The following is a 57671-nucleotide window of genomic DNA, read 5'->3' as shown; positions in this document are numbered from 1 at the left end:
CCGGTAGGTTGCAACAGACAGCGCGCTTATCTTCCGTTATACAGCACTGCTTATCTATTGCCACAGTGGATGCTGTTGTATTGCGGTATTCGTATTTATTTCCGATTCCGGAATGGGCAGATAGTAATGCCTGGGCTGAAAATTAGTAGCGCCCTGCTTTTGATTGGTTACAAAGATCTGCTTCATTTCAGCAGGGGTGTACCAGCGTTTCAGGTCAAAGAAACGATGCCCTTCAAAGAAGAACTCCAGCTCATTTTGTTTGATGATCTCCTTCATCAGTTCATCAGCGCTGCCCCAGGTTTTGTCCGACAGTCCGGCCCGGTCGCGAATGCGCTTTAAGCTGGAGGCAGCCCCTGCCAGATTCCCGTTTTTGGCGCAGGCTTCTGCATGTAACAACAATACTTCTGCAAAACGGATTACGCGCAGGTTATTGTTGTTATTAGCAGCATTATACATGCTGTTAGCGCCTTCTTCGTTCTTATAAAAGTTGGTATATTTCTTCAATAAGAAACGCCCGGGTTTGCTACTTATTTCAGGATAGACCAGTCCTGTGTTTACCGACATTTTTGCCTGGGCTTCATGCCAAAGCCAGTCGAAATTATGATTGCCAAACCATGTCTCATCGGCAAGACCGGTTTCGTAATCGGAATACTTCCAGAAAAAACTGGTGTACATCCGCTTGTCAAAACGGGTGTCGGAACCGGCGGGACGCTCTTCACTAACAAAATCGCGCACAATGGATATACCGGGCACTAATTTAAACCAGGCGCCGGTGCCGGCCGGTCCGCAAAAATTAGGCAATGCAAAACCCAACTGGCAGGAGGCGCAATCATTACCCCATATTCCGCCGGAGCCCAAAAAGCCATCATAGGACAATTCAAATACCGACTCTTTGTTGAACTCGGTGGTTTCTTTAAAATTGTCTTCAAAATGCTCCATTAAATCATAATTGTAAGGAGCAGTGAGCAGCGCCTTTAACTCGGTCTCGGCCTCGGGGTACTGTTTGGTATATACCAATGCCTTGCCCAAATAAGCAATGGCCGCGCCCTTGGTAACCCGGCCCACCTCGCTGCCCGGTCTGCTCACAGGCAGGTTGTCCCTGGCTACCTTAAAATCGGCAATCACCTGCTTCCATACATCCGCTTCCGGTGAGGAAGGCTTGTTGCCCCCATCCGGATCATCGCCCGCGGGCAACAGCCGTAGTGGTACATCGCCAAAATTGGCGGACAGCAAAAAATAGTACATGCCCCGTAAAAAGCTTACCTCACCGATCAGTTGCTTCTTTTTAGTTTCATCCATTTTTACCCGGTCAATATTTTTCATAAATACATTGGCCCTGTTGATTCCTTTGTATAGGTCTCCAAAATTGCTTCCGGCAGTACCGGCAGCATTAAGGAAATTAACATAGTCCCAGGTAAAGGGCTCTTCACCGATCAGGAACCACATATCATCTGCCCGGTTCATGGTCTGATAGCCCGAATAGGCTCCGTAATAGCCATCCATTTGATTGCGGATGGGTGAATAAATGGTAGGAATGGCAGCTACCGCATCGGACTCGATTTGCCAGTAGGTTTCTTCTACCGGAAGATTGGGGTTGATCTTGTTTAGAAAATCTTTGCTACAGCTGCCCAGTAACAGCAGCACTGCCGCTGTTGCCGTATATATTTTTATCGAACGTTTCATTATTGACATTTTTAAAAGAAATAAGATTTGTTACAAAAGGCCGTTCAGTATTAAAAATTGGCCTGGATGCCCAGCATAATGGTACGTGCCAGCGGAAAACGGCCATAATCGGTACCAGCTGAAAACACGCCGGTATAATCGCCGTTTTCGCCATTGCTTTGCCCCAGGTCAGGCGTATAACCTTTGTATTTGGTTGCGGTAAAGAGGTTGTCTGCCGCCAGGAAAATGCGGCCGTTCTTCAATGCAGCCTTGCTTAACCACTGTTCGGGCAGGGCGTAGCCCAGTTCAACCGTTTTTAAGCGAAAGAATGCGCCGCTCTCTATCCAGCGATCGCTTACCCGGCGTTTATTGTCGTTAGGGTCCTCCCGGGTATAGCGGGGAATATCAGTATTGGTATTCGTGGGCGTCCAGGATTCCAGCAGGCGTGCCGAATGATTGTTTACTTCGTTGGTCTGCTCCATGCGCGCGCGGGTATAATTATATATTTTATTGCCGTACATGCCGTCAAAGAAAAAGGCAACATCCACTCCTTTGTAATCCAGACCGCCTCTGATGCCATAAGCCAGTTTGGGGAAAGGGCTTCCCACGTACTGGCGGTCGTCATTATTAATTTGCCCATCGCCGTTATCGTCCACAAATTTAATATCGCCGCCCCTGGCCTTGGGCTGTATCACATTGCCGTTAGCATCCTTATAAGCCTGTGCTTCGGCGTCTGATTGAAACAGGCCATCGGTTTTAATGACCCAGAAACCACCGATCGGGTAGCCTACTTTCGCCCAGCTAACAACGCCCTCTCCCCGTGGATTAAAGCCCTCAAACTGCTGCACACTGCCCACGGTTACGGCACTTACTTCGTTTTTGACCGCAGAGGCGTTCAGGCCAATCGTATAGTTCAACGCTCCGACAGCATTTCTGTAAGTGGCTAAAAACTCGAAGCCTTTATTGCTGATGGTTCCGGCATTCATAACCGGCGAGCCTGTAAGTCCTGTAGAAGGGGGCTGGTTGATATTTAACAGCACACCCCTGGTTTCCCGTACATAATAGTCGGCACTGATATTGAGTTTATTCTTCAAAAAGGCCAGATCCAATCCTATATTACTGGTAACCGTTTCTTCCCAGGTCAGGTCCGGGCGGGAAACCCAGTTGATACCGGTAATGGATCCCGGCCACAGCTTGCCGCCCTGTATGTAATTGATGCCGTAGGTAGTGATGTTTTGCGTGGTGTAATTGGCTATTTCCTGGTTACCCAACCGGCCGTAGCTGGCGCGCACTTTCAATTCATTTATCGTGTTTTTTGCCGCTTCGAAGAAGCGCTCGTTCATCGCATTCCAGCCAAAGGCGATAGACGGAAATACGCCGTAGCGATGTCCTTCTTCAAACCTGGAAGATCCGTCGCGGCGCAACGATGCCGTTAGCAGGTAACGGCTGTCGTAGCTGTATACCAGGCGGCCAAACTGAGATATGAGCGCTGCTTCCTGCAGGCTTCCGGATGTAGATTGATCGGGTAATGCCCCGGCATTTATAGCATCTGTTCCTAAAGGAAGATCCTTCCGGCTGGCTCCAAAACCACGACTCGTATTTTCCTGTGCCGAATAACCTGCTAAAACATGAATGGTGTGCTTGTCAATCGTGCGGTCGTAATGCAGGGTATTTTCAACCAGCCACTGATTATTGAAAAAAGCATTTTCGTTGAGGTAGGATTGTTGATTAGCTGTGCCATAGGTATAGGCCAGGCCCCGGTCGTAGTTCCTCCCGGTGGTCCGGTTGATACCCGCATTGAGCCTATATTTTAACCCTTTTACAAACAGATCCGCTTCGGCATAGCCATTCAGCATAAGATCTGTTTGATATACGTGCTTGTTGTGCAGGTTTAAAAAACCGACAGGATTTTCTAAATTTTTCATCCATGGTGCATAGGTGGCATAGCCCCCCACCATAGCGGGATCATAGATCGGAAGTAATGCATTCTGGCGCAGTACATCAGTGATGGTCAAATCAGAATATTTCCGGTCGCCCGATTTAATTAAGAAGGTATTGCCCACCCGGAAATGATCGTTGAAAAAGCTGAAGGTATTTTTGGTACGCACTGTAAATGCCTTATAGCCGGTGGTTCTTAAAATACCCTTCTGATCCATATACCCGGCAGAAACGTTGTAGGTAGCTCGCTCTCCACCTCCGGATACATCTAAATTCACTTTACTGACGGGAGCGGTGTGAAATACTTCGTCCTGCCAGTTGGTATTGGCAGTAAAGCTTTCTGCCTGTGCCGGTAATAAACCGTTTTCTTTTTCAATGGCCTTCCATTGCAGACCGCTCATCAGGTCCATTTTTTTAGGAAGGCTTTGCACGCCCGTAAACGCATTGAAGCCAATAACAGGAGGGGCGTTTTTACGTCCTCCTTTAGTGGTAACGATCACCACGCCATTGGCTGCCCGCGAGCCATAGATGGCGGCAGCAGATGCATCTTTCAGCACCTCCAGGGAAGCGATATCATTGGGGTCAACTAAATTAATATCTCCAAATACCCCGTCGATAACATAAAGCGGGGAGTTGCTGCGCAAAGAGCCCAGGCCACGGATATTGATGCTTAAGCCCGCGCCCGGTGTACCCCCGGAGTTAGAAACGGATACACCCGCTATGCGACCCTGTAAAGCGCCGGCAGCGCTTTTGGCCAGGTTGGATTGCAAGTCTTTACCGGTTACCGAAGCTACGGCGCCTGTAAGATCCTTTTTCTTGATCGTACCATACCCGATCACCACCACTTCATCCATCTGGCTGCTTTCGCTCATGGATATATTGATGGCATTATTTCCCGTGACGGTGGCTTCCGAGGTTTGCATGCCGGCATAGGTGAATTCCAGCGTTTGTCCTTTTGCGGCGTCTAAGACAAAGTTTCCTTCCAGGTCGGTGACCGTGGCGTTGCTTGTTCCTTTTACGGTTACGGTGGCACCGGAAAGGGGATTGTTATTTTTATCCCGTACTGTTCCTTTGACCTGTAATACTTGTTGTGCCCATGTAAAATGGCTAATGGCTCCTAAAAGCAGTATGAGTAGAATTTTTTTCATACATATGGCTTGTTTNGTAAAAAAATGAGGCCGTAAAACTAACTGAAACAATAGCAGGGGCATTTCACAATCGTATCAACTTCATTGAACAATCCGTCCTTTTTATTTCTTGTTTTTGAAGGACGGTCTGCCGGTGTGCGGCCGCTTTAAAATGGGCATAATGCGGAGGGAACAATAAAGAAGGATGTGCAAAATGAGCCGGTGCATGCCATGCACGCATGCGATACTACGGAATATTTTTCCGGAACGGGGACGCATTTATTGAACGATCTGCTCATTTGGATTGAAGAATTTGCTCATGGGGTGATTGTTCATAAAGGGAGGGGGCACAAAAGAAGGGATATCCGGCGATCAGAACCGTGGCGCTCCCTGGTTCTTTGTGTTGCGTGAAATAGTGCTGCAGGATCGCTGAAACACGGAATTTTTTTTAGGCCTGTTTTGAAATGGCGACAGCATCGCGGTCGTGATATAAAAGGATCTGTATTTCTGCGCGTCCGCGGCAAACATAGGAAATACAGCTCTTTAGCTGCCGGGTGTCTCTGCGGTCTTATGGTAATAGGAATGTGCTGCCGCTCCTTTTCGTCGTTGCGTGAAACAAAGTCTTAGAAACTGTTTAAAAACGATCCGGGAGCATCCGTATAATCATTAAAAGGTACCAGCTTTTTATCATCTCTACTTGGGGTTTCGCTGTAGCCGTCATCTATAGAAAGCGGGGTTCAACGATCATTTTAGCAAAAGAGGCATGGCCTCGGAGATCCGGCAAGAACGGGTTTCAACCCCGTTCACACGTCCCAAAGAGCAACAGAGCGCCATGGCCCGGGGCATAATGATCCGTGCCGATGGCACTTATAGGGAGCATCAAAATGTTGTTTTTAAACAGCTTCTTGGAATGCACAGAGGTGTTTAGCTATAGTGCCGTCACGCATCAGACGATAACCTGTTGCTTTTTAAAATTGTTCCGGAACTCGGCAGGAGTAACTCCTTTTGCCTTTTTGAATACGCGGTAAAAATAGGAGATGCTGTTAAAGCCGCATTGATCGGCCACATCCTGTATGGAAGCTGTGCCCTTAAGTTTGCGCATTGCCACATTGATGCGGAAGTCGAGCTGGTAGTCGGTGAAGTTCATCCCTGTCTGTGATTGCAGGAAGCGGGAGAACGTGGAACGGCTCATGTTCAGGAGGGCCGCAGCATCGGCGAGGCGGATCAGGTCGGTGATATGCTGGCTCACATGATCCTGCAGCCGGTTAAGCAGCTCTGCGCCTCTGCTGATCTCGGGAGGAGCACCGCTCGAAAGTTCCCGGCAGTCTTCGCTTTTCGACAGTTCATATAAAAGGATCAGCAGCCGCATCACCGAATAGAACCCGTCATTTTCCATAGTAATGATCTGCAAAAGCGGTTGTACCCGGTCGATGGTTGTGGCTCCGAAACACAGGCCTTTTGTTGCCCGCTCAAAGAGCCGCTGTATGCTCCGGAACTGGTTCTTGTTCAGGTATTGCTCCAGAAGCTGTGGATGGAACTGGATGGTGATTTCATGGATGTTCGTAAATACACGCCCCCCGTCTTTCCAGGCGTGCTTGAGCTCGGGGTTGGTGATCAGCACCAGGTCTTTTTCGCTGATCGTTTCCACCGAGTCGCCGATAATGCGTTGTGCACCTGCTGCACCATCTACAAAATTGAGCTCAAATTCGGGGTGCACATGAACGGGGAAGGTAAAGCTTGACTTGCGCCGGTCAAATACAACGAAGCAATCTTTTTCTGACAATGGGGATTTTTCTCGGTAAATCTCTGGTACAACCATTTCAATATATTTACATCAATTACCTTATGCCCAAATGTAATGATTTTAAACTTCGTGTTCAATTTTCGTTGTTTTCTAACTGATAGCTATTTGTTTATAAGATCTACCTGAACTTTAAAAAACGAGTAGCCTCACTGATACCCGGGATTAAAAAATGAATGGCTCCGGGCAGGCTCTTCGTTAGGACCGGTGCCCGCAACGGGTTGTTCGAAGTGATAATTTAAAGCGTTGGTTGTTCCTACCGTAAGATCGATGGTAGTTCCGGTAATTTTTGCCGCTTTATCTGAACAAAGAAATACGGCCGTGTCGGCAATGTCCTGCATCAGCGGCAGCTCTTTAAGCATGGTATCCCGCCGCATATTGCCCAGGACCTGCTCCGACAAGGCTGCATTCATAGCTGCAAAGTCGCGGAAGACCTTTGAATCGGGAGAACCGGCGGAGCGGATATTGACCACGCGGACCCCATAAGCACCGAGTTCCGAGGCCAGGTTCTTTGAAAAACTTTCAACAGCGCAGCAGGCGGGCCCAAAACCGCCGGTCAGCGGATACCCAATGCCTCCGGGTGTGGCGGTCAACGAAAGAATAGTGCCCGGGCCTTCTTGCCTCATGATCCGCGCAGCAGCGGTTGCTGTGATAAAATGCGAGCGCATTGCCCTGCTGATGGGTTTCAGGAAATCCTCCAGCCGCATATCCGTCAGCGGAATGTCCTGTGTGTCTTCCAGCCCGATGAGGTTGAAGGAGATATTCACCGGGCCGCTTGCTTCCTTCATACGGAGCAGATGATCTGCTACGGATGATTGATCCAACGCATCCACTACGGCCATGCTGGCATTGCCGCCCATACTTTTTATTGATTCCATTACTTTGCGTATCGGCTCCTGCCTGTGGCCGGTAACAAATACATGGGCGCCTTCTTTGGCAAATGCCCGGGCGATGACACCGCCCAGAGAGCCACCGGCGCCATAGATGACTGCATTTTTATTTTGTAACAACATCGGCTTCTTTTTATTTGAATGATGAAGTACAAATTTAAATGAGCCGGTATTGCTGCAGGCCTGATGGATCAGACAATCTAAGGGGGATTTTGCGACATTCAGATCAGTGTGCATGCCCTTCCGTATTGGTCATTTTTGCCAGTATGAAGAAGGCGCCCTTGGTGACTACTTTAGCATCACCGGGCACGGTTGCCAGCAGGGTGATCTGCGTATATCCAACGTCCGAAACACCCCGCGCTATGGGGATCAGGGTAAAATGGGTGGTTCCCGGTGGCTCCAGCTGTGCTCCGTCGGCTGCCACAATGAAGATATAGTCCTTTCCCTGGTAGTTCACAATAGCAGCATCAGGAACGGCCGGTGCCGTCCGGGTGTTGAGGCTGATATTGGCGGTAACCCCCATACCATCGATCAGGCCTGTTTTATCGCCGGTAACCGAAGCGTGTACGGGTACGGACTTGGTATCGCCTTCAAACGCGGTGCCAATGGAAAATACCGAAGCGTCGTATTCCTTCCCGGGGTTGTTGGTCAGCGTAAAATGGATGACCTGTCCCACGCTGATCAGGGGCAGGTCTTTTTCGTAGATATTGAGGTCGAGGTGTATGCGGGAATTATTCACCACCTCGGCAATAGGTGCGCCTGCCGTTGTATTGCTCCCGATCTGTAGCATTACCTTACTTACCGTACCATTGATGGGTGACCGTACAGGCAGCGAAGCGGAGAAAGAGCGGCTGCCGCCCAGGGCGCTGAGCTGCTGTTCGATGCCGGTGCGCTGGCTACGCAGGGTTTGCAGCTCGGTTGTAGCGCGCTGATAGTTTTTCAAGGGAGCGGCATTGCCTTTATAGAGCTCCTGCTGACGCGTTACTTCCAGTTCTGCAAGCCGGATCTGTGCATGGAGCTGCTGCAATTGCTGCTGCAGCGGGATCAGCTCGGTGTTGACGATCGTAGCCAGTACCTGGCCCCGTTTTACAGGAGCTCCCGGCCGCACATGGAGCGTACGGATGATGCCGCCGGACAAAGGCGTAACAAATGCCTTGTTTTCGTTGGGTACCGTAAGCATGCCCATGGCTTTTACCGTGCTGGACAGTTCCTTGTTTTCTATAGGCCCCAGCTGCATGCCGATGGATCGCATCTGTTCGGCCGTCATGGAAACATCCTCTGGGGCATGGGCCTCAGCAGTTTCCTCTTCTCCGGCGGACGCTGATTGTTGATCACCGGTGCAGGAATAGAGCATGCATAAGATAAACAGGGCCGGCAGGATATTCATTGATTTAAACATTGCTTGGAATTATAGATTGATAAAATATAAATATTGGATAAGGGCCTGGTTGTACCGGTTCAATGCATCCAGGTAGTTTTTTTTCAGGTCGGTTGCCTGGTTCAGGTATTGGGTCAGTTCTGTAAAGCTGATCTCGCCGCCCTTATAACCGGTGACTGCGGCGCTTATGATCTGGTCCGAACTGTTCAGGCCATTTTCTTCATAGTACCGCAGCAGCGCATCCGATTGTATGGTTTCTGTAAGCGCCTGCTGTTTTTGTGCCTCCAGCTTTTGAGCCTGCCATTTCAGGTTTTTTTGCTGCACTTCCATTTCGGCCTGCGCGGCCCGGACCTTGTTTTTGTTGGCGCCGGCATTAAACAGGGGGATGCCTACTGAAACGGAAAAGCCTGAGTAGGGGTTCCTGATCCCGTACAGGGCCTGCGAAAAAAAGCGCCCGGACAATTCGGGTTTTACGGCATTCTTCTGAACGCGGATATCTGAGGCAGCAATGTTGACATTCTGTTGCTGAAGGGCCAGCAGGGGATGGGCCTCCGGGTTTTCAACGGCAGGAAGCACCAGTTTTTGCAAGCGCCCGTCTACGGGCAGGAGCAACCGTTCTGTATTCAGCAGCAGCATCAGTTGTTGCTGCTGCAGGCGCATTTCCTGCTGCACTTCCCGGGTCTGTGCCTGCAACTCTTTAAACCGCAGGTCTGCTGCGATCTTTTCAATGCCGGCGGCTTCACCTTTCTGGTACCGCAGGGTAGCGGTTTGCAACAATGACCGGTAGCTGCTGTCTAACTGCCGGTATTGTTTATGCCGGTCCTGAAGATACCAGAGCTGGTAATAGGCCTTTCTTACATCTTTTTTTAATTGTGCTTCAATGGCCTTGGCATTCACTTCATAATACCGGGCCTGTTCTTTAAAGTACTGCTGCCTCGCTTTATATATACCGGGCCATTCTACGTCTTGGCTTACGCCGATCTTTAAAACACCGGTGCGATTACCGGGTTTCAGATCTTCATTTTCTGCGAAGATGCCGGTATTGGCCAGTGCCGTTGCTGTTTTTGTAAGGGCATTGGCTTTTTTCAGCGTAGCTTTATTTACGGCATACTCAAGATTGGCCCCGGCGGCGCTGAGCGCTTCGTCAATAGTGATGCGCTGGGCTGCAACGGGAACTGCACCCAGGCAGAAGAGGCCAAAACAAAAAAAGCAGGGATATTGGATCCAATTCATTGTCTTAATTTTCAGGGTTAACAGAAAGAAGATGATCACCAGGTGCTCCGCTGTTCCTTGTTTCTTTTCCGTTGAACAACAGATACAGGCAGGGAAGCACGATCAATGTGAGCAGCGTGGCTGAGATCAGTCCCCCGATCACAACAGTGGCCAGCGGGCGCTGCACTTCTGCTCCGGCACCCTGGCTCAATGCCATGGGCAGAAAACCCAGTGAGGCTACGGCTGCGGTCATCAACACCGGTCGGAGCCGGGTGAGGGCGCCCTTTAGCACCCGGCGGTAAATATTTTGCTCACCATCCGTTTTGAGCTGGTTAAATGTGCCTACCAGTACGATCCCGTTCAGGACCGCTACGCCAAACAATGCAATAAAACCCACGCCGGCGGAGATGCTGAAGGGCATGCCGCGTAGCAGCAGGGCGCAGATGCCGCCGATGGCACTCAAAGGGATGGCCGTAAAGATGAGCAGGGCCTGTTTTACGGAATGGAATGTAAAATACAGCAGCGCAAATATGAGCAGCAGCGCTGCGGGAACTGCTATCTGCAAACGGGCGGATGCTTCTTTCAGGTTCTGGAACGTACCTCCAAACGTGGTGTAATACCCGGCCGGGAGCCGGAACCGGGGTTGCTGTAACAGTTCCTGGATCTCTTCGACCACGGTTTCCACATCGCGGTTGCGCACATTGAACCCGATCACGATCCGGCGCCTGGCGTCTTCCCTCGTGATCTGCGCCGGGCCTTCTTTGAAGTTTACAGCAGCCAGCTCCGAAAGCGGCACCTGATGGCCCGACGCAGCGGGAATGAACAGGGAGGATACACTTTCCAGCGAGTTCCGATAAGCACTGTCCACACGTACCACGAGGTCAAATTTCCGTTCGTTCTCAAAGATTACGCCCGCGGAACTGCCGGCAAAGGCCGTGGTCACCACTTTGTTGATGGCTGCAATATTCAGCCCGTAACTGGCAATGCGGGCGCGGTCGTATTCGATGGTGATCTGCGGCAGCCCGGCGATCCGCTCGATCTGGGGAGAAGAGACGCCGTTTATTTTACTGATGGCCCCTGCTATTTTTTGCGCCTGTTCCAGCAGGGTATCCAGGTTCTCTCCAAAGATCTTCACGGCTACATCCTGCTTGATGCCCGTCATCAGTTCATTAAAGCGCATCTGTATGGGCTGGCTGGGCTCTGCGATCACCCCGGGTAATGTTTCCAGTTTCTCCTTCATCAGCTCCGCCATTTTTGTATGATCCTTTGTGGTCTTCCATTCACTCTTGTCTTTCATTACCACGATCAGGTCGGAGGCGTTCATGGGCATGGGGTCGGTGGCTACATCTGCCGAGCCGGTTTTACCGACCACCATTTTTACTTCGGGTATCGTGCGCAGGATCTTTTCCGCCTGGAAAGCGGTCTCGATGGTCTGTGCCAGCGAGGTGCCCTGCGGCAGCCCGAACTCAATAGCATAATCGCCTTCTTCCAGGCTGGGAATGAATTCGCCCCCCATGCGTGTAAACAAAAAGGCCCCGGTGGCAAACAACCCCAACGCAATGGCCACTATGCTTTTCTTCATCCTGAGCGCCCGGTTCAGGATGGGGCGGTAGAGCTGCTGCAGCCGTCGCATCATGCGGTCCGGGAAGGTTGTTTTATGCGTTGGTTTTTTTGACAGGAATAGGGCACACATCATGGGAATATAGGTGAGCGAAAGCACCAGCGCGCCCAGTATGGCAAAGCTTACCGTTTGCGCCATCGGCCGGAACATCTTGCCTTCAATGCCTACCAGGGTAAGGATGGGCAGGTACACAATAAGGATAATGACCTCGCCAAAAGCAGCGCTGCTTCTGATCTTGGAAGCTGCCTGGTACACTTCGGTGTCCATCTGCTGCGTGGTTAGCTGCTGCAGCCGCTTTTTGCCGTAAAGATGATGCAGGGTGGCTTCCACAATGATCACGGCCCCGTCTACGATCAGCCCGAAATCAATAGCGCCCAGGCTCATAAGGTTGGCGCTTACGCCAAACAGGTTCATCATGCCCAGTGCAAACAGGAGAGAGAGCGGAATGGCGGAAGCCACAATGAGCCCGGCGCGCAGGTTGCCCAGGAACAGCAGTAATACGAAGACTACGATCAATGCACCTTCGATCAGGTTCTTTTCTACGGTGCCGATGGCCCGCTGCACCAGGGCGCTGCGGTCGAGGAATGGTTCCACCACTACATCTGCCGGAAGCGATTTCTGTATCGAGATCATACGCTCCTTTACGCGTTTTACGACTTCATTGCTGTTGGCTCCCTTCAACATCAGCACGATGCCGCCCACTACTTCTTTTTCACCGTTATAGGTAAGCGCTCCGTACCGCGGCGGCGAGCCGAAGCCCACCGTAGCTACATCCCGGATCAGCACCGGTATGCCGTTAGAAGCGGTTTTGACCACCATCTGCTCGATGTCCCTGAAGTCCCGGGCCATGCCAATGCCTCTGATGAAATAAGCGTTGGGCTTTTTGTCGATGTATGCCCCACCGGTATTCTGGTTGTTGTTTTCCAGTGCTGCGACCACCTCCGGTATGGTCACATTCATGGCCTGCAGCCGGTCCGGATTGAGGCTTACTTCGTATTGTTTGGTAATGCCTCCAAAACCGCTGATCTCCGCCACTCCTTCAATGCCGGCCAGCTGCCGCGCCACGATCCAGTCCTGGAGGGTACGCAGGTCCATGGGCGAGTATTGATGTTCACTGCCTTTTTTTGGATGGAGGACATACTGATAGATCTCGCCCAGGCCGGTAGTTACGGGGGCGATAGCCGGGTTTCCCATGCCTTCGGGGATCTGCTTCTCGGCATCTTTCAGTTTTTCTCCAATGAGCTGCCTTGCGAAATAGACATCTACATTGTCTTTGAATACAATGGTGATGACGCTCAATCCGAAGCGGGAAAACGAACGCATTTCCACTACGTCGGGGAGATTGGCCATGACACGCTCAATGGGACTGGTTACGAATTGCTCTACTTCCTGGGCGGCCAGCGTGGGCGATTGGGTAATGATCTGTACCTGGTTATTGGTAATATCCGGCAGCGCATCGATGGGCAGCCTGCCGGCGCTCCATACGCCCCAGATGATCAGGGCCAGCGTCAGCGCGACAATGACCCGTTTGTTTTTTATACTGAATCGAATGATGTTATTTAACACTGTTGTAGTTTTTTTTAGGATATAGAATGATGGCGGACCGTTCTGTCTGCGGCCGGCAGACTATAGATCCTGCGCCACTATAGGACATAGCGGGCACTTAAAAGAGAAGATCCTTCAAAAATCAACAATGTTTTTTGGGAGGCTGCCAGATGGTGGAATGAAAACCGATGCGGTACTTGTCAGAATGAAATGAACTGAGGCGGGGGGTCCACAGAAGCGGCCGGCCCTGCGTGAGGACGGGCACCGGCGCGGCGGCAACAACAGTGCAGCAGCAGCTGCAAAGGCAAAGCGGTGTGCAGTGCTCCGTGTTATGATCATGGCCGCCGGTCGTTTGAAGGGTGGCTATCGCAAGATCCTCACGAACTGCATCCCTGTCGTCTGAACAGGGAATGGCTGTAAGCGATAACAGGTAGCATCCAAAAAGGAACAGGAACCACTTCATACCCGGCAAAACTAACCCATCAGTCATTGCCGGACAAATAATCCGTGATGTTTTAATGTAACCACAGTGCAGAATTGGTTCTCATACCCGGGACCCGGGATCCCAGAACGGGACATAGAAATCTGATATCAAGTCGTGTCGGGATCCCGTTTTACCCGTTGCCTCCAGTCATTGTTGCGCCTTTCGTTTATAACCATTCTTTTCCAGGATGCCTGCGGCGTTCTTATACGCCATATCCAGCATTTGCGGGATACCTCTTTTGTCAAAAAGACTGTATTGGGTCATGTTGGGCGGATCAAAGAACAGATCACAGGCCCGGGCCTTGGAATAGACGGAGTTCCCGATGGCCAGGTGGATCACGCGGTCGAACACCTTGCGGGCGCTGATCTTTTGCATGCTGTCGTATACCAGCGAGTTTACATGGGAGCCGATCAAAAAATCACATTTATTATAGATCGGCTCGATCGGAAAATTGTTTAAAATACCGCCGTCCATATACACTTTATCGCCGATGCGGATGGGAGGGAAGATATAGGGGATGCTTGCCGATGCCAGCAGCGCCTGGAAGAGCTTACCGTCGGAAAAGTATTCTGTTCTTCCATTGGTGATCTCTGTTGCCGCCACATACATCGGTATCTTCAGCGCGCTGAAATTGTCTTCCGGAAAATATTCCCGGAACAGCCGCTCCAGAAAACCGGTATTAAAAATGCCCGTGGTTCCCAGGCGGAAGGAAGAGCGGGAAAAGAACGTGGTTTTGATAATGATGTCCTGCATCTTTTGGGGCGAAAAACCTGCTGCATAAAAAGCGCCGATGATCGCGCCGGCGCTGCTGCCGGACATTACCTGTGGTTTCAGTCCAAATTCGTCCAGGGCGCGTAACGTGCCGATATGCGCCACGCCACGCATGCCGCCGCCCGAGAGTGTGAGCCCTATGATCTTTTGTTTTTTCCGGAAAGAGAAGATGCCCATTGTAGCGTAATGAATATAAAATCTAAAATAAGGAATTTAAGGATTCTATGGCGAAGTTGAATGAGGTAAACATCCGGGCAGGAAAATCATTGAGCTGTGCAGCTGCATTAAGAACATGAGCAAGCGGGTCCTTCTTAAGGCCTGCCTTATCGGTCATGCGGGCAGCATTTTCAAAAAATCTGTTTTAAAGCGGTTCCGGAGCGTTTTTATATTGTTCAAACAAAGCAAAGCTTCCGCCTGTCCAGGTTTTATCTTTATTGAAACGGACGCCGATCATTTTTCCTTTGCTCAAACGGGCCAGGTTATTCACCGGGCGGGGGCGTGCCGCGCCTTCCTCCCAGAAATAGAAGATACGGATCTCTGCTTTTGCCGGTTCATCCGGAGTTTGAATGACCGCTGCATAGTGCACCTTTTTTTGCAATATCCAGTTCTCCGGATCCCGGATGGCGCGGATATCGTCCGGTGTTACATCGATGACCACGCCCTGGCCTGCAAAGGAGAACAACGGTTTGAGCACATAATGCTCCAGGTCTTCGGGCAACGCTTCCAGATCGCTCAGGTAGCGTGTTTCCGGTATATTGGGATGATGAATCAACGGGAGCGTGAATTTACTGATCCGGTAGAACCAGTTGGGGTGGGTGACCCATTCCACGTCCAGGTCCTCAAACAGGATGGCCGCCTTTTCCTGAACCGCTGCCTCCTGTTGTTGCAGCTCATCAAAAATGACCCGGTTATAGATCCGTTTAACAGGCGTCTCTTTTCCGTCTTTCAGGTAAGACAGCTGTTTCCCTTTCCGGATCAGCTCGGTTATGCAAACCATTTTTATACCCAGGTAGTCTTCTGTGCAATAAAAATCGACATTGGTCTTTTGCTGCTGCGGAAAGATCTCGAGCAGGATCACCTGCGCGGGGTCTTCCTTACCGACCACGATCTTTTTGAAAAGTTCGAGGTAGGTTTCCCGGCTCAGACCGTCCAGGTAAGAAGAATAACCGGCCACCGGGCCAAAATGTGCATTAAAAACGTCGTCGAGCAGCACCTGATAACCAAAGAGCGTCGGGAAGCCCTGCATTTCGATCAGCTGTGGCTCCAGCGCTCCGCCGGTACCATGGCAAACGCCAAAATCAAAAGCAATGAAATGAGGATGGCCGTTTTCGTTCGGCACCCGGAAGTTTTCCGGTATGGCCCGTTCGGTCTGTTCCTTAAAGCCGGGTTGTACAATAACGTCCACGATCTGTTCACAAGCATCGATCATCTGGCGCGAAAACGCCTGCGGAATAAAGACCGGGGTTTCTGCAATGCGGAACTGGATGGGGGTGGAGTAACTGTTCAATGCCTGCACAAAAGCCTGGAATTTTTCATCGGTAAATGCGGTATTATAAGCCTGTCTGAGTTCCGGAACCATGGTATCAATTTGTGTGAACAAGGTACCATTTTAAATTTAGAATTTGGTATTTGTAATTTAGAATTTGAGATTTATAACATTACCCGTTTACTTTGCAGCATGAAGCATTTAGGCGCCCTTGGAAAATATTTCTGGAAGTACCGGATACGGTTGGGAGCAGGAATATTATTTGTGGCTTTATCAAACTACTTCAATGTGCTATCGCCCCAGTTGATGCGTTTTATCGTCAATTATGTGGACCAGTCCCTCACCCTGACCGGGAACCCCCATCTTACAGAAACGAGGGGATATGATGTGCTTGTTAAGAGAATAGTGGAATGGGTCACCCGGTATAGCAGCATTGCGCAGGTCGTATTGATTGCCAGTATCGTTATCCTGGTGCTGGCCTTACTGCGCGGCTTCTTTATGTTCCTGATGCGGCAAACCATTATTGTAATGAGCCGCCATATAGAATACGATCAAAAAAATGAAGTATACAACCAGTACCAGCGATTGGACAGCCGTTTTTTTAAGGGACATACGACCGGTGACCTGATGAACCGTATTGCAGAAGACGTAAGCCGGGTGCGGATCTTTTCCGGACCGGCAATCATGTATATTGTAAACCTGCTGACGGTTATTGTGCTGAGTGTTTTTTTTATGGTGCAGAGCAGCGTGGAGCTGACCATATATGTCCTCATCCCCCTGCCGGTATTGGCGGTGATCATCTATTTTGTGAACAGTAATATCCATAAAAAAAGCGAAAAGATCCAGGCGGCACTATCGGACCTGACCACCAATGCCCAGGAATCCTATTCCGGTATCCGTGTGATCAAGTCTTTTGTGCAGGAAAAAGCAATGTTTCAGTTTTTTGCAACGAACAGCGAACACTACCGGAAAAATGCCATTGCACTGGCGAGGGTAGAGGCGATCTATTTTCCTTCGATCCAGCTGCTGATCGGAATCAGTACCCTGTTTACGATCATGATCGGCGGACTTTATTATATCCATCATGAGCACAATATTACCCTGGGTACCATCGTGGAATTTATAGTTTATGTAAATATGCTCACGTTCCCGGTAAGTGCTATCGGACTAACAGCCAGTATGATCCAGCGGGCGGCTGCTTCGCAAAAGCGCCTGAATGAATTCCTTGACATTGTACCGGAAATAAAAAATGAAACAGGCGCCACACCGGTGCAGCTGGATGGTTCCATCTCCTTTAATAACGTTGATTTTACATATCCCGACACGGGGATCAGGGCCCTGCACCAGTTTGACCTGCATATAAAAAAAGGAGAGAAGATCGCGATCACCGGGAAGACCGGCAGCGGTAAAACAACGGTGACCCAACTGCTGTTGCGCATGTATGATGTGGATAGCGGCTCCCTGGTGATGAGCGACCGGAATATCCGGGACGTCGACCTGTATGCCCTGAGGGAGCAGGTGGGCTATGTACCCCAGGATGTATTCCTGTTTAGCGACACGGTGGAGAACAATATCCGGTTTGGAAGATCCGGAGCCACAAGGGAAGAAGTGATTGCCGCGGCAGAAATAGCAGGCGTGGCCCGGGAAATTGACGGATTTGAGCAGGGATACGACACCATGATCGGAGAACGCGGAGTAACCCTCAGCGGAGGACAGAAACAACGCATCTCCATTGCGCGGGCGCTGATCAAGGAATCGGCGGTCATTATTTTTGATGATTCCCTGAGCGCGGTAGATGCCAAGACCGAAAAAGAAATTATGGGCCGGCTGAATGCCTACCTGGATGAAAAGACGGCGATCATCATCACACACCGCGTTTTTTCGCTGCTTTCATTTGACCGGATCATCGTGCTGGATGAAGGGAAAATTGCAGAGCAGGGATCGCACGAAGAGCTGATAAAGATCCCGGATGGCTTTTATGCACGCCTGTACCAACGGCAGCAAATGGGACTGGGTACGGAGGAGGTGAGCTCCTGACGCTTTTTCTGCACGTGTAAGTGCCTGTGATTGTGCATCTAAAAATTGTTCAAAAAAATGTGGTAAATCTTCAATAAATTTAATTTTTATTGAAAACATACATATATTTGTTTGTATATTAATCTTTCTACTTAATAAAATAGAAACACGTGGAGAACGAGCATAACGATCGAAAACTGGAGAGCATCTACAGCAAGCGACTCCGTGCCGGAAAAAGAAGGACCTATTTTTTTGATGTAAGGTCTACCAAAGGGAATGACTATTACCTGACGATCACTGAAAGCCGTAAGCGCTTTGATGATAATGGGTACGACCGACATAAAGTGTTCCTTTATAAAGAAGATTTCAATAAGTTTTTAAAAGCGTTGAATGAGGCGATCGATTATGTAAAGACCGATCTGATGCCTGATTTTAATTTCGATGCGTTCAACCACGACGATTATGATGAAGAAGGCGGTCCCGGCGGGTACCAGCCTCAGCCTGCTTCCGGCGGATCTGTGGCGGTAACACCTGTTCCTCCGGCTGAGCCTGCGGAAAGCGCCCCGCCCGATCCGGTGATTGATGAAGAGCCGGTAGCAGACACTCCTCCTCCGGCTCCGGAGAATGATGCGGCCGCAACGGGCGGTAATCATGAGGAAGTGGAAAAATGGTAGAATTTTTTTATGATAAAAAAAGCCGTCTGTAAAGATGGCTTTTTTGTGTGCGGTCAATTTATGGCGATTGCCTGACAGGGGCTCAAAATGAACCGGCATCAGAATTATTTTTATCAATTTACTGGCCGGGTAATGAGGACACTGCCCCAGGGTGCGGGCCAAGGTTTGTGTCTCCACAAACCATTTAACAGGACAGCCATTTTAATAGAACAGATACTGGTCTGTTATAAAAAACACCTGAAGCCGCCCTTACTTCAATAAAAGCGACGTGTCCGGCGGAACTACGACATCACGGGCTTCATTTTTTAGAAGTCCGGCGTGTTTTAACAGGAGCTGCCTCCAATGAAGTCCGGCGATGAGCAGGACGTGGATGAAATACCCCCGATGGCCCTGAATGCGCTTTTTTGTCGAGCAGCGGATTGGTAACTATGATCGGCTTTGCTTTTACCACGCTGTTCTCCGCTTCCAGCTCTATTTCCCCAATGATCATGCTTTGAGGGCAAATGACCGAATAAAATGACTGGTTCCATAAACGCAGCTGGTTGGCAGCAATAACGAACCGGCGCATGCTGCGCATATTTAAATTAGTGAATTTAAAGCCGGTCAGCAATTCTTCTTTTAGCGTGGCCGTGTCGATGCGGTAAAGATAGGGCGCCTGACCGTAGCTCACATTTACATTCCGGACAATATAGGCATAGGGAAGGCCTTCTTCTTTTGCGGCTTTTACCAGCTCCTTTTTCATGTCTTTTAGCGGAGCCACTTTGTCTGCGGTAAGCTTTAAGACTCCTGCGCTGTAGGCACGTTCTCCGTATGCAAACCCTCCCGGCTCCTGAAATTTCCGGGTAGGCGTTCTGCCGTTCAGCAGGCTTTTTAAAACGCCGTTCCGTACCAGTACCAGGGAATCCGGCGGCTCCACTCCATCATAGTCGATGTCGAAGGCTCCGGTGGTATGCCGGCCACCGTATGCCTTCAGGCGGGGCAGGGCTGTAAGGCTCAAATCAGCGGCGACCAGCTTCTGGCCTAACTTGTCCTCATAAAAGGTAGTGCTGTTATCGGGGTACAGGATGGACTTCCGGTTCACACCCAGGCTATAACGAAAAAAGCCGGAAATAAGATTCGAAAGCGATTCGCCTTCAAACAGAACCGGCCCCAGGTAGGCGCCTTCAAATTTGGATGCCTGATCCCGTTCGAGGATCCGTTTGATGATGCCCCGAGCCGCCGCTTCCAGTGCGGTTGCATCCGGCAGGTCGTCGATCCGGGTAACGTATTCGTCATAGGTTTCAAAGATATTGGTTCCGTCATCTCCCGGCATTGCTGCTGAAATGGTCAGCAGTGCCTGAGAAACAGGTCTGCGAATGATCGCTCCCTCACTGGATACCAGGTACTCCTCTGCATGGGTGACTGCAAGGTGGCAGGATGAAGTCGTTATTTGCGGATAGGCGACAAACAATGCTGAAAGCTTTTCCAGCAAGGGCTTCCAGCGTTCGATCCCGGCCCGGGGTATGGGCGGGCGCTCTCCGAGATCTTTTACCTCTGCCCGGATACGGGACAGGTCATGGAGCTCGAGTTCTTTCGGATCAACGGTTACTCTTTTTAACGCCGCCATTGTTGCGTTGTATTGTTGCGCGGTCTTTTTATAAGCGCGGTCTGTTTCCAGCCACAGAACGCGGCGAAACTCGTCTGCATTGTTCTCATCCGGCAATACAATATAGGATCCGTCGTTAAAAAGATAATCGAAGTTGCGGTGGTAATCGCCAACCAGCAGCTTGACCGAAGCCGTCTTTGTTTCGGAGGGTCCGGAGAACGGCGTAACGATCCGGCCTCTTTCGGCGCGCAGGGATTGCGAAACCGTATTCCTCAATTTATAGCTGATAAAAAATGGCTTTCCCAGGTCTGGCAGGCGAAGCCGGCGGATATTCCGGTCCAATTCCTCAGAAAGCACTTTTACGTAAAAGTTGTCGCGCAGCTCCTGGGCACCGGCTCCCAGAACGAGGGCAAAAGAACAGGCGGATAATAGAATTTTTTTTAGCATTGGGTCATTTTAAGAATGGTGGCGGATCCGCGAATCAATGTGATGCATCATCGAGGTCGGGTCTTGGCAATACGGGTGGTCGTTCGTTGGATTTGCTTTTTTTCTGTGTTTCGATGAGGTCTACAAAAATAGCGGGCGAGGAAGCTGATACGGGTACCCAGCCGGAGCCGGAACCGCACATGCCGTTGAAGGTTTCCACGGTATTATCCGCCGCAACGATCCTCCGGAACATCGAAAGCGGTGTGCCGATCAGGTCCACGCCGCGAACCAGCTGATCCGGTGATCCGTCGGCAAAGACCTTATACACCTCAACGGGCATCACGTTAAATGCATTGGGCATGGTACGCCCGATACTGGTAAAACCGCCCTGTACATCCTCAAAATAATAACCATATTCGTGTCCCTGCTTCCGGGCTTCCTTTCGCAGCAGTTCCTTCAATTCGGCGGCCGTTTTTGATGTGGTTGCTTTTACGATCAGGTTGCTTTGCCGGCTTTCCGGTATTCCACCGGGGGCGGTACGGGCATGACCGTTGGAGCCGTTGGATCCGTTAATGGGGGTGCGGGTCATCAAAAAGCTGCGTAGAATGCCATCTTCTACCGCAGTTACTTTTTGCGCAGGTACCCCTTCATCATCATAGCGGTAAAATCCGTTCACCTCGGTATTGCCCACGTTCTTTAGGGTTGGGTCCAGGGTAATGCTCAGGAAGGAGGGCAATACCGGCGAGCCGATCTTATTTTTGAAAGTGTGGCCGTCAAAATCGCTTTTCATCCGCTTTCCTTCCAGGCGGTGCCCGAAGATCTCATGAAAAAATACACCGGACGCACGGCCGGATAAAATGGCGGGACCAACAAAAGGATCGGCCACCGGTGCTGTCCGGAGTGCGGTTAGCGTGGTGCTCATTTCCTTTATATCCCTCAGCACGCTGTCCCGGGAGGGAAGTCCCTGCGGTTCATATGCATAGTACATCCGGAACAGGGGCAGCTCCATACCGTCGGAAGCCTTGGTAATGCTATATACCGATTGCCAGGTGCTGGTGCTGTTTTCAATGATCGATGATCCGTCTGTATCTGTAAAGTATTTGCGGATAATTTTGAACTCAATATTGGCAACGCCGGCCAGCAGGTCAGGATTGGCTTTCAGAAGCGCCGAATAGGCGACCAGGTTTTTGACCAGGGCATCCACATCAGGACGAAGAGCGGCATAAAGCAGGGGCGGGTCGTGGTAGACCACTTTTGCTGCCGCAGAGAAGTCGGCTGCGGAGTCTTCTTCGGCGGCTTTTACTTTTTTGTTGGTAAGCACCTGCTCATAGGCCTGTACCGCATTTTTGTAGGCGTTGTCGGTATTTTTCCAGACGGCGAGCGCTATAATGTCTTCATCGTTTACAACCGGGATGGTGCCCGGAAACTGGCCAAAGCCAGCATTGTGCGTATTGTCCAGCTGATAGCTGCCCAGCCGCACCGAAGGAGAAAATATGCGGTACCGTGATGAGTCGATGCCGCTGACGGCACCAAAGGATGTACGGATATTGTAAGTAGTGATATCGTCTACCCGGTAGCTCATGTAGTACAACCGGTCGTCTGCTTTTTTCAACTGGCCAAATTCCCGGTTCAGCTCCTTTGTCAGCGTGGTCATCAGCAGGTCCTGGGCAGGCAGCGGTTGTATGATGCAGGTTAGCCCGATTGCAGCAAGTCTCAATCGCAGATTAAAAATCATATAGTGGGTTTAAATGATTATTTGGTAAAAGATTAGATCCACCACGGAAGATACAGGTTTTTATGGTTCAACGGTAAACGGATCCGTTAAAAACAGTGTAAATCAGATGAGGGTGGATCGCTCTTGCAGCTAATGCGGGGTACGCTTGCCGGCTGCACGTTCTTTCCTGCGGGATGGGGAAGCGGTGGCCGGTGACGACGGGTAAAAGATCAGCCCCGGGCGGCGGATCATACTGTCTTGCTGAGACTGGTTCCATAAATTGGGCATACGGCCCTTCTTATCGAGACCGGTTCCGGCGTTCGCAATGCTTTTTCCGGTTCCAAAGGGAAGCAATACCGGCATGCGATCCTGGCGGGCCTTGCCTACATAAAATTTATCGTTGAGCTTTGTAACACTTGTTGTATCAATAATATTCGCATCAGGTACTAAATAGAGACCAGGATATACAGGTTTTTTAAACTTTTGCACCTTTTGGGCCTGGACGGGGATGCTGCCGAGCAGCAGGACGATGATCAGTAGTTTCATAAACGCTTTTCGTACATGATGCAAGGCCCCCCTCTTTTACATACAACGACCGATGATCTTTGAGCTGCCTCTTCTTTTTATTTTTCTGTTTTTTGTCTCAAATTCTTTTTGCGAAAAATCAATAATCGATTTATCAGATCCAGTGGCAAAGGTTCGTGATGTGGAAGATGAATGGCTGTTTTAGAAACGTTCATTCCCTGTAATGCATCATTCAATTCTCCTGACATTGCTTCAACCCGGGAACCTGATCACGCCAGATGTTTTGGGAAAGCACAATTGTAAATGAAGTGGAGTTTTTTGCCAATTTTAAATGCGGGGATCTGGTAACTGATGACTTCTCCGGCATTGGGTGCTGCTTCGTTGATCCATGTTACCAGTATAAAGCCCTTAGAAGCTGTTTAAAAACGATCCGGGAGCATTCGTATAACCATTAAAAGGTACCAGCTTTTTATCGTCTCTACTTGGGGCTTCGCTGTAGCCGTCATCTGTAAAAAGCGGGGTTCAACGATCATGTTAGCAAAAGAGGCATGGCCTCGGAAGGTCCGGCAAGAACGGGTTTCAACCCGTTTATAAGTCCAAAAGAACAACAGAGAGCCATAGGCTCGGGGCATAATGATCCGTGCCGATGGCACTTATGAAATTACAGCTTCGTTAAAGCCGTGCTAAAGCGCGGCTTTAACGATAGCGACGCGCCGGATGGCGCTTATAAGGGGGACCAAAATATTATTTTTAAACAGCTTCTTAGAGGGGCCTGGTCACAGGGCCGTCTGTTCGTACAAAACAGTCATACGGAGTTTTAAACTCCGTCGGGGCGACCTATTGAAAAAGCTGGCGAACATCACCTGTGAACGTGTTATGATATTTATTAATGGTTTTGTAATCTGTTTTCACCATGGGTTCGGATCTTTTGGTTATAGATATACGATACCGCCAGGATAATACCAACTACCACCGGCATTAAAATATAGCCGATGTTCTTGTCCACCGCGATATGGCTTATTACGGCAAATATCAGGTTGAATGTCAGGCCTGCGTAAGCCCATTCTTTGAGTTTGGGATGCAGGTTGGGAATGATCAAAGCTATTGTACCCAGTCCTTTGAAAATGATAAGCGCATAGGCAAAATAATCGGGATAGCCCAATGGCTTTGTTCCCGCATTGACGTATTCGGGTGCAAATACAATGGTGCTTAATGGCATCAGCCCTTCCCAGAGGAATATGATAATGGTAGCGATCCAAAAGATGATCTTATATTTTTTCATGAGTTACTTTTTTAAAGAAATGAATAATTCATCCAGTTTTTCGAGCGTAGAGATCATGCCTTCCTGCATACCCATGTTGATGACCGTTTCAAGATCGCCGAGCGAATTGTAACGGACCACTGTTTCAACAACGGCATTTTCGCCTTTATCGGTAAAGGTCACTTCCCATTTGGCCCTTGGCAATGCAGGATTTAGTTCGCCCTCTTCATTACAGAATGCGTCAAGGGCTTCGTAAGAGTCGATCGGTTGAATATAGTCGTAGTCCATCCAGTTCCAATAATGATTTCCGTCCTCGTCGATCATGGCATAATGCCAATGGCCGCCATTTTTAAAATCCATTGACTTGGTTTTAGTGGTGAATGGCTTCGGCGCAAACCACTGGTCTAAAAGTTCCGGTTTCGTGTAACAGTCCCATACCAATTGGCGCCCTGCTTCGAATTCACGTCTGATGGTAAGTGTGTTGTTTTCCTTATCAGCAAGGAAATCGAATTGTAATTTGTTCATTATTGTTGTTTTTTGATGATTCCCAATAAATGATCCAATTGATTGAATTTTGGTTCCTATATACTACAGAACTGTTCGAGCCACTTGTCTATTTCGAGAGCATAATAGATCTCCCAGCCCTGGTGTTGCTGGTGTACCAGGACGCACTCTGTGAGTATGCGCAGGTGTTTTGATACTGCCGGCCGGGTTGTTTCAAAATGTTCGGCAATGGCATTTGATGTCATGGGCTGCAATGCAATGGGCGCAATGATCGCCCGTCTTGTAGAATCTGCTATCGCCTGAAAGATACCTCTTCTCATTATCCCGTTCTTTATTTAAGAAACCGTTCGGTTGCAAATATATGCGCAACTTTTTAGTTTCGCAATTTTTTTAATTTAAGGCGTCGGATCGTTCGGTTACTGCAAGCCCTTCCATGAGGGTCCGGAGCCCGGCATCTCAATGCAAACTTTTGCCACAACCCAGGCATTTTTGCTGATGGTGGCAACGGTCCGCCGCGGCGACGCCCTCCGGGAGACACCACGGGAAAATGAGTGCGGGGCTAAATTTATGGCCGCTGATTCGCTGATTGATTTGGGAAGAATCGAGTTTAGCGGACCGGCATGTGCCTGTCAGAGGGGATTAAAAAACCTGATTATAGAGGATTGTCGTTCTGAACCTGTTTCAGAATTTATGGCAATCGGGTTTCGCTTTAGATGCTGAAATAATACCGGATTTTCGGGACTGCATGCCAATGCCGGCTTCTGCTAAAGCCCGGAAATCTTTTGCTGATGATGGTAACTGTTTGCCGCTAACGTCCCTTTCAGGAGACATCGCGGGAAATAAAATTGTGAATCCCCGGCTATTAAAACCGGAGACCGGTTATTATCCTTTTAACTGTTTTACCGCTTCTGTTAATTTGGGTACTACTTCAAAAAGATCACCCACAATTCCGTAATCGGCTGCTTTAAAGAAAGGCGCTTCGGGATCTTTATTGACCACCACGATCACTTTACTGCGGTTTACACCCGCCAGGTGCTGGATGGCGCCGGAGATGCCTACAGCCAGGTAAAGGTTTGGAGCGATGGCGCCACCGGTTTGCCCCACGTGCTCATTGTGCGGCCGCCAATGCGCATCCGCTACCGGCCGGCTGCAGGCCAGTGCAGCATTCAATGCTTTGGCCAGGTCTTCCAGTATGCCCCAGTTTTCAGGGCCCTTCATTCCGCGGCCGCCGCTTACTACAAGCTCGGCTTCGGCCAGCGGCACTTCTGAAGACTGGCGGTTCACATTCAGGATCTTTACCTTTGGAGCGTCCAGGGTTACTTCAACCGAAGCGGTCTCTGCTGTTCCTTCACCTACTTCAATACTGAAGGAGTTGGGGTTTAATGTAATGATCTTTATGGGGGTTGTGATCTTTATATCTGCAAATGCTTTACCAGAAAAAACAGATTTTTTCACCGTAAACGCGTCGCCGGTATCCGGCAGGGCAACAGCGCCCGATACCAGTCCGGCCTTTAACCGGGCGGAAAGCCGGGGTGCGAGAGCTTTACCATCGGTGTTGTTGGAAAAGACCAGCACTGTTGCTCCTGTCTTTTCCGCCACCTGTGCAATGGCACTGGTGTATACCTGTGCGTCAAAATGGGCCAGGGCTTCATGCTGCACCTGATAGATCTTTTGAACGCCATATTTTCCAAGAGCAGGAAGGTCCTCCTTTACGGGAGCCAATACCACCCCTTCGGCAGGTACCCCAAGCTGACGGGCCAGTTTGGCGCCGTAGGTCAAAACTTCAAAGGAGGTCTTTTTTACAGAACCTTCGTCATTGATATCGATGAATATTAAAACAGACATAACTAATTTGAAAATTTGTGATTTGGAAATTTGAAAATGGGTTGTGTTCGCAATGCTAAGAGAATCCAGAGATGAACACCATACAAGGAAGCATAAAACCGGATCCTGCGTGGAACTTTAAGCCTGCCCGTCCGGCCGGTTGGGTGTTAAACCTGAAACTTCTTCAAATTACTTTTGCTTCTTCGTGTAACAGCCGTACCAGCTCCTGTACATTGTCCGCGTCTACCAGCTTTACACCGGCTTTTGCAGGTGGCAGGCTAAAGGCGGCCACCTGTGTAAGCGTATCGGCGGCCACCGGCTCCACTACTTTCAGGGGTTTGGTGCGCGCTGCCATAATGCCGCGCATATTGGGGATCCGCTGTTCCGCCATGCCTTTGGTGCAACTGATGACCACGGGCAGGGAAACGGTGCATACTTCTTCGCCGCCTTCAATTTCGCGGGTAACGGTTGCGGTTGTTCCGGCCAGCTCAAATTTTGTAGCCAGTGAAATATAAGGAAGGTCGAGGAGCTCGGCCACCATGCCGCCAACGGAGCTTCCGTTATAGTCGATGGTCTCTTTGCCCAGGAAAATGAGGTCGTAATTGTTTTCGCGGGCCACCTGTGCGATCTGTGTGGCAATGCCAAAACTGTCTGCGCTTTCGGTATTTATCCGGATGGCCTCATCGCCCCCCAGGGCCAGTGCCTTGCGGATGATGGCATCGGCATCTGCACCCCCAACATTGATCAGATGAATGGTAGCAGAAGGATCGGCCTCCTTTAACTCGACGGCCCGTACCAGGCCATAGTATTCGTCATTGGGATTAATGATCCACTGAACACCGGCCGCATCAAATTTCGTATTATTATCCGTGAAGGCTATTTTTGCCGTGGTATCGGGCGTCTTACTAATACAAACTAATATCTTCATTATGGTATCCTGTTTTTACGTATGAAAGTTGTTTATGCAACCAAACAAAGATAACAGTTGTAAGGTAATAATGGATAAGATATCCTAAAAAAAATGTGCAGCATGAACCGGATCGAAAAATTAGAAGCAATGTTACAGGAGCACAGCGGCGACGCCTTCCTGACCCATGCGCTGGCCCTCGAATATGTAAAAGCAGGCGATGACGGGAAAGCCGCTGACCTGTTTGAAGCGATCCTGGCAGATAACCCGGATTATGTGGGTAGCTATTATCATCTGGGAAAATTGCGGGAACGCAAGGGGGATGAGCCGGGTGCGATCGCTGTTTATAAAAAAGGAATGGAAATTGCTCGGAAACTGGGGGAGCAGCATGCGTATAATGAATTGAGAGCTGCTTGTGAATACCTGGAATTTTAAAAATAAAAAATGGATCTTTTAGCCCGTTTTGTGAACTATGTGCACCGGCACCACCTTTTTACGAAGAATGACCGCCTGTTGCTGGCTGTGAGCGGTGGTGTGGACTCGGTGGTGCTGGGGCAGCTTTGTAAACTGGCCGGTTTTGATTTTGGACTGGCCCACTGCAATTTTCAGCTACGGGGCGATGCCAGTGATGCGGATGAACTTTTTGTAAAAACACTGGCGGAAAACTGGAACGTTCCTATTTTCAGCATCCGTTTCAACACCAGCGAATTTGCGGAGGCCAACCGGTTATCCATACAGGAAGCTGCGCGGGAGCTCCGCTATGAATGGTTTGAAGAGGTCCGGAAAAAGGAGGTCTTTGACTATGTGCTGACGGCCCATCATGCCAATGACAATGTAGAAACCGTTCTGATGAGTTTTTTCCGCGGTACGGGTATGAATGGGCTTACCGGCATTAAAGAAAAGAATGGCGCCCTGGTGCGGCCCCTTTTATTTGCCCGGAGAGGGGAGCTGGAGCAATTCCTGAAGGAGCAGTCGCTTTCCTTTGTACAGGACGCGTCCAATTTGAAAGATGACTATACCCGCAATTTTATCCGTAACCGGTTGCTTCCCCAGCTGGCATCCGTTTATCCGGAGGTGGAGCAGAACCTGATCGGAAATGTGCAGCGTTTCCGGGAGGCCAATGCCTTGTACCGCCAGTCGGTAGCCCAATACCGGAAGAAGCTGGTAACCCGGAAAGGAGCGGAGCTGCATCTTCCGGTGCTCCTGCTGCTGAAAACGGTGGCCCCGCTTACGGTCTTATTTGAGATCATCAAAGATTACGGTTTTAGTGCCGGGCAGCTGCCGGAGGTCTTTGCGCTTACAACGTCGGATCCCGGCCGTTTTATAGCATCTACTACGCACCGGATCATCCGCGACCGGAAACATCTCATTATTGCGCCGCTGGCCCCGGCTGCCGGCTCCAGGGTTGCTGTGGAAGAACCCGGCAGCTATTTCTTTGATGCAGGAAAGCTGGAGCTCCGGTTGAAGGAGAATGAAAGCACTATCCCCACAGTTGCAGAAACGGCCTGGCTGGATGCGCGTCACATACAATTTCCACTGATGCTTCGCCCATGGAGGACAGGAGATTATTTTTACCCGCTGGGCATGGAGAAAAAAAAGAAAGTGGCCCGGTTCCTGATCGATCATAAACTGAGCGCTACAGAAAAAGAAAAAGTATGGGTGCTGGAAATGGGTCAGAAGATCATCTGGATCGTAGGTTATCGTATCGATCACCGTTTCCGGGTAACCGGCACTACCGGGGAGGTTCTCGAAATCATCTATAAAAAATAAAAATACAGGCCCGTCGGGGAACGCAGGTTGGGCATACAAAAAACCGGAATAGTCATATGGCGAAAAAGAAAACAAGATATCCTTATTTCCTGCTGGCAGGAATGGTATTGATCGGCTTTGTTGCGTTTATTTTTTTTGGGCCGGCCACTCATAAAACGGAAAAGGGCTTCCTCTATGTAAAAACGGGCACCACCATGGAGCAGCTGAAAGAACAGCTGGTTGAAAAAAAATTCCTGTCCGGTATCAGCTGGTTCAACATGGCTGCAAAAATGCTGAAGTATAAAGTGGTGAAGCCCGGCAAGTACCGGGTGGGGAGCGGTACCAGCATCGTGTCGCTGGTACGGATGCTGAAGAACGGGAACCAGACGCCGGTGGACCTCGTGGTCACCAAGATCCGGACAAAGGAAGCGCTGGCAGGGAAGATCGGTAAACTGTTTGAATGCGATTCGCTGCAGACCATCGGTTTTTTGAGCAGCAATGATTCACTCAGGAAATATGAGCTCGACAGCAATACCGTAATGGCTGCTGTATTGCCGCTGAGCTACGAGATCCGGTGGAATACCACGCCCCGGGCGCTTTTTGATAAATTTTATAACGCCTATAAAAAGTTCTGGACAGACGGGCGAAAGGAAAAAGCGGCCGCGCAGGGCCTTGCCCCTCTGGAGGTCATTACGCTGGCTTCCATTATTGATGAGGAAACCAATAAAGCAGTAGATAAACCCAGGATCGCCAGTACCTATATGAACCGCATTGCAAAAGGAATGCCGCTGCAGGCCGATCCCACCGTTAAGTTTGCCCTGAAAGATTTTGGCATCAAACGCATCCTGTTCGGGCATCTTGCCGTGGCATCGCCCTACAATACCTATAAGAACAAAGGGCTGCCTCCCGGGCCGATCTGCACCCCCCAGCAGTCAACCATTGATTCGGTGTTGCATGCGCCGAAAACAGATTATTTGTATTTTGTGGCCAGCAGCAATTTTGATGGCTCGCATATTTTTACCAGCAACTACCAGGAGCATACAAAATACGCCAGGCTGTATCAGCAGGCCCTGGATATCCAGATCAGAAAACGCGACAGCCTTCGAGCGATACAATGACCGTTATCAAACATATTGCAAACCGGATCAAGCGCTCCAGAAGGGTAACCTGGTTGCGGCATAAAGGCGAAACCGCCGAGATCCCCGGCTTTGAGCAGGTGTCGTTGCTGGATACGTTTAAAGGATTCCGGAAACAGATCAAGGATGATAATATCATCGAACGGGCATCCGCCATTTCGTATAATTTTTTTATGGCCATCCCGCCCACGCTGATCTTTTTGTTTACGTTATTTCCGATCGTATTTGAGCAGCTCCCCATAAAGATCCGGTTCAAAGAAGAGATCGTTGAGATCATTAAAGGAATTGTGCCGGATCCCCGGTATCATCAGCCGATCCTTGAATTTGTGAGCAATATTTTTGAAGGGCAGCGTACGGATCTGCTTTCCGTAGGGATCCTGCTGTCGCTCTTCTTCTCTTCAAATGCCATTATGGGATTGATGCGTTCTTTCGACAAGAATCTTCCCGGATTCAGCAAACGCAAAGGATTGCAAAAAAGAGGGAATGCGCTGCGGGTAACCCTGGGGCTGGATTTTTTGTTTGTTCTCTGTATTGCGCTGCTGGCCGCCCAGGGCAGCGTGCTCAAGTGGTTGGGGATTGAGCAGCAATGGCTCATCAACCTGATCAGCAGCACGCGCTGGGTCCTGATCGTTGGGCTATTTCTGATCATTGTTTCCTATATCTACCGGGCCGTTCCCTCGGTACATAAAAAATGGTCGTGGATCACGCCAGGCTCCATTTTAGCCGCGGTGCTGATGACCATCCTGGCCCTGGGTTTTTCCTGGTGGGTCAGCAGTTTTGGCAGCTTTAATAAATTATACGGATCTCTGGGAACGGTATTGCTGGTGTTGGTGTATATCTTCATCAATTCTCTGATCCTTTTGGTCGGCTTTGAAATCAATGTCAGCATCCGGTCTCATGCCCTCAAACGGGAGGCGTACAAAGAGGAGCCATTTGCAGAAGATGTGCTGATTTAAGAAGTTCAAGGTAAATGTTTAAGGCCGAGCTCTGTTTGTTACCCGATGTTAGCCGCTTCCCAAGATTTGGAACTCGAGTCTCCTGATATTTGAGGTTGTCTGATAGCCGATGGTAGTTTCATCTCCCGCAGATCTGCAAATTAAAATGCAACGCAGATCCGTACAGATTCGTTCGCGTTTATCTGCAACCCCGTGGCGCGGATCAGGGCTTATGTCTCCAAAACCATTTAGGAGGCTACACATTTTAATAAAATGAATACCGTGTATTTTAAAGGGCATGCGACATGTATTCTCAAATCTGGATATTAATTGCTTTTATTTTGTTTATTTATCTTTCTTTCATTTAAACTTTCTTAATTTTCTGCCGTCAAAAAAAGAATAGGACCGGTTAACAATGTTTTAATCTGGCCCCGGGGCCTTGTTAAACTATATTTGACAGGTACTGTAAACAATTGCTTCATTTATAAAAATAGATTAAATGGATAACAGACGCGCATTCCTGAAAAAGTCCATGTTGCTGTCCGGTGCAGCAGGGGTAAAAGCAGCCGTACCGGAAGCCCTCTTAAAAGCCCTTTCGATTGACCCAAAGCCGGGAAGCACCTTTTTAGACGCGGAGCACATCGTGATCCTGATGCAGGAGAACCGCTCCTTTGATCACTGTTTTGGCACCCTGCAGGGGGTGCGGGGTTATAATGACCCGCGCGCCATTACCTTGCCGGATCAAAAACCGGTGTGGTTCCAGACCAATGAGAAAGGAGATACCTACGGCCCCTTCCGGCTGAATATAAAGGAAAGCAAAGCTACCTGGACGGGAGCACTGCCCCATTCACGTCCCAGCCAGGTGGATGCGTACAACAACGGCAAATATGACCGGTGGCTGCCTTCAAAGAAGGCGGGCAATAAAAAATATTCGGGGCTGCCACTTACCATGGGCTTTTATACCCGTGAAGACCTGCCCTTTAACTACGCCCTGGCAGATGCTTTTACCGTTTGTGATCAGAATTTCTGTTCTGCAATGACCAGCACCACGCCTAACCGTTCGTTTTTCTGGACGGGTAAGATAAGAGATACCGATGACGGCTATCCGCGGGACAACATCCGCAATGATAATTTTGCACATGCCCGCATGACCTGGAAAACCTTTCCCGAACTGCTTACCGAAAACGGTATTCCATGGAAATTTTATCAAAATGATATTTCCTGCGGCGGCGGCTATAAAGGGCAGGAACGCGCATGGCTCTCAAACTTTGGCTGTAACCTGCTGGAGTTTTTCAAGGCCTATAACGTAAAATACACCCCCCGCTACATAGAGAATTTAAAGAAACAGGTAGAAACGCTTCCGGGGGAGATCAACAAGCTGCAGGAAGAAAGCCCCTCGAGCGAAGCGGCGGCCAGGAAAATAAAGGCGGCCCTTAATAAAAAACAGGAAGTGCTCGACAATGCCCGGGCAGAGCTGCTGCAATGGAGCGAGGCCCGTTTCAAAAAGCTGACCGACAAGCAAAAGGAACTCTTTTACAGCGCTTTTGTAAATAACAAGCGAGACCCGGGCTACCGCTCCGTTTCTGAATTGAAATACCGTGAGGGCGGAACCGAACGGTTGGTGACCATTCCTTCGGGAGATATCCTGCACCAGTTCCGCAAAGATGTGGACGGGGGAAAGCTGCCCACCGTTTCGTGGCTGGCCGGCCCCCAGAATTTTTCTGATCATCCCAGCGCCCCCTGGTACGGCGCCTGGTATGTTTCCGAGATCCTCGACATCCTTACAAAAAATCCGGAGGTCTGGAAGAAAACGATCTTTATCATGACTTATGACGAAAACGACGGCTACTACGATCATGTGCCGCCGTTCTCCATTGCCGACAATAACAAGCCCGGAACGGGTAAATGCAGTGCCGGTATTGATACGGAAGTGGAATATGTACGCCTCGAATATGAACTGAAGCAGGGCATCACTCCAAAACAGGCACGGGAAGCCGCCATAGGACTGGGATTCCGGGTTCCCCTGGTGATCGCATCTCCCTGGACCAGGGGTGGCCGGGTTTGCTCGCAGTTGTTTGATCATACCTCAACCTTGCAATTCCTCGAAGAATTTGTCAACCGGAAATACAATAAGAACATCCGTATAGACAATATCAGCGAATGGAGAAGAACCATTTGCGGAGACCTTACCGCAGCGTTCAGTCCCTTTAACGGGGCCGGCGCACACCAGCTGCCGTTCCTGAACCGCGACCAGTTCGTGGAAACGATTTATAATGCACAGTTCAAAAAAGACCCCGGAGGCTTTCATCTGCTTTCTGATCAGGACATCCGGCTGGTGACCAGTGGCAAGGGATATCCCATCTCTATGCCGCAACAGGAGAAAGGGACCCGGCCATCTCCCTCCATTCCTTACGAACTGTATGTGGACGGCAATCTTTCGAAAGACAAATCCGGATTGGAGGTTTCATTCAGGGCGGGCAACAAGGTATTTGGCAAAACAGCACAGGGAGCGCCCTTTACCGCATATGCCCCCGTACTTTTTGATGATGGTAAAGAAGCCGCATCGGTTTGCCGGAACTGGTCCTTTGCCGTAAGAGCAGGTGATACGCTTCATTATGAATGGCCGGTAAAGAGCTTTGATAAGGGCGACTATCATTTACGGATACACGGGCCCAACGGTTTCTTCCGCTCTTTCAGCGGCAACAGACAGGACCCGGATCTATTGGTGGAATGTAGTTATGAGCTGAAGGGGGATCTGCCCACCGGCAACCTGTTATTGCAGTTGAAGACCGGCCGGCCGCTATCCATAACGATTATCGATCACGCATATAAGAATCCGGACCTGCGCAAAGAGGTGCAGGGGAGCCAGCAGCTGGTGCTGAACCTGTCAAAAAGTAACGGCTGGTACGATTTTAGCGTAAAGATCAATGGCAACAGCAGCTTTGAAAAGCGCTATGCAGGCCGGGTCGAAACAACAAAAGAAAGCATCACAGATCCCTTTATGGGCCGGATGGTTTAGGTAAGCCTGCATCCGTACATCTTTGTACTGTAATGAATGGTGATCTGATTGCCGGTCTGGAACGCGTGGAATAATTTTTTCAGATCGGCGACCATCTCCCCGTAGCCTGCGCCTCCCTTTACGGGCATATAAGAAGACGACAGCAAACGTCCTTCAAGTCCTTCATAAGTAAAAACCTGCTGGTTATCAAAAACGGTCAATGTTACCTCTTTGGGCGCAAAGAACTGCTCAATGGCTGCCTCGCCGGTGTTCCGGTGATCGACCTTCAGGTAGTGGTTGCTGTGATCGATGATCAGCTGCTCATATGCTTTTTCAAACGGGGTCGATGTCAGCCGCTCATTCCAGATGAGCACCACTGCACCACCAGGTTTTAGAATACGCTCAAATTCGCTGCGGCACTGTTCCCTGTTGAACCAGTGAAAGGCCTGGCCGGCTACGATCAGCCCTACATGCTGACCGGGAAGGGTAGTGGCCTCCGCCGTGCCGTTGACCGCATTGAAGCCCGGATAAGCCTGGAGCAGTTCCTTGCTTTTCAGGCGCATTTCCCGGTTGGGTTCCACCCCCCAGACCGGATAGCCTTTTTGTAAAAACAGTTCAGAAGAAATGCCTGTGCCGGAGCCGATATCTGCAATTTTCATTCCGGGTGCCAACAGGGATTGCCGTTCAAGCTCCGGAACGATCTCTGGCGGATAGTGGGGGCGGTACTTTACGTAATCCTCCACGCGGTTGCTAAAACGCAGGGTACTGCTTTGCATGGGCGCAAATATAAGATCTATCCGGGATACCCGGCTACCCCGCCGGCTTCAAGAGAGGGAGTGGCGGCTGCGCAGATCAAGTGGTAAGGGAAGTAATCAGCGAGTTAGCGGTAATAGAACACCCGTTTGTAGTTGGTCTATTTTGTGCAAATAGTAAGCCGCAGATACGCAGATCAAATAACAGAGAAGATTAATCAGCGGACCGGCGGCTATAAATTTATGCGCCTGCCCGTGTTTCGGGGGCGGTATTAAGATGCTGTACGATGGCCAGCGATTTGATCCGCTGCACCACAGAAAGGAAATCGCGCGCCCAGGAAGCCCCCAGGTAATGGAATAGCTTGATCTCGTGTAAAAAATACAGGTCGGCATTGGTGATCGCGGAAACCGTGTGCCCGGAATATACTTTCAGCAGCAGGTTCACCAGTCCGCGGGTAATACCATGATCACTGTCCGCCTTAAAATAAATCCGGTCGTCCTCTTTATAAGCGGTCACCCACACTTTTTTACGGCAGCCTGTTACCAGGTTCTCATCGCTCCTGTCGGTATCATCCATCGGGTGGCTACCATTGGATATCATCTTTAAATGCCGGAAATAAGAAAACTTATTGACCACTGTGGCCAGGTTCTCAAATTCGGCGATTATTTTATCCTGCATTTTGTTTATATCCATGTGATGGGTAGTTTAAAGATATTGGTAATATGATCGGCTATACATAAAACGCTGAAATGCCCCTGAATAGTATATGTGTGAAAAAAAAATACAAACAGGGAGTAAACCTATTGGGTATGAATGACTTCGGAAATGATTACCTTTGTGAATAAAGCATCTTTATGGACTATAAATGCACTTTGGACAATACGGAGAGCTTCCTGGACCTCCTGAAAGGACACCGGGCAGCAAACCGGAAAGTTTCCATTTTGTCGGACATTGGCGGCTGGGAAAGGGCGGAAGGGATGATCAGGGAAATCCTTGAAAAGCAAGAAGGTAAGTTCCTGGTGCTGGATAACGGCAGTGTTCTTGATGTGGCGCAGATCGTTGCGGTGAATGGGGTTTTTAAGATCGACTGCTCCTGTTAAAAGAGCAAATATCCGGATCAAATCCCCTCTTTTATTGAAAAAAAGTCAACAGACCTGTTTATTATTAGAATTTAATTAAAGCTTTCAGCAGGATGCGGGGTTCTTGCTAATTTTGCATCCTCATTGATAAAAAAAACCAGTTTTCAGAATGGAAAGAGTCTACAATTTTTCGGCCGGGCCTTGTGCATTACCGGAGGCGGTGCTGTTGCGCGCACAAAAGGAGTTATTGAATTATAACCATACCGGAATGTCCGTAATGGAAATGAGTCACCGATCGAAGGATTATATGGCCATCATCGAATCAGCGGAGCAGCTGTTCCGCGAGCTGATGCAGGTACCGGACAACTATAAGGTGTTGTTCTTACAGGGAGGCGCTTCCAGCCAGTTTGCAATGGTGCCCCTGAACCTGATGAACCGGAATAGAAAGGCGGACTATGTAAATACCGGTGTTTGGTCCGATAAGGCCATCAAAGAAGCGTCCCGTTATGGAACCGTTCAGGTGGTGGCCAGCTCAAAGGATAAAACCTATAACTATATCCCTGCACTGGATCCGGCAACCTTTACTCCGGATGCGGATTATTTTCATATTACGACCAATAATACCATCTATGGTACCCGGTTCAATGAGTTGCCCGATACCGGAAATGTTCCTCTGGTAGGCGATATGTCATCCGATATCCTGTCTAAATATTACGATGTACGGAAATTCGGATTGATTTATGCCGGTGCTCAAAAAAATATGGGTGCAGCGGGCGTATGCGTGGTTATTGTAAGGGAAGACCTGCTGGGTAATGCAATGGATTTTACCCCGGCCATGATGAACTATAAGAATCATGCGGACAATGGTTCCATGTTCAACACGCCACCTACCTATGGCATTTATTTGTGTAAATTGGTTTATGAGTGGCTAAAGGAACAGGGCGGGGTAGATGCCATTGCGCAGGTGAACATCGAAAAAGCAAAGCTGCTGTACGAGTTCATCGATAATTCGGCATTGTTCAGCGGCACTGCCGCCCGGGAAAACCGCTCCATTATGAATATCCCTTTTATTACGAAAGAGCATGCACTGGACGACCAGTTCCTGAAAGATGCGGCAGCTGCGGGGTTTGTGAACCTGAAAGGGCATCGTACTACCGGTGGTATGCGGGCCAGCATTTATAATGCAACCCCGCTGGAAACGGTTCAGAAGCTGGTGGATTTTATGAAGCAGTTTGAGCTGGCGCATCAATAACGATGATCTGAAAAAGAAGTATCGGTCTGCTGCATTTTGACATTTGTCCCTTTGTTCGGATCTTGAGGTTGTTACGGGTGATAGACGCATAAAACCCTCCGGTGTAGCTGTATGACCGGGGGCCGCAATTTTGGAGAGGCCGCTTTCTGTTCGGAGCGGAAAGGCTTTATTTTTTATCTTTACGGTATGTTGCACCCACTGATCGCCACGGTACGCAGGTTTACCGCTTTTCCTGATGCGGAAGCTGATTATTTCCTCTCTTTTTTTTCCGAAAAAAAATACAAAAGGGGAGCGGTCTTGCTTGAGGAAGGCCATGTTGCCCATGAAGTGTTTTTTATCATGAAAGGGGCCACCCGCCAATATTTCTTCAATGAAGAGGGACAGGAGCGCACCTGCAATTTTTCAATGGAACAGGAGTTCATCACCGATCTCGAAAGCTTTTCCCGGAAAGCTCGGTCAGCTACGTCCATCGTGGCCCTTGAGCCCACAACCTGTATGGCGATCGCCTGTACAGATCTGGCAACGGCGCTTCATACATCTCCCGCAACGGCAGAGTTTTTCAGGATTGTCGTGGAGCACGTAGCAGCAGAAAATATCCGCCGCACCAAATCGTTGCTGTCCCTTTCGCCGGAAAAACAATTCAGCGACCTGCTGCGCGACAAGCCCCTGTTGTTCCAGCGCGTACCGCAGCGCTATATAGCCCAATACCTGGGCATCGCACCCGAAAGCCTGAGCCGCATCCGGAAACGCATGATGGCGGTTCAAAAATCTTAACACAGATCATCGTTTACGTTGAAGGACCGGGGTAGGTTTGCAGGTATAAAAACAAATAATCATGCAAACCATTTTAGGAGCCGGCGGTGATATCGGAAAATTGCTTGCAACAGCGTTGCGGTCTTATACAGACGAGGTACGGCTGGCCGGGCGCACTCCCGAAAAAGTGAACGCGGAAGATCTGCTTTTAGCGGGTGATCTGCTGGATCCTGCTTTTGTGAATCAGGCTGTGCGGGGCAGCGAGGTGGTGTATTTAACGGCAGGGTTGCCATACAACGCCGTCGTTTGGGAACAGCAATGGCCGCGGATCATGGAAAATGTAATCGGGGCCTGTGTGCAACACCAATGCAAGCTGGTGTTTTTCGATAATGTATATGTCTATGCAAAAAAAGAGATCCCTTTTATGAACGAGGGAAGCCGTACCGATCCACCTTCCAGAAAGGGCAGGGTACGGGCAAAGCTGGTCCGGATGCTGGAAACGGCGGCAGAAACAAAAGAACTGCGCTATATCATAGCCCGCAGTGCCGATTTTTATGGCCCCGGTGCACGGAACGGGATATTGAACCTGTTGGTGCTGAACAACCTGAAAAAGGGACGGAGCGCCAACTGGCAAACGGACGCCCATAAGGTACATTCCCTGACCTATACGCCGGATGCGGCAAAGGCCACGGCCCTGCTGGGCAATACCGACTCCGCATACGGACAGGTATGGCATCTGCCTACATCTGAAGAACGGCTTACCGGTAAACAGCTGATCGGGCTGGCTGCACAGCAGCTGCGGGTAAGGCCCCGGTATTTTGTGCTGTCACCGTTCCTGCTTGCTTTGGGTGGATTGTTTTCCCGTACGATCAAAGAGCTTGGAGAAATGCAATACCAGAACAACCAGGATTATTATTTTGACAGCTCAAAATTCATACAGGCATTCGGGTTTGAGCCTACCAGCTATCATGAGGGGATCCGGCAAACGGTCAACAGTGATTCTTATAGCACGCAGCGAAGCTGAGGTGCGGCGGACGCGGCAGTAATTAGTATTTGATTTCATGTGAAGGCGCGCTGGTCTTTGGTGTTCTGGCAAGCAACGAAGTTTAATAATCTTTGTCGGAGTTTTTTGGGGGCGGGAAAGGAGCATTGATTCATTTTCCGGGCCCCTTTCAGGAGACCCGGAAAAGAAGGGGTTTGTGTGTCCGGTCAATAGTCTGCTTAAATGATCTTATGCTCCATGGCCAGCTTGATAACAGAGAACATATTGTTGGTCTGAAATTTTTGTATGATATTCCTGCGGTGGGTTTCAACGGTCAGCTGGCTCAGGTATAGCTTGTCTGCAATATCAGTGCTGGAAAGCCCTTCTGAGATCAGCCTGAGGATCTCTTTTTCGCGCTTTGTCAGCGAGGGAATGCTGTTCCAGTCGTTTGTTGCCGGACCAGACAGGATATCTTTTGCTTCTTTGCTGAGGGCTGTTTCTCCTTTCATGCCTTTTTCGATGCAGTCGAGCAACTCATCCGCCGAAGCATTTTTGAGCAGGTAGCCGCTGGCCCCGTTTTGCAGCATTTGCTGGATGATGCTGCGTTCCGCCTGGTTGCTGATCGCCAGGATGGTGATGTCGGGATATTTCTTTTTTATATCCCGGCAAAGTTCGAGCCCGTTAGCGTCCGGTAACACAATGTCCAGCAGTACTACGTCGGCTCCATTGGTTTTCAGATAATTCAGGAAATCGGATCCTGTCGTAAAGCTTACAATGTCGAAGCCCGTTGCGGAAGCCAGCAGGTTTTTCAGCCCTTCAATTACAATAGGATGATCGTCTACAATGGCAAGAACCAGTTGATCATGCTGCAACATATAATTCCATATTTATGGTTGTACCTTCATTGGCTGCCGACACCACGTCTATTTTGCCATTCAGGTATTTCACCCTGTTTTCAATATTGATCAGCCCGATCCCTTTTTTCCCTTCAGTCTGGCTGTTGAAGCCAATCCCGTCGTCCTCCACTGTTATATAAAAGCGGTGCTCTTCCTGGCTGCATTGTACCATGATATTCTTTGCCCCCGAATGCCGGATAGCATTGGCCAGCGCTTCCTGTATGATGCGGTAGATGACCACCTGTATGGAAAGCTCCATGCGCTCATCAATGTCAAATGCCGTAAAACTAATATGCGTTTCCCGTGTCATCAGCGATGCACAGAGGTCTTTGAGCGCCGTTTGTAATCCAAACCGGATAAGGCTTTCCGGCATCATATTCCGGGCGATCCGTCTTAACTCCGTTACCGATTTGTCCAGCTGATCAATGATGGTATGCAGCTCCGGCTGACCATTCTGCACCGGGTGGTCCTGGCTGCTGGCATGACTGGACAATTTGAGCTTTATTCCGGCAAGCATTCCGCCCAGACCGTCGTGAAGATCCCGCGCTACACGTCTTCTTTCCCGTTCCTCGCCTTCCAGCATGGCCTCGGTGGTCATGATCTGCCGCTGCTGCTCCATTTCTTTTAATCGCTGCCGGTAGTTCTGTTCCCGCTGGGCTGCCAGTCTTTTGAATGTTCTGTAAGTGATGGTCACAAACAGCAGCACGATAAAAATGGTGATGCAGATAACGATCAGGACCAGGGTGCTCAGCCGCGAGTTTTTGGCTTTGAGCGCTGTTTCTTTATTTTCTGCCTGGAGCAGCGCAATCTCTTTTTCTTTTTCGGCCGTATTGAATTTTGTTTCCATGTCCGAAATACCAGCCTTCAGGTTCCGCAGATACATGGTGTCGCGCAGAACGCTGTATTTTTTCAGCCACTCGTAAGCGTGGGGTATATCGTTCAGATGGTCATAGGTCGCAGACATTTCGAACGCATGCATCACCTCGTCCTCCATAAAGGTATATTGCTTGTTTCTGATAACGGTTTGCAGGGCACCCAGGGCAGACCTGTATTTTCCCATTGCCGTATATACCTTGTACACCTGGAATCGCAGGGAATTTTCCAGGCGGTGCTGTTTCAGTTTTTGTGCAAGCGGGATGCCAGCCCGCAGGCTTTTCAACGCGGCTTTCGGGTTCCCCGTCTTCCGGTAATAGATGCTTCTGGTCAGCGCATAATCGATGTTGTATTCGGACCCGGGATAGGGTCTGAGCAGGACCTCCATTTCGTCGAGCAGAGGCCGGGCATATTGCATACTGTCCATATAGCAGAAATTCTTTGCCTGGTTATCCAGCGCCAGGATCATTGTTTCGGGTTTTGGTTGTGCTTTTCTCAGCAATGACAGTCCCTTTTTGAAAAAAGTTTCCGCTTTGGAGTGCATCAGCTGGTTCATATACACCATGCCTACATCGTTATAGTAGCTGCCTTCGCGCTCCCGGTCGCCGGCCTTCCGGACAAGCGGGATGGCGTGGTTCAATATGACCGCTACCATTTCCTTTTCATTGTCCTTCCGCTGTTGCAGGGTGCCATAGTTCCGCCAGGCCCTTGCCCGGTAAACGAGGGCTTCCTGAAGCGGTACCGGTTCAAGCAGCTTTTCTGATTGCCGGTATTTTTTTGCTGCCTGCTCCATTTGAAAATCATGCAGGAGCAGCGCTTCGTAAAAAACAGCCAGGGCCTGTAAATAGGAGCTGTTCCTGCTGTATTTTTTCCCTTCCCTCAGATAAAATGCTGCTTTTGCCGTGTCCGTATAGCTCCAGTAATCGGATAAGAAATAATTGAGCCGGGCTGTGGTGCTGTCATCTTTGGAGTGGCGCAACAATCCTTGCAGGCTGTCGGCATAGCCGGCATAGCCCAGCATCGATTGCCCTGGTATTTCCGGGGCTGTCAGGCTGCATACAAGGAGTAGTAACAGGTATCGCATGAGGCAAAATAAAAAAATATTTCATTTTGGCTGAACGCTCACCGAAATATACCGAAAAACAGGTAGGTAAAAAGGCAAAAAATGGGGTTTCTGTGGCCTGAAAAGAAAAAGCAGCCGGCGTATCGCCTGCTGCTTTTATTATCCGATGCTGGTTTATTTATTTTTTAGAGGCCTTTTTGGCCGCGGCTTTCTTTTTTGCGGGGGCTTTTTTGGCTGCTGTTTTTTTAGCGGGTTTGCTGAATGCTCCCGGAAGTTCAGCCTCGATCATTTTTTTTACAATTGCCACGTCCAGCTGGGCTACTTCTTCGGGCGCATATTTTGTTCCGTCTTCTTTTCGTCCAAGCTTCACCATTTTTTTGCCAAAACGGATAAAAGCGCCCCAGCGGCCGTTTTCCAGCGCAATCTTTTCCTCCGGCCATTGCCGGATGTACCGGTTGGCTTCTTTTTCGACCTTGGTTTTGATCAGTTCGTCAACATCGCTCTGTGAAAGATTTTCAAAATCGTAGCGGCGGGGCACATTGATGAAAAGGTCGTTCCACTTAATATAGGGGCCAAAACGACCTTTACCCCGGGTTACCGGCTTTCCGTCGAACTGGGCTATGGGCGCATCTGCAGCCTGTTTCTCGCTGATCAGCGCAATGGCGCGCTCCATATCCACGGACAGAGGGTCTTCCGTACGCGGAATGGAAATAAAATCCTCCCCCCATTTTACATAGGGGCCAAAGCGGCCTACGTTTACAGAAACTTCTTTGTCTTCGTAGGTGCCCAATGTTACGGGCAGTTTGAAGAGGTCCATGGCCTCGGCAAAGGTTATGGTTTCGATACTTTGTCCTTTGCGCAGCGTGGCAAACCGGGGTTTTTCCTCATCTTCCGCGTTCCCGATCTGGATCATGGGGCCAAAACGGCCCATGCGCGCAATGACCGGTTTCCCGGTAGCGTCCTCAATTCCCAGCTCGCGTTCTCCCTTGATGCGTTCTGCGGTTTCAATCGTATTTTCCACGTCTCCTTTAAACGGATGGTAGAAGTCGTCGATGAGCTTGTTCCAGGGCAGTTTGCCGTTGGCGATCTCATCAAATTCTTCTTCGATCTTGGCGGTAAAGCCATAGTCCATAATATCCTCAAAGTACTGTTTGAGGAAATCGGTTACCACCAGCCCGAGATCGGTTGGGAAAAGCTTCGACTTTTCTGCTCCGGTGATCTCTGCATTTTCTTTTTTGGCAAGCTGATTGTCTCTTAAGATGATCGTGCGGTATTTGCGCTCGATACCTTCCTTGTCGCGCTTTTCAACATATTCCCGCTTCAGGATGGTTGATATTGTGGGTGCATAGGTGGAAGGCCGGCCGATACCCAGTTCCTCCAGCTTTTTTACGAGAGAGGCTTCGGTGTAGCGGGGAGAGGGACGGGTAAACCGTTCCGTACCGGTCATTTCGACCAGGGGAAGCTTTTGCCCGGTGGTCAAAGGGGGCAGCATGCCTTCCTGCAGTTCATCTTCCTGGATGTCTTCGTCATCACGGTCTTCCCGGTAAAGCTTCAGGAACCCGTCAAATTTCACCACTTCTCCGGTAGCGGACAGTTCTTCTTTGTTGGTCGAGATCTCAATTTTTGCCGTGGTCTTTTCCAGCTGTGCATCCGCCATCTGGGAGGCCATGGTACGTTTCCAGATCAGGTCATAAAGCCGCTTCCAGTCTGCATTTTCAACAGTGCTGTTGCTCATATAGGTAGGGCGGATGGCCTCGTGCGCTTCCTGGGCGTTCTCGTTCTTATTCTTAAACCGGCGAAACTGATGATAGGGCTCACCATACATGCTCTTTATCGTGTTGGTAAGATCCGAAAGCGCCGTATTGCTCAGGTTCACACTGTCTGTACGCATATAGGTGATGTGCCCGTTCTCATACAATTGCTGCGCGATCTGCATGGTCCTGCTTACGCTGTAACCAAATTTCCTGCTGGCTTCCTGCTGCAGGGTCGAGGTGGTAAAGGGTGGGGCGGGGCTGCGCTTTCCTGGTTTTACCTGTATGTCTTTAACGGTATAATCCGCATTTACGCAGGACTGCAGGAACTTTTCGGCATCTTCTGCCGTATTGAATTTGGCACCTTCCGCTTTAAAAGATATTTTTTTGCCATTGTTATCCGTAGCCGTAAAAATGGCAACGATCTTGAAGCTGCTCTGTGCTTCAAAAGCGTTGATCTCCCGTTCCCGTTCTGCGATCAGCCGTACGGCCACACTCTGAACCCTTCCGGCGCTCAGGTTGTTCTTAACGCTTATTTTTCTCCAGAGCACGGGGCTCAGTTCAAATCCAACGATGCGGTCCAGTATCCTGCGGGCCTGCTGGGCATCCACGAGGTTCATATCTACATGGCGGGGGGCCGCTACTGCTTGTTGTATGGCAGGTTTGGTGATCTCGTTGAACACGATCCGCTTGGTGGTCTTCGGGTCCAGTCCCAGCACCTCACATAAATGCCAGCTGATGGCCTCACCTTCACGGTCCTCATCCGTTGCCAGCCACACTTCTTCGCTTTTTGAGGCAAGCTGTTTGAGATCGCGTACCACTTTTTCCTTTCCCTCCGACACCACATAGCGCGGATGGAACTGTTTTTCGATATCGATCCCCATTCCGGCCTTCTCAAGATCACGGATGTGCCCGAAACTGCTCTTTACCTGGAAATCCTTGCCTAAAAACTTCTCAATGGTTTTTGCCTTTGCCGGGCTCTCAACGATCAATAAATTCTTCGCCATAATTCTTTTCTGAACAACGCTTTTGTTACCAAATTTTGGGCAAGATTAGAATTTTTTTTTTAAATCCCCTCAATTTTTACCCCCCGGCAGCCACCAGTGCCTGGTTTTATCCCCTGCTTTTCATTGAATTATGTCCCTGTTACTATTTTATTATGACCCGGATCCGGTTGCCGCAAACATGGTACCATGGTCAGGAAAGAAAGCCGGCCACTTCTTTTAAGACGGACTCATTCCGGTAGACCCTGCTGTGTCCAAGCCCTTCGGTAAATATAAAACGGATATTGGAAGGCGCCAGGCGTTGTATTTCCAGCGCTTCGCTCACCGGGGTTACCGGGTCCTGCGTATCGTGGATCCAGAGAACGGCACTTTTCAGGGCAGGGAGGCACCGCCGGATCGTAAACCAGTCCAGCCCCCGGCCGCTGATCCGGACCACATTATTATAAAAGTGCTGCCGGACCCCGGGGTCTGTAACCTGCATTTCCTTTAAAAAAACGGTTGCCAGCCCTGCCGTATCGGCTGCGGGAGCAAACAGAACGATCTTTACGGATGCGTTTTCCGGCAGCTCGGCGGTGGCCAGGGCAATTGCCAATCCTCCGAACGAATGACCGATATAGGCATCAAAGGGCCCGTACTGAACAGTCAGTTCTGATATCAGCCTGGTATAGTCAACCGCATTGATCTGTCTGCCGCTGCTCAGCCCATGCGCCGGGGCATCAAAGGCAACAACCTCGTAACCTTTTTCAACAAGCAGGGGAATGAGGTGCTCAAAACGTTGTGTGTGCGATCGGAAACCATGGGCAATGAGGAGCTTTCGCCCGGCACCATTGTTCCAGCGGTATCCTTTCAGCTGCTGCCCCTGAAAAGTGTGCGCGAGCTGTTCGGCCGATCGCAGCACCGGTGTAAGGGAATAACCCGCCTTGCCCAGGGGTGTGCAAAAGATGCGGAAGGTGGTATTTCCGGCGCGTTCTTTTGAAACCAGCGCCAGCAGCCGGATACGGACCTTAAAGAGCTCCTTTATAAAATTTTGTAATTTCATGCGCGAAAACAAAGGTATCTATATTATGAACATTGTTATTATCGGGTCCGGAAATGTGGCGGCTGTGCTGGGAAGGAAACTGCTGAAAGCCGGTCATGAGATCATACAGATCTATGGACGCAACGCTGCGGCTGCCTCTGAGCTGGCGTATGAGTGGAATACAGAATCGACCAATTATACAAGCCTGATAACAAAGACGGGCGATGTTTATCTGATCGCCATAGCCGATTCCGCCATTGGCGCCCTGGCGGGAGATCTGCGGTTGAACGGTAAAATTGTGGCGCATACAGCAGCGGCGGTGCCTATGGAGATCCTAAAGGCGGCGACAGAGCATTACGGCGTTTTTTATCCGCTGCAAAGTATGCGAAAGGAGCAGGATCGGCTCCCCGAGCTGATGATCTATACAGAAGGTGCTGATGCCTACACAAAAAATATATTGGATCAGCTGGCAGCCTCCATTACCGGCAGCCCGGTACATACTGCGGATCTGGATAAGCGGTCAAAACTGCACGTAGCGGCCGTATTCGCCAGTAATTTTACCAACTATTTATTTGACCTGGCAGAATCCTTCTGTAAAAAGGAGGGGATCGCCTTTCAGGAATTGCTGCCGCTGGTGCAAAACACAGTGAAGCGCCTGGATCATGAATCACCGGCCGGCATGCAAACGGGACCTGCCATCCGGAAAGATCTGGATACGATCCGGCGGCACCAGGAGCTTTTGAAGGCGTACTCCGAGCATCTTGCGGTATACAATTTCCTGACCGATGCGCTGATGAAGCATTCGGTTCCTGAAAAATACCGGATGTAATGCGTTAAAAATAAACGTTAGCTGCTGAAATCTGTCTGAAGGCTGAAAGCTGACAGCTGATCGCTTACAACTGATCACCCGATTCTCAAATCGCAACGCAGAAAACTCGGCGATTCAGTTGAATCCAATACATTTGCATCAGCTTTAATAAAACGAGTATAGAATGAACCTGTTGCAGCGTTTCCAGAAAATAAAGGTGTTTATTTTTGATGTGGACGGAGTGCTTACGAACGGCGACCTGCTGATACTGGAAAGCGGTGAAATGGCCCGGGTGATGAATGTAAAAGACGGGTATGCTTTGCAGCTGGCCCTGACGCTGGACTACAGCATTGTGGTGGTCTCCGGGTCGGCGCCCTCGGCCGTGCAGCAGCGTTTGAACCGGTTGGGGATCCGGGAAGTACACTTTGAGATCCGGGATAAGAAAGGGTTTGTTCTGCAACTGATGAATGACCGTAATCTGGACCCGGATGAAGTGTTATTTATGGGAGACGACGTACCGGACCTGCCGGTATTTGATGTTGTGGGGCTGCCGGCATGCCCGGCCGACGCGGTGAGTGAGGTGCAGCAGAAAGCACGGTTTATTTCCGGTTTCAATGGCGGCCGCGGTTGTGTGCGGGAGGTGATCGAAAAAGTATTGCGCAGTAATGGTCATTGGGGCAATGAATCCCTGATCGCTTCTACTTAAAATTAACAACCGGATGAAGATAGCGGCATTTTTCAAATTGGTGCGTTACCCGAATCTTATTTTTATTGCGCTGACGCAGGTGATGTTTCAGTATTGTATTTACCTCCCTGTTTACCGCGGACTGGTGCCCGAAGGGGATCTGTTCCAGTTCCTGCTCCTCATGCTGGCCTCTGTATTTATAGCAGCGGGGGGAAACATCATCAACGATTATTTCGATATGAATATCGACCGGATCAACAAGCCGCAGAAAATGATCATCGGCAAATACATCAACCGCCGGTGGGCGCTGGTCTGGCATCTGGTGCTGAGCGTGCTGGGGATATTGCTGACGGCCATTGCAGTAAATCCTTTTTCCCGCTGGTACCTGGTGGTGGCCAATATCGCCTGCGTATTGCTGCTCTGGTTTTACTCGGTAAAATTTAAAAAGGAGATCCTGATCGGGAATATCGTCATCTCGCTGCTGACGGCCTGGACGATCATGATCATTTTTCTTTCCAAGTTCTCGTTCTCCGATGCCTTCGGAGGCGGACATACCGGCCAGCTGAAGCTTTTCCGGTTTGCGGTATTGTATGCAGGATTTGCCTTTATTATTTCGCTGGTACGCGAAGCAATAAAAGATGTGGAGGACATCGCCGGCGATCAGAAGTACGGCTGCAATACCATGCCGATCGCATGGGGCGTGAATGCCACCAAAGTATATGTTGCCGTATGGCTTACTTTATTGATAGCGCTTTTGCTTGTAGTTCAGTTTTATATCCTGCAGCTGGGCTGGTGGCCGGGCGTTGTGTATTGTGTACTGCTCATCATTGTGCCGGCAGCCTATCTGCTCCGGAAGCTGGTTGCTGCAAACACGCCAGGTGAATACCACTATTTAAGTATGGTAACCAAAGGCCTCATGCTGACCGGCATCCTGTCGATGGGCATTTTTTATTTTTATTTGTAATTTTATGACCAGCAACCGCATTGTTCTTGCCTCCTCGTCCCCGCGCCGTAAGCAGATACTGGAATGGGCAGCCGTTCCGTTCGATGTTCTGGTACGGGAAACAGATGAGCGTTTTGACCCTGCGCTGGACCTGCATGCCGCCGTTGCCGATGTGGCCAGAAGAAAGGCAATGGCCGTATGGGAGGAGGTGGAAGAAGGCCGGATCATTCTTGCGGCAGACACTATTGTTGCGCTAAAAGATGGGGTGATCGGCAAGCCACGGAGCAGGGAGGACGCCATTGACATGCTGACCCGGCTGCAGGGCCGCACCCACCAGGTAATCACCGGCGTAGCGCTGGTAAAGGGCCGGCAGGAGATCCTGTTCTCAGATACAACAGAAGTTACCTTTTATCCGTTGACCACCCGGCAGATCACGTATTATATCGACCACTATCAGCCTTTTGACAAGGCCGGCTCCTATGCCATACAGGAATGGATCGGCGTTACCGGCATCAAAAAGATCAACGGGGATTTTTATAATGTAATGGGGTTGCCGGTGAGCAGAATATTGCAGGAAATCCGTAAATTGCAGTACCTGCTCGCAGAAGACGGATCAATGCCGTTTCCTTAAGCGATGTTTATGATTGCCGCGGATACGCTGACAGCGCCTGCGGCGCCTTCTCTGCGGTATTTGAGTACTATTAAAGCCTGTACCAAATCTGCGCATCTGCGGTTTTAAGGAAACAACATTGGAAGGCGAATGAGCATTTGATAACCTGAAAAACAGCAACCTCATGAACGAACAGCTACTCCAATACATTTGGCAGTTCCAATATTTCAATGCACGATCTTTAACAACAACAGAAGGAACCCCTGTACAGGTATTGAACGTTGGCATGTTGAACCGGAATCAGGGTCCGGATTTTGAACATGCGCGCATACGCATCGGCAATACACTCTGGGCCGGCTCTGTAGAACTGCATCTGAAAACTTCAGACTGGGACCGGCATTGCCATCAGCACGACCGCAATTACCGCAAAGTGATCCTTCACGTAGTATATGAAGATGACCAGGCGGTTCCGGCGGCAGCCCTGCCCGTTGTTGAACTGAAAACGCTGATCTCAAGAAACCTGCTGAACCGGTATGAACAACTTTGCAACGCCCGGTCCTTCATCCCCTGTGAAAAGCTGATCGCGGCAGTTCCGCAGATCACGCTCAATGTGTGGAAGAGCCGGCTGGTGGCAGAACGCCTGATCCGGAAAGGAGCCGTGGTGGAAGATTATCTTGAAACCAATCACCTTCACTGGGAGGAAAGTTTTTGGTGGCTGCTGGCAAAAAATTTTGGACTGCCGGTGAACGCAGACGCATTTGAAGCCCTGGCAAAGAGTATCCCGCTGAAACTGCTGACAAGGCATAAAAAACAGATACAGCAGCTGGAGGCATTGCTATTGGGACAAGCGGGCTTGCTCAACGGTACTTTTGAAGATCCTTACCCGGTAATGCTTCAGCGGGAGTACCGGTTTCTCCAAAGAAAATATACGCTGCGGCCGGTGGTGCATTCCGTTCATTTTTTACGGATGCGCCCCGGCAGTTTTCCAACAGTGCGCCTGGCACAGCTAGCTGCTGTGATTGCTTCTTCGGCCCATCTGTTCTCCAGGATCATCGAGGAAGAATCATTGGAAAACGTGCGGCGGTGGTTCAAGGCCGAGGCCAATGATTTCTGGCATTATCATTATACCCTGGACGGACAAAGCGCGCTAAAAATAAAATCGATCGGGCCCTACATGATCGACAGTATCATCATCAATACCATTGCACCGCTGCTCTTTGCTTATGGCAATATGTATGACCGGCACGCCCTGAAGGAAAAGGCCATCCGCTGGCTGGAAGAAACACCGCCTGAAAAGAATAGCATTACAAGGGGATTTGAACGCCTGGGCTTGATGAGCCGGTCTGCCATGGATTCGCAGGCCTTTATTGAACTAAAGAGCCGGTATTGTGATCAGCGCAAATGCCTTTATTGTTCGGTGGGAAATTACCTGCTGAAAAGAGAAAAATAAACACCAGCCGACCAGGGATAGAGGTGAAGCACAAGGGTAAAAATGATCATCATTATGTGCAAACGGTTGCACTGTTCCAGATCCTGGCTTACAGATAAATGTGCAAACGATTGCGCTTAAAAAACAGATTTTTTTTAAAGAAATTCTGGGTGAATGTAGTAATCTTGTTAAAGGATCACTAAGAGGTAGTGTTTGGCATAGACGCATTGTTTGTTGATGTACCCCGAAGTTACGAAAACGTTATAGACGCTCTGGTCCTTCCCCTGTTCGGAATTGCAGAGCATACTCAAGTAAACCGGATCAAACCAAGTCGCCCGGATCAGGGGCGCAAAGCTGAATATTCCGGCACGGAATGACGATTGATCTAAGGCTGTATTTTTTGGTCATACTACTTAATATATTTACATGAAAAAAGTTTTTACCGGTTGCCTGTTCCTGCTGTTTTGCATTCTGGGAAAGGCGCAAGATCAGCACCTGATCTCGGGAGTGGTTACCGATACCTCCGGGGCGCCCTTGCCAAATACGAGCATTATAGACGTGGCAACGAAGAAAGGGACGCTGGCGGACAGCCTGGGGCGATTTTCACTTTCTATTTCTGAAAAGAGTGCAAAAATAGAAGCGAGCCTGGTTGGGTTTGCCAGCCAGAAATTAACGGCTGATGCGGGGGTGGAACTGCTCATAAAGCTGTTGCCGGCAGCCGAGTCCAGTCTGGACAACGTAGTGGTGGTAGGATATCAGGCACAGTCCTTAAAAAAAACAACCAGTGCTGTGCAGGTGATCTCCGGCCGGGATATAGAAAATCTTCCCGGTCCCAGTTTTGATCAGCTGCTACAGGGCAAGGTGTCGGGGGTGAATATTCAAAACTTTAGCGGTGAGCCCGGCGTCCGGAATACATTTACTGTCCGTGGGAATTCCACCATTATGACCAACCTGAATACGGACGAATTTGATGCGGCAAGAACAATGAGCACGCCTTTGTACGTAATTGATGGCGTGCCCATGTCTGTTACCGATATGGAAAGCATCAGTTCCAGCGGTACTAACCTTCTGGCGGGACTCAGCCTTGCAGATATCGAAAGCCTCAGCGTACAAAAAGACGCTGCGGCCACCGCCGTATGGGGTGCGCGGGGCGCTAATGGAGTGATCGTGATCAAAACCAAAAAAGGAAAATCCAAAACGCCGCTCGTAAGAGCTTCTTACTACCGGGGGCTTGTTGAAAGACCGAAATTGTTGCCCACCGCCATCGGTGCAGAAGAACGCAGGCAAAAAATGGACCTGATCAATGCTTACGGCAGCTATGCTCAAAAAGCAACCATCCCTCAAATGCTTGCCGATAGTCTGAACCCTTCTTTTAACAATGCTACCGACTGGCAGGAGATCTTTTACAACCGGGGGAAGATCGATAACGCTGATCTGAGCGTATCACAGGGTACTGAAAAATACAATTACCGGGTGAGCGCCAATTTTTATAATGAGGACGGCATCGTCCGGCAAACGGGTATTACAAAATATGCGCTGCGGGGAAATCTGGGGTTCCATTTTAGTCCTAAAATAACGACCAATTTTAATTTCTCAGCATCCCGGCTCAACAGGAAGAGGGGGCTTGGCAAAGGAAAAGATGACGTATTGCCCATTAGTCCTACGCAGATGCCGGCATCCTTTTATCCGATCAGTGAAACCGATCGTAACTTTTATTTCGGACAGTTTGACAATCTGAAAGACAAAAACCAAACCGATCAACTGAGCCTGTCGCTGCAAACAAACTACAAAATTCTGGAAGGGCTCGAATACACCTTTTTGGGAGCCTACTCCAACGCAAACGATAAGCGCGACCGTTTTCAGCCATCTTCCATTGCTGCGGACGGACGCTCTTTTGCTGAAAGCAGGAATGGCGTATTTGAGAGCTATCAGCTTACCAATACGCTCGGTTATACCAAGTCTTTTGGCGAGCGTACGCATAACCTGGGTATCGTTGCTACACAGCAGTTCCAGCTGGATCAAAAATCGGGCAGTGTGCTGGGGGGATACAACGTGCCGGATGACAATATCAAAGCTGTATTCGGTATTCCGCAAAACGATCTGTACGGAAGCTCCTATGAACAGAAAGCCGGCCTCCTGTCTTACCTGGCACAGTTCTCCTATGATTTCAGGGAACGGTACCTGTTGAACCTTTCCCTGGCAGCAAACGCTTCCTCCCGGTTTGGTGATAATACAAAATGGGGGTATTTCCCCGCCATTTCGCTGGGATATATTATTTCTGACGAACCGTTCATGAAAAATATAGAATGGATCAACCAGTTAAAAATAAGAGGCAGCTATGGTCTTTCGGGCGAGTCCCCGTCAGATTTTTATGCCCCCTTTAATATATGGGACCTGGACAGAGGTACCTATAATGGTATTGTACAGGCTACCCCTTCTTTTAAAAAACCGATCACCCTTCCCAACCTGACCTGGAACAAATCCAACCAGACAAATATCGGGTTGAATCTTTCTATGTTTGACAGCAGGATCAACTTAACCGCTGATGCCTATCGCAAGTACAATACCAACCCCATCCTGAGCTTTCCGTTCCCCTTTTTTACCGGTTATACAACGGTCGTATACAATGCCCCGGTAAGGATCCTGAACGAGGGGATAGAGCTGAACCTGAATACCAAGAATCTGGGTCCTCAAAGCGCTTTACAATGGGAAACGAACATTGTCTTCAGCTATAACAAAAACAGGATCGCGGCATTGCCCAACGGGAACCGTTCATTTTTTGGTGATTCGAGAAACTATAACCAGTCACTGATCTATTCTGTAGGTGCACCCATTTACGGTTGGGCGCAAATGCAATACAACGGGGTGTATAACCGGGATCCGGAAATACCGGTGAATCCGTACACCGGCCAGCGGCTGACTTATTTTAAAGGTAATTACCCGGTGCAACCCGGGTACCCCTACTGGATTGATGTAAATAAAGACTGGGATGTATGGAGTGATGAAGACAAGGGAGAGCAGTATGGTGATCTGGTGCCGACGGGAGATCCCAACCCCAGGTTTACCGGAGGGATTTATAACCAGTTTACCTTTAAACAGTTCTTTGTAGCCATTCAGTGTACCTACACGTTTGGAAGAGATATCATCAATAATTTTGATGCCAACCAGTTTGCCGGAGTATGGAATTTTGGGAACACGATCTATGATTTTGCACGGTTCCGCCTGCCGGATCTTACGGGAAGAGATTACTGGACACCTGCGAAGGCGATGGATCCCAATTATAAAGCCAATTTTCCCAGCATCAGTCCGTATGGTCCCAATTTTTATCAGTTCCTGCCATTTTCCACGATGTGGAATGACAACGGAAATTATTTTAAAATACGTTCGGTCACACTGGGATATACGGTACCGGCAGAAACCGTACAACGCATCGGTTTTAAAAACGGGAGAATCTTTGCGATCATCGACAATATTTATTCCTTTCAGAAATCGAATGTGCCGGATGCAGAGCTTGTAACCCCGCAGGGCGAATATACCGGCTCTGCATACCCGCTGCCGCGGAAATATACTTTAGGTTTTGAACTTACTTTCTAATAATAAAAATACTTTCCAGTTATGAACATCCATTTTAAAATGATACCACGCAGGACGATTGTACTGGGACTCCTTTTCCTGGTCTTACTGCCTTCCTGTAAAAAGTACCTTTACCTGAAGCCGGAAGATTCCACTTATGATAAAGTGTTTTGGGCTTCCGGAGCAAATGTGGAGAAAGCGCTGGCCGGTGCAAGCGGGCTTTTCCGGGATGCGATCACTGCAAGCCGTCTTCATTTTATTGTAGGCGATTTTGTAACATCCGAATTTTTGAGAGGGAGCGATTTCTGGAATTTTGAGGCGCTTTCTATTGACGGGCAGAATAACTATGCTTATACGCCTTATATTGAGCCGGTATCCAACTGGACGAGTTTTTACGGGGTGATCAATCAGTGCCATCTGATCGTTGAAAACACTCCGAATATTGATGATTCAAAATTTGAGGGTGGGGCCGATCAAAAGAAGCAGCTGCTGGGTGAAGGATATTTCTTAAGGGCGCTTACTTATTTTTATATGTTACGTATTTGGGGTGAGCCCGTCGTAACCAGGCATTCGGTTGTAGACCCGTTGAATGTGCCTCCGGTTCCAAGGTCAACGGATGAAGAAACGCTCGGCTATTGTATAGAGGATCTCTTGAAAGCAGCAGATCTTTTACCACCCAAAAGCGACAACCCGGTTTATGCAGACAAAAATGCGGCCTGGGCGCTGCTGGCGCATATTTATGCATGGAAACATGATTATGAAAATGCGGAGAAGTACTGCGATGAAGTGATCAGTAAGGGGGGATATACCCTGGAACCCATCGATACTTATACAAATATCTGGGACGCACAATCAGGCGAGACCATTTTTGAAGTATTCCTGAAATATGATAAAGGGAACAATGAAGCTCAAAAAGACTTTTTCAATATTTTCCTGTTTAATCCCATTGTAAATAAAGGAAACAATAGTTCCTGGGCGGTAAATACGGACTATGCGGACGAGCTCTTCGGTGACGAGAACGATCAGCGTTATGCAAAGATCTTTACAAACGGACAGGGGGGCGTGATGTTAAGCAAATATACCGGCGTGAACCATTTTGATCCCAACCGGCCGGATGAATACGTCATCGATAATAACCTCGTATTGTTCCGCCTGGCAGATATAAAACTTTTAAAAGCGGAAGCCTGCGTGAAACTGAACCAGGTGGCAGAGGCGCGTAAAGAAATCAATGATATCCGGAACAGGGCGCAGGCAACACCGCTGGCAGATAATGCCTCCTGCAGTATGGAAACGGTATTTGATGAGCGTGCAAGGGAACTCTATGGCGAAGGCAGCCTGGCCTTTGATAATATACGGATGAAACTTACCAATCCCGACTATGCTCAAACACTCCCGGATCCCTTCACACCGGAACGTGTAAAGGCAAAAGGGTATTATTGGCCGCTTGCCATGCGTATTTTACTGCCGCAAAATGCATTGTTAACGCAAAATGAATGGTGGAAGAATCATTGATCATAAATCGAATAATATGAAAAAGATATTTATAATAGCTATTACCTGTACAGGGCTTGCATTACTGGCTTCCTGTAAACGCGATGCGTACCTTACCGGAGGGTCAGTGCATAATGCAAAATTCGATATGACCACTTACGATTTTTTAAAGAATCGTCCTGATGGCCTGTTTGATACCCTGCTTTTGCTGTTAGATCAGGCTGGACTTAAAGATCTGGTGAATAAGAATGGTATTACTTTTTTTGCCCCGACGGACTATTCCATCCTGAAGTACCTGGATTCGAGAACCCGGCAGGAACAGGAAATAAATGAGAACAGGAAATGGACCCTGGATTCCATGATGAAATATGAATTGCCCAAATTTGCCGACTCGCTGAAGACCTATATCGTGGATCAGAAATTGAGTTACGGGAACCTTACCAATAACGGCTCGATGATGCCCACCGAAAAAGCAGGATCTCAGACAGTGGTATCTTACGAAGAAATAAAACCCGATCACCCGGATTATGATAAACTTGGGGGGAATAGCAATGTTTCCACCAATCCGCGTATTGTTTATTACACCCCGCTCTACGCACCGTTATCACCGCCGATCGTGGCCACCGATATTACGCCGGAGCAGGGCAGAAGAGAGCGGGTTCAAACTTCGGGTATCGAAACGAATACCGGCATGATCCAGGTATTGAATAATGATCATATATTGTTTTTCCGCCAGCCTTAATCATCTATAAACAATTAAAAATGAGCAGAACATTTTTTACAATATTCATAGCCGCATTCGTGCTGGTTTCCGGGCTTGCAGCATGTAAAAAGCTCCCCGATGGTTTTCTGAGCACCACGCTCCGTTATGAGGAAGATCCGATCCTGATCAACAAAGGACAGCTCCGCGTCAGTTCCGCGCTGAATTTCGACGGTTCCAGCAAACCGGCAAAAATAGAATTGGTGCATATTTATAACCGGACCACCGGAGAGAACGTAGATGCGCTTTTTGCAAAAAAAGTACCCATGAAGATCTGGACGGGGATCCTGGATCCCAAAACGGATACAACGATGGAGGCCATAGCAGCAAAACAGAAAGAAGTGATGCTGGCGCCGCTTGCGATCAATGAGGTCAGCGGTCAGCTGGAGTCGAACTACGGCACACTGGATCTGCCTTCGGGGGGCTATACTTTTGATTTGCGAATAACAAACGGGGCCGGATCAAAAGTGTACCCGAGGATCGGTAATTTCGACCTGGTGGATGCTCCGGCTTTTGAAACTCCTTCGGCCCCTTATCTGAGAATGAGTAAAGTGGGGGATGAGGGAACCGGAGTCAACCTGACAAGCGCTGCCGATCTTGATGTAAAGATCGAGCACCTGAATCTTACCGATAACAAAGTGATCCTGAAATTTGTGGATAAGAACGGTGTGGTGTTTAACCCGGCAGCAGGCGAGGTGGCCAAACGCCCCAATACCGGCCTGAATCCCGTGCCACCCAATTTGCAGAATTTTGAGGACTATGCATTTAAGACAAGCATCTTTAATGATCGCATGGAGTTTGTTTATGTTACGATCCCATTCCCGCTGAATTCTCTTGGAAACGGTTTTAATCTTTACTACCGGATACCGGCACAATATTTTAATTATGATGATCAGGCAGCCTATCCCAAAGATGCATGGAATGCAAATCCCCGGTTCTCCTTCAGGGCCTATGTTCCCGGAACCTACCAGGTCACTTTTACCATGCGCAGGATAAGCCACCGGTAATACCGGTGTTCCAATAGAAAAGGGCCGTACCGGCATCGCGGTACAGCCCACTATTCTTTTTTAAAATCCGGCAACCGGCTTAATAGCGCCTTTTGTTACTCCGGTCCTGCGCATAGTTGCGATTGCGGCGGTCATTTTCGTATACGTTTTTTTCCCGTTTGTTGCCCCGGTACGCATAGTCTCTTATGGATACCTGTGTGTGATTGTTCCGGTAGCGGTTATACCGGTTTTGATGAACCGTGTTATCGCGCCAGGGATTTTTATCGTTGATCACTACTTTATAGGTATTGTAGAGATTGATATTCCCGTACTGGCGGGGCAGGTTGCGGGTGGTAACCCAGCTCCGCCGATCCTGGTAAATATAGGTCCGGTTATATACATCATAATAGACGTTGATCTCCGGAAGGTAATAATAGCGCGCCTGGTTGTAGCCGTAAGGACCCCATTGTGGCTGAGTACCGATGTTTACACGGATATTTACCTGGGCACTGATCGGTTGGGTAGCGGCCATTCCGCCTGCCAGCATCATTAAAATAACGTGAGTTCGGCAATTAAGCGTTTAGTTATTAATATATTAGGGTTGGATATTGTACTAAAAACAAAAGTTCAGCTTTAAATTTGTAATTGAAACAAAAACTACAATCTAAATGCTGAACTAATGACAGATATAAAGTTAGTAGAAATCTTCGTTAGATGCGATGATTTTTACAAGGAGTTTGAGAAATTCCTGGATGCTAAGGGGCTTGAGTGCCCTTTAAAAAAAACTCGCTTC

The 57671-nt window shown here is 49.3% G+C and carries 45 protein-coding genes; 20 read left to right on the top strand and 25 right to left on the bottom strand.

The genetic code is table 11. The features are described 5' to 3' along the window. Positions 1 to 54: 54 nt before the first annotated feature. From B160_RS0112690 to B160_RS0112640, 10 genes are all read right to left on the bottom strand, one after another. Complete coding sequence (locus B160_RS0112690) at positions 55 to 1683, bottom strand: RagB/SusD family nutrient uptake outer membrane protein (protein WP_018628297.1); 1629 nt, start codon at positions 1681 to 1683, stop codon at positions 55 to 57. A 50-nt stretch (positions 1684 to 1733) separates the two neighbouring features. Beyond that, positions 1734 to 4748, bottom strand: a complete 3015-nt coding sequence (locus tag B160_RS0112685) for a SusC/RagA family TonB-linked outer membrane protein (RefSeq protein WP_018628296.1) — start codon at positions 4746 to 4748, stop codon at positions 1734 to 1736. A 925-nt stretch (positions 4749 to 5673) separates the two neighbouring features. Next, a complete protein-coding gene (locus B160_RS0112675; protein WP_245562201.1) occupies positions 5674 to 6510 on the bottom strand; it encodes an AraC family transcriptional regulator in 837 nt (278 codons plus the stop codon). Positions 6511 to 6677: 167 nt separating this feature from the next. Further along, complete coding sequence (locus tag B160_RS29010; RefSeq protein ID WP_157558039.1) at positions 6678 to 7541, bottom strand: SDR family NAD(P)-dependent oxidoreductase; 864 nt, start codon at positions 7539 to 7541, stop codon at positions 6678 to 6680. A 103-nt stretch (positions 7542 to 7644) separates the two neighbouring features. After that, on the bottom strand, positions 7645 to 8817 hold the full coding sequence (locus B160_RS0112665) for an efflux RND transporter periplasmic adaptor subunit (protein WP_026309731.1): 1173 nt from the start codon (positions 8815 to 8817) through the stop codon (positions 7645 to 7647). A 9-nt stretch (positions 8818 to 8826) separates the two neighbouring features. Further along, the gene (locus B160_RS31130) at positions 8827 to 10029 is read right to left on the bottom strand and encodes a TolC family protein (RefSeq protein ID WP_018628291.1); all 1203 of its coding nucleotides are present in this window, start codon (positions 10027 to 10029) and stop codon (positions 8827 to 8829) included. A 4-nt stretch (positions 10030 to 10033) separates the two neighbouring features. After that, positions 10034 to 13195 (bottom strand): efflux RND transporter permease subunit, encoded by a 3162-nt coding sequence (locus tag B160_RS0112655; RefSeq protein ID WP_018628290.1) that lies wholly within the window; start codon positions 13193 to 13195, stop codon positions 10034 to 10036. Positions 13196 to 13316: 121 nt separating this feature from the next. Then, positions 13317 to 13664: a DUF6660 family protein gene (locus tag B160_RS31655; RefSeq protein WP_157558038.1), complete on the bottom strand. Its 348-nt coding sequence runs from the start codon at positions 13662 to 13664 to the stop codon at positions 13317 to 13319. 141 nt (positions 13665 to 13805) lie between these two features. Then, complete coding sequence (locus B160_RS0112650; RefSeq protein WP_018628289.1) at positions 13806 to 14606, bottom strand: patatin-like phospholipase family protein; 801 nt, start codon at positions 14604 to 14606, stop codon at positions 13806 to 13808. Positions 14607 to 14790: 184 nt separating this feature from the next. Beyond that, positions 14791 to 16029: a hypothetical protein gene (locus tag B160_RS0112640; RefSeq protein ID WP_245562199.1), complete on the bottom strand. Its 1239-nt coding sequence runs from the start codon at positions 16027 to 16029 to the stop codon at positions 14791 to 14793. 78 nt (positions 16030 to 16107) lie between these two features. On the opposite strand from B160_RS0112640, the gene B160_RS0112635 reads away from it, so the two are divergent. Further along, positions 16108 to 17952, top strand: a complete 1845-nt coding sequence (locus B160_RS0112635; RefSeq protein ID WP_026309730.1) for an ABC transporter ATP-binding protein — start codon at positions 16108 to 16110, stop codon at positions 17950 to 17952. A gap of 149 nt (positions 17953 to 18101) precedes the next feature. Then, positions 18102 to 18605, top strand: coding sequence for a DUF3276 family protein (locus B160_RS0112630; RefSeq protein WP_018628285.1), 504 nt, complete (start codon positions 18102 to 18104; stop codon positions 18603 to 18605). 298 nt (positions 18606 to 18903) lie between these two features. Here B160_RS0112630 and B160_RS0112625 read toward each other — a convergent pair whose 3' ends face one another. From B160_RS0112625 to B160_RS0112575, 8 genes are all read right to left on the bottom strand, one after another. Next, entirely contained in the window at positions 18904 to 20637 is a 1734-nt protein-coding gene (locus tag B160_RS0112625) for a metallopeptidase TldD-related protein (protein ID WP_018628284.1), read from the bottom strand. A 34-nt stretch (positions 20638 to 20671) separates the two neighbouring features. Further along, positions 20672 to 22351, bottom strand: a complete 1680-nt coding sequence (locus B160_RS0112620) for a metallopeptidase TldD-related protein (protein WP_018628283.1) — start codon at positions 22349 to 22351, stop codon at positions 20672 to 20674. A gap of 129 nt (positions 22352 to 22480) precedes the next feature. Further along, positions 22481 to 22876, bottom strand: a complete 396-nt coding sequence (locus tag B160_RS0112615; protein WP_018628282.1) for a hypothetical protein — start codon at positions 22874 to 22876, stop codon at positions 22481 to 22483. Between the two features lie 865 nt (positions 22877 to 23741). Beyond that, positions 23742 to 24137, bottom strand: coding sequence for a DoxX family protein (locus B160_RS0112600; protein WP_018628279.1), 396 nt, complete (start codon positions 24135 to 24137; stop codon positions 23742 to 23744). A 3-nt stretch (positions 24138 to 24140) separates the two neighbouring features. Then, positions 24141 to 24641 (bottom strand): SRPBCC family protein, encoded by a 501-nt coding sequence (locus B160_RS0112595; protein ID WP_018628278.1) that lies wholly within the window; start codon positions 24639 to 24641, stop codon positions 24141 to 24143. Between the two features lie 56 nt (positions 24642 to 24697). Then, positions 24698 to 24940: a metalloregulator ArsR/SmtB family transcription factor gene (locus B160_RS31125; RefSeq protein WP_018628277.1), complete on the bottom strand. Its 243-nt coding sequence runs from the start codon at positions 24938 to 24940 to the stop codon at positions 24698 to 24700. Between the two features lie 562 nt (positions 24941 to 25502). Further along, positions 25503 to 26465: an electron transfer flavoprotein subunit alpha/FixB family protein gene (locus B160_RS0112580; RefSeq protein ID WP_018628275.1), complete on the bottom strand. Its 963-nt coding sequence runs from the start codon at positions 26463 to 26465 to the stop codon at positions 25503 to 25505. A gap of 163 nt (positions 26466 to 26628) precedes the next feature. Beyond that, complete coding sequence (locus B160_RS0112575; protein WP_018628274.1) at positions 26629 to 27372, bottom strand: electron transfer flavoprotein subunit beta/FixA family protein; 744 nt, start codon at positions 27370 to 27372, stop codon at positions 26629 to 26631. A 102-nt stretch (positions 27373 to 27474) separates the two neighbouring features. On the opposite strand from B160_RS0112575, the gene B160_RS0112570 reads away from it, so the two are divergent. The 5 genes from B160_RS0112570 to B160_RS0112550 all read left to right on the top strand — a co-directional run bounded on the left by B160_RS0112570 (position 27475) and on the right by B160_RS0112550 (position 34190). After that, positions 27475 to 27786: a tetratricopeptide repeat protein gene (locus B160_RS0112570; protein WP_018628273.1), complete on the top strand. Its 312-nt coding sequence runs from the start codon at positions 27475 to 27477 to the stop codon at positions 27784 to 27786. Between the two features lie 9 nt (positions 27787 to 27795). Then, on the top strand, positions 27796 to 29121 hold the full coding sequence (tilS, locus tag B160_RS0112565) for a tRNA lysidine(34) synthetase TilS (protein WP_018628272.1): 1326 nt from the start codon (positions 27796 to 27798) through the stop codon (positions 29119 to 29121). Between the two features lie 56 nt (positions 29122 to 29177). After that, positions 29178 to 30218, top strand: coding sequence for an endolytic transglycosylase MltG (gene mltG, locus B160_RS0112560; RefSeq protein WP_018628271.1), 1041 nt, complete (start codon positions 29178 to 29180; stop codon positions 30216 to 30218). After that, positions 30215 to 31192, top strand: coding sequence for a YihY/virulence factor BrkB family protein (locus B160_RS0112555; RefSeq protein ID WP_018628270.1), 978 nt, complete (start codon positions 30215 to 30217; stop codon positions 31190 to 31192). Before mltG ends, B160_RS0112555 begins: the two co-directional genes overlap by 4 nt. A 478-nt stretch (positions 31193 to 31670) precedes the next feature. Then, positions 31671 to 34190, top strand: a complete 2520-nt coding sequence (locus B160_RS0112550) for a phosphocholine-specific phospholipase C (RefSeq protein ID WP_018628269.1) — start codon at positions 31671 to 31673, stop codon at positions 34188 to 34190. Here the strand turns inward: B160_RS0112550 and B160_RS0112545 are convergent. Next, positions 34187 to 34945, bottom strand: coding sequence for a class I SAM-dependent methyltransferase (locus B160_RS0112545; protein ID WP_018628268.1), 759 nt, complete (start codon positions 34943 to 34945; stop codon positions 34187 to 34189). The two genes, B160_RS0112550 and B160_RS0112545, sit on opposite strands and share 4 nt — an antisense overlap. 217 nt (positions 34946 to 35162) lie before the next feature. After that, positions 35163 to 35615, bottom strand: a complete 453-nt coding sequence (locus B160_RS0112540) for a SufE family protein (protein WP_018628267.1) — start codon at positions 35613 to 35615, stop codon at positions 35163 to 35165. 161 nt (positions 35616 to 35776) lie between these two features. Here B160_RS0112540 and B160_RS0112535 point away from each other — a divergent pair, with 161 nt between their 5' ends. From B160_RS0112535 to B160_RS0112520, 4 genes are all read left to right on the top strand, one after another. Next, a complete protein-coding gene (locus B160_RS0112535) occupies positions 35777 to 36022 on the top strand; it encodes a hypothetical protein (protein WP_018628266.1) in 246 nt (81 codons plus the stop codon). Positions 36023 to 36170: 148 nt separating this feature from the next. Beyond that, positions 36171 to 37253: a 3-phosphoserine/phosphohydroxythreonine transaminase gene (gene serC / locus B160_RS0112530; RefSeq protein ID WP_018628265.1), complete on the top strand. Its 1083-nt coding sequence runs from the start codon at positions 36171 to 36173 to the stop codon at positions 37251 to 37253. A gap of 186 nt (positions 37254 to 37439) precedes the next feature. After that, positions 37440 to 38027, top strand: a complete 588-nt coding sequence (locus tag B160_RS0112525) for a Crp/Fnr family transcriptional regulator (RefSeq protein ID WP_040679829.1) — start codon at positions 37440 to 37442, stop codon at positions 38025 to 38027. Positions 38028 to 38088: 61 nt separating this feature from the next. Further along, positions 38089 to 39030 (top strand): NAD-dependent epimerase/dehydratase family protein, encoded by a 942-nt coding sequence (locus tag B160_RS0112520; RefSeq protein WP_018628263.1) that lies wholly within the window; start codon positions 38089 to 38091, stop codon positions 39028 to 39030. 197 nt (positions 39031 to 39227) lie between these two features. Here the strand turns inward: B160_RS0112520 and B160_RS0112515 are convergent, their stop codons facing one another. The 4 genes from B160_RS0112515 to B160_RS0112495 form a co-directional block, all read right to left on the bottom strand. Next, the gene (locus tag B160_RS0112515) at positions 39228 to 39863 is read right to left on the bottom strand and encodes a response regulator (RefSeq protein WP_018628262.1); all 636 of its coding nucleotides are present in this window, start codon (positions 39861 to 39863) and stop codon (positions 39228 to 39230) included. Next, the gene (locus B160_RS0112510; protein ID WP_157558037.1) at positions 39850 to 41841 is read right to left on the bottom strand and encodes a tetratricopeptide repeat-containing sensor histidine kinase; all 1992 of its coding nucleotides are present in this window, start codon (positions 41839 to 41841) and stop codon (positions 39850 to 39852) included. The genes B160_RS0112515 and B160_RS0112510 overlap by 14 nt, the downstream gene beginning before the upstream one ends. A 157-nt stretch (positions 41842 to 41998) precedes the next feature. After that, positions 41999 to 44578, bottom strand: coding sequence for a type I DNA topoisomerase (gene topA, locus B160_RS0112500; RefSeq protein WP_018628260.1), 2580 nt, complete (start codon positions 44576 to 44578; stop codon positions 41999 to 42001). A gap of 190 nt (positions 44579 to 44768) precedes the next feature. After that, entirely contained in the window at positions 44769 to 45614 is an 846-nt protein-coding gene (locus tag B160_RS0112495) for an alpha/beta hydrolase (protein ID WP_018628259.1), read from the bottom strand. Here B160_RS0112495 and B160_RS0112490 point away from each other — a divergent pair. The 9 genes from B160_RS0112490 to B160_RS0112450 all read left to right on the top strand — a co-directional run bounded on the left by B160_RS0112490 (position 45613) and on the right by B160_RS0112450 (position 56899). After that, positions 45613 to 46422 (top strand): Rossmann-like and DUF2520 domain-containing protein, encoded by an 810-nt coding sequence (locus B160_RS0112490; protein ID WP_018628258.1) that lies wholly within the window; start codon positions 45613 to 45615, stop codon positions 46420 to 46422. The genes B160_RS0112495 and B160_RS0112490 overlap by 2 nt on opposite strands. A 163-nt stretch (positions 46423 to 46585) precedes the next feature. Further along, entirely contained in the window at positions 46586 to 47107 is a 522-nt protein-coding gene (locus B160_RS0112485) for a KdsC family phosphatase (RefSeq protein ID WP_018628257.1), read from the top strand. A 1-nt stretch (position 47108) separates the two neighbouring features. Then, positions 47109 to 48050 (top strand): geranylgeranylglycerol-phosphate geranylgeranyltransferase, encoded by a 942-nt coding sequence (locus B160_RS0112480; RefSeq protein ID WP_281163367.1) that lies wholly within the window; start codon positions 47109 to 47111, stop codon positions 48048 to 48050. A gap of 4 nt (positions 48051 to 48054) precedes the next feature. After that, entirely contained in the window at positions 48055 to 48660 is a 606-nt protein-coding gene (locus B160_RS0112475) for a Maf family protein (RefSeq protein WP_018628255.1), read from the top strand. 163 nt (positions 48661 to 48823) lie between these two features. Beyond that, positions 48824 to 50089 (top strand): DUF2851 family protein, encoded by a 1266-nt coding sequence (locus B160_RS0112470; RefSeq protein WP_018628254.1) that lies wholly within the window; start codon positions 48824 to 48826, stop codon positions 50087 to 50089. Positions 50090 to 50494: 405 nt separating this feature from the next. Continuing rightward, on the top strand, positions 50495 to 53662 hold the full coding sequence (locus B160_RS0112465; protein ID WP_018628253.1) for a SusC/RagA family TonB-linked outer membrane protein: 3168 nt from the start codon (positions 50495 to 50497) through the stop codon (positions 53660 to 53662). Positions 53663 to 53683: 21 nt separating this feature from the next. After that, positions 53684 to 55153 (top strand): RagB/SusD family nutrient uptake outer membrane protein, encoded by a 1470-nt coding sequence (locus tag B160_RS0112460; RefSeq protein ID WP_018628252.1) that lies wholly within the window; start codon positions 53684 to 53686, stop codon positions 55151 to 55153. A 16-nt stretch (positions 55154 to 55169) separates the two neighbouring features. After that, the gene (locus B160_RS30625) at positions 55170 to 55874 is read left to right on the top strand and encodes a fasciclin domain-containing protein (protein ID WP_018628251.1); all 705 of its coding nucleotides are present in this window, start codon (positions 55170 to 55172) and stop codon (positions 55872 to 55874) included. Between the two features lie 20 nt (positions 55875 to 55894). After that, positions 55895 to 56899 carry a DUF5007 domain-containing protein gene (locus tag B160_RS0112450; RefSeq protein WP_018628250.1) on the top strand — a complete coding sequence of 335 codons (1005 nt, stop codon included), beginning with the start codon at positions 55895 to 55897 and terminating at the stop codon, positions 56897 to 56899. Positions 56900 to 56978: 79 nt separating this feature from the next. On the opposite strand, the gene B160_RS0112445 is transcribed toward B160_RS0112450, so the two are convergent. After that, the gene (locus tag B160_RS0112445; protein ID WP_018628249.1) at positions 56979 to 57428 is read right to left on the bottom strand and encodes a hypothetical protein; all 450 of its coding nucleotides are present in this window, start codon (positions 57426 to 57428) and stop codon (positions 56979 to 56981) included. Between the last annotated feature and the right edge of the window lie 243 nt (positions 57429 to 57671).

This window comes from Niabella aurantiaca DSM 17617, from assembly GCF_000374125.1.
GTDB classification, from domain to species: domain Bacteria; phylum Bacteroidota; class Bacteroidia; order Chitinophagales; family Chitinophagaceae; genus Niabella; species Niabella aurantiaca.
Note: the sequence above shows the minus strand (reverse complement) of the source record. Positions and strands in the feature narration are given on the sequence as shown.

Coding starts and splice junctions, on each gene's coding strand:
- B160_RS0112690 (WP_018628297.1), bottom strand. CDS start 1,683: ATGAAACGTTCGATAAAAATATATACGGCAACAGCGGCAGTGCTGCTG.
- B160_RS0112685 (WP_018628296.1), bottom strand. CDS start 4,748: ATGAAAAAAATTCTACTCATACTGCTTTTAGGAGCCATTAGCCATTTT.
- B160_RS29010 (WP_157558039.1), bottom strand. CDS start 7,541: ATGTTGTTACAAAATAAAAATGCAGTCATCTATGGCGCCGGTGGCTCT.
- B160_RS0112665 (WP_026309731.1), bottom strand. CDS start 8,817: ATGTTTAAATCAATGAATATCCTGCCGGCCCTGTTTATCTTATGCATG.
- B160_RS31130 (WP_018628291.1), bottom strand. CDS start 10,029: ATGAATTGGATCCAATATCCCTGCTTTTTTTGTTTTGGCCTCTTCTGC.
- B160_RS31655 (WP_157558038.1), bottom strand. CDS start 13,664: ATGACTGATGGGTTAGTTTTGCCGGGTATGAAGTGGTTCCTGTTCCTT.
- B160_RS0112650 (WP_018628289.1), bottom strand. CDS start 14,606: ATGGGCATCTTCTCTTTCCGGAAAAAACAAAAGATCATAGGGCTCACA.
- B160_RS0112635 (WP_026309730.1), top strand. CDS start 16,108: ATGAAGCATTTAGGCGCCCTTGGAAAATATTTCTGGAAGTACCGGATA.
- B160_RS0112625 (WP_018628284.1), bottom strand. CDS start 20,637: ATGCTAAAAAAAATTCTATTATCCGCCTGTTCTTTTGCCCTCGTTCTG.
- B160_RS0112620 (WP_018628283.1), bottom strand. CDS start 22,351: ATGATTTTTAATCTGCGATTGAGACTTGCTGCAATCGGGCTAACCTGC.
- B160_RS0112615 (WP_018628282.1), bottom strand. CDS start 22,876: ATGAAACTACTGATCATCGTCCTGCTGCTCGGCAGCATCCCCGTCCAG.
- B160_RS0112600 (WP_018628279.1), bottom strand. CDS start 24,137: ATGAAAAAATATAAGATCATCTTTTGGATCGCTACCATTATCATATTC.
- B160_RS0112595 (WP_018628278.1), bottom strand. CDS start 24,641: ATGAACAAATTACAATTCGATTTCCTTGCTGATAAGGAAAACAACACA.
- B160_RS31125 (WP_018628277.1), bottom strand. CDS start 24,940: ATGAGAAGAGGTATCTTTCAGGCGATAGCAGATTCTACAAGACGGGCG.
- B160_RS0112580 (WP_018628275.1), bottom strand. CDS start 26,465: ATGTCTGTTTTAATATTCATCGATATCAATGACGAAGGTTCTGTAAAA.
- B160_RS0112575 (WP_018628274.1), bottom strand. CDS start 27,372: ATGAAGATATTAGTTTGTATTAGTAAGACGCCCGATACCACGGCAAAA.
- B160_RS0112570 (WP_018628273.1), top strand. CDS start 27,475: ATGAACCGGATCGAAAAATTAGAAGCAATGTTACAGGAGCACAGCGGC.
- tilS (WP_018628272.1), top strand. CDS start 27,796: ATGGATCTTTTAGCCCGTTTTGTGAACTATGTGCACCGGCACCACCTT.
- mltG (WP_018628271.1), top strand. CDS start 29,178: ATGGCGAAAAAGAAAACAAGATATCCTTATTTCCTGCTGGCAGGAATG.
- B160_RS0112555 (WP_018628270.1), top strand. CDS start 30,215: ATGACCGTTATCAAACATATTGCAAACCGGATCAAGCGCTCCAGAAGG.
- B160_RS0112550 (WP_018628269.1), top strand. CDS start 31,671: ATGGATAACAGACGCGCATTCCTGAAAAAGTCCATGTTGCTGTCCGGT.
- B160_RS0112545 (WP_018628268.1), bottom strand. CDS start 34,945: ATGCAAAGCAGTACCCTGCGTTTTAGCAACCGCGTGGAGGATTACGTA.
- B160_RS0112540 (WP_018628267.1), bottom strand. CDS start 35,615: ATGGATATAAACAAAATGCAGGATAAAATAATCGCCGAATTTGAGAAC.
- B160_RS0112535 (WP_018628266.1), top strand. CDS start 35,777: ATGGACTATAAATGCACTTTGGACAATACGGAGAGCTTCCTGGACCTC.
- serC (WP_018628265.1), top strand. CDS start 36,171: ATGGAAAGAGTCTACAATTTTTCGGCCGGGCCTTGTGCATTACCGGAG.
- B160_RS0112525 (WP_040679829.1), top strand. CDS start 37,440: ATGTTGCACCCACTGATCGCCACGGTACGCAGGTTTACCGCTTTTCCT.
- B160_RS0112520 (WP_018628263.1), top strand. CDS start 38,089: ATGCAAACCATTTTAGGAGCCGGCGGTGATATCGGAAAATTGCTTGCA.
- B160_RS0112515 (WP_018628262.1), bottom strand. CDS start 39,863: ATGTTGCAGCATGATCAACTGGTTCTTGCCATTGTAGACGATCATCCT.
- B160_RS0112510 (WP_157558037.1), bottom strand. CDS start 41,841: ATGCGATACCTGTTACTACTCCTTGTATGCAGCCTGACAGCCCCGGAA.
- topA (WP_018628260.1), bottom strand. CDS start 44,578: ATGGCGAAGAATTTATTGATCGTTGAGAGCCCGGCAAAGGCAAAAACC.
- B160_RS0112490 (WP_018628258.1), top strand. CDS start 45,613: ATGCGCGAAAACAAAGGTATCTATATTATGAACATTGTTATTATCGGG.
- B160_RS0112495 (WP_018628259.1), bottom strand. CDS start 45,614: ATGAAATTACAAAATTTTATAAAGGAGCTCTTTAAGGTCCGTATCCGG.
- B160_RS0112485 (WP_018628257.1), top strand. CDS start 46,586: ATGAACCTGTTGCAGCGTTTCCAGAAAATAAAGGTGTTTATTTTTGAT.
- B160_RS0112475 (WP_018628255.1), top strand. CDS start 48,055: ATGACCAGCAACCGCATTGTTCTTGCCTCCTCGTCCCCGCGCCGTAAG.
- B160_RS0112470 (WP_018628254.1), top strand. CDS start 48,824: ATGAACGAACAGCTACTCCAATACATTTGGCAGTTCCAATATTTCAAT.
- B160_RS0112465 (WP_018628253.1), top strand. CDS start 50,495: ATGAAAAAAGTTTTTACCGGTTGCCTGTTCCTGCTGTTTTGCATTCTG.
- B160_RS0112460 (WP_018628252.1), top strand. CDS start 53,684: ATGAACATCCATTTTAAAATGATACCACGCAGGACGATTGTACTGGGA.
- B160_RS30625 (WP_018628251.1), top strand. CDS start 55,170: ATGAAAAAGATATTTATAATAGCTATTACCTGTACAGGGCTTGCATTA.
- B160_RS0112450 (WP_018628250.1), top strand. CDS start 55,895: ATGAGCAGAACATTTTTTACAATATTCATAGCCGCATTCGTGCTGGTT.
- B160_RS0112445 (WP_018628249.1), bottom strand. CDS start 57,428: ATGATGCTGGCAGGCGGAATGGCCGCTACCCAACCGATCAGTGCCCAG.